Origin of the sequence: Mesorhizobium sp. M7A.F.Ca.MR.148.00.0.0, assembly GCF_003997735.1 — a bacterium.
Classification (GTDB): Bacteria; Pseudomonadota; Alphaproteobacteria; order Rhizobiales; family Rhizobiaceae; genus Mesorhizobium.
Genome location: NZ_RZTB01000050.1, coordinates 2,076 through 42,671, shown reverse-complemented (window position 1 = coordinate 42,671; position 40,596 = coordinate 2,076). Strand labels below are relative to the sequence as shown.

The 40,596-nt window shown below is 62.4% G+C and carries 39 protein-coding genes; 24 read left to right on the top strand and 15 right to left on the bottom strand.

What is annotated here, in order from left to right:
* Positions 1 to 407 (top strand): cobalamin-dependent protein (locus EOB49_RS19150; protein WP_206526122.1); only part of this gene is annotated, 407 nt, incomplete at its 5' end.
* A gap of 84 nt (positions 408 to 491) precedes the next feature.
* Here the strand turns inward: EOB49_RS19150 and EOB49_RS19145 are convergent.
* On the bottom strand, positions 492 to 632 hold the full coding sequence (locus tag EOB49_RS19145) for an entericidin A/B family lipoprotein (protein ID WP_023812312.1): 141 nt from the start codon (positions 630 to 632) through the stop codon (positions 492 to 494).
* Positions 633 to 696: 64 nt separating this feature from the next.
* Here EOB49_RS19145 and EOB49_RS19140 point away from each other — a divergent pair, with 64 nt between their 5' ends.
* From EOB49_RS19140 to EOB49_RS19095, 10 genes are all read left to right on the top strand, one after another.
* Positions 697 to 1,326: a DUF1638 domain-containing protein gene (locus EOB49_RS19140; protein ID WP_127381909.1), complete on the top strand. Its 630-nt coding sequence runs from the start codon at positions 697 to 699 to the stop codon at positions 1,324 to 1,326.
* A gap of 114 nt (positions 1,327 to 1,440) precedes the next feature.
* Positions 1,441 to 2,016, top strand: a complete 576-nt coding sequence (locus EOB49_RS19135) for a DUF4893 domain-containing protein (RefSeq protein ID WP_127317921.1) — start codon at positions 1,441 to 1,443, stop codon at positions 2,014 to 2,016.
* Positions 2,017 to 2,109: 93 nt separating this feature from the next.
* Positions 2,110 to 2,889: a formyl transferase gene (locus EOB49_RS19130; RefSeq protein ID WP_127271185.1), complete on the top strand. Its 780-nt coding sequence runs from the start codon at positions 2,110 to 2,112 to the stop codon at positions 2,887 to 2,889.
* A gap of 203 nt (positions 2,890 to 3,092) precedes the next feature.
* Complete coding sequence (locus EOB49_RS19125; protein ID WP_023812316.1) at positions 3,093 to 3,395, top strand: virulence factor; 303 nt, start codon at positions 3,093 to 3,095, stop codon at positions 3,393 to 3,395.
* On the top strand, positions 3,388 to 4,026 hold the full coding sequence (locus EOB49_RS19120; protein WP_127381908.1) for a methylenetetrahydrofolate reductase C-terminal domain-containing protein: 639 nt from the start codon (positions 3,388 to 3,390) through the stop codon (positions 4,024 to 4,026). Before EOB49_RS19125 ends, EOB49_RS19120 begins: the two co-directional genes overlap by 8 nt.
* A complete protein-coding gene (locus EOB49_RS19115) occupies positions 4,023 to 5,114 on the top strand; it encodes a methylenetetrahydrofolate reductase (RefSeq protein WP_127271737.1) in 1,092 nt (363 codons plus the stop codon). Before EOB49_RS19120 ends, EOB49_RS19115 begins: the two co-directional genes overlap by 4 nt.
* A gap of 82 nt (positions 5,115 to 5,196) precedes the next feature.
* Positions 5,197 to 6,171, top strand: coding sequence for a methyltetrahydrofolate cobalamin methyltransferase (locus tag EOB49_RS19110; RefSeq protein WP_127381907.1), 975 nt, complete (start codon positions 5,197 to 5,199; stop codon positions 6,169 to 6,171).
* A complete protein-coding gene (locus EOB49_RS19105) occupies positions 6,122 to 8,272 on the top strand; it encodes an ASKHA domain-containing protein (RefSeq protein WP_127381906.1) in 2,151 nt (716 codons plus the stop codon). Before EOB49_RS19110 ends, EOB49_RS19105 begins: the two co-directional genes overlap by 50 nt.
* Positions 8,273 to 8,460: 188 nt before the next feature.
* Complete coding sequence (locus tag EOB49_RS19100; protein WP_127271300.1) at positions 8,461 to 8,646, top strand: hypothetical protein; 186 nt, start codon at positions 8,461 to 8,463, stop codon at positions 8,644 to 8,646.
* A gap of 232 nt (positions 8,647 to 8,878) precedes the next feature.
* Positions 8,879 to 9,826, top strand: coding sequence for an alpha/beta hydrolase (locus tag EOB49_RS19095; RefSeq protein WP_127317949.1), 948 nt, complete (start codon positions 8,879 to 8,881; stop codon positions 9,824 to 9,826).
* A gap of 26 nt (positions 9,827 to 9,852) precedes the next feature.
* On the opposite strand, the gene EOB49_RS19090 is transcribed toward EOB49_RS19095, so the two are convergent.
* The gene (locus tag EOB49_RS19090; RefSeq protein WP_013531163.1) at positions 9,853 to 10,752 is read right to left on the bottom strand and encodes a LysR substrate-binding domain-containing protein; all 900 of its coding nucleotides are present in this window, start codon (positions 10,750 to 10,752) and stop codon (positions 9,853 to 9,855) included.
* Positions 10,753 to 10,969: 217 nt separating this feature from the next.
* Between EOB49_RS19090 and EOB49_RS19085 the strand changes: the two genes are divergently transcribed.
* The 5 genes from EOB49_RS19085 to EOB49_RS19060 all read left to right on the top strand — a co-directional run bounded on the left by EOB49_RS19085 (position 10,970) and on the right by EOB49_RS19060 (position 13,763).
* Positions 10,970 to 11,155 (top strand): hypothetical protein, encoded by a 186-nt coding sequence (locus tag EOB49_RS19085; protein WP_032930657.1) that lies wholly within the window; start codon positions 10,970 to 10,972, stop codon positions 11,153 to 11,155.
* A 338-nt stretch (positions 11,156 to 11,493) separates the two neighbouring features.
* Complete coding sequence (locus EOB49_RS38635; protein ID WP_013531161.1) at positions 11,494 to 11,628, top strand: hypothetical protein; 135 nt, start codon at positions 11,494 to 11,496, stop codon at positions 11,626 to 11,628.
* 345 nt (positions 11,629 to 11,973) lie between these two features.
* Positions 11,974 to 12,912: a GlxA family transcriptional regulator gene (locus EOB49_RS19070; RefSeq protein ID WP_348625597.1), complete on the top strand. Its 939-nt coding sequence runs from the start codon at positions 11,974 to 11,976 to the stop codon at positions 12,910 to 12,912.
* A 72-nt stretch (positions 12,913 to 12,984) separates the two neighbouring features.
* Positions 12,985 to 13,275: a DUF1778 domain-containing protein gene (locus tag EOB49_RS19065; protein ID WP_127317915.1), complete on the top strand. Its 291-nt coding sequence runs from the start codon at positions 12,985 to 12,987 to the stop codon at positions 13,273 to 13,275.
* Positions 13,272 to 13,763: a GNAT family N-acetyltransferase gene (locus EOB49_RS19060; RefSeq protein WP_127381904.1), complete on the top strand. Its 492-nt coding sequence runs from the start codon at positions 13,272 to 13,274 to the stop codon at positions 13,761 to 13,763. Before EOB49_RS19065 ends, EOB49_RS19060 begins: the two co-directional genes overlap by 4 nt.
* A gap of 37 nt (positions 13,764 to 13,800) precedes the next feature.
* Here EOB49_RS19060 and EOB49_RS19055 read toward each other — a convergent pair whose 3' ends face one another.
* From EOB49_RS19055 to EOB49_RS19000, 12 genes are all read right to left on the bottom strand, one after another.
* A complete protein-coding gene (locus tag EOB49_RS19055; protein ID WP_023812325.1) occupies positions 13,801 to 14,142 on the bottom strand; it encodes a peptidase inhibitor family I36 protein in 342 nt (113 codons plus the stop codon).
* 167 nt (positions 14,143 to 14,309) lie between these two features.
* A complete protein-coding gene (locus tag EOB49_RS19050) occupies positions 14,310 to 15,158 on the bottom strand; it encodes a DUF1194 domain-containing protein (protein ID WP_127381903.1) in 849 nt (282 codons plus the stop codon).
* 93 nt (positions 15,159 to 15,251) lie between these two features.
* Positions 15,252 to 17,813, bottom strand: a complete 2,562-nt coding sequence (locus EOB49_RS19045; protein ID WP_127381902.1) for an FAD-dependent oxidoreductase — start codon at positions 17,811 to 17,813, stop codon at positions 15,252 to 15,254.
* 159 nt (positions 17,814 to 17,972) lie between these two features.
* Complete coding sequence (locus tag EOB49_RS19040; protein ID WP_127381901.1) at positions 17,973 to 18,731, bottom strand: FkbM family methyltransferase; 759 nt, start codon at positions 18,729 to 18,731, stop codon at positions 17,973 to 17,975.
* On the bottom strand, positions 18,728 to 19,960 hold the full coding sequence (locus EOB49_RS19035; RefSeq protein ID WP_127381900.1) for a glycosyltransferase 87 family protein: 1,233 nt from the start codon (positions 19,958 to 19,960) through the stop codon (positions 18,728 to 18,730). Before EOB49_RS19035 ends, EOB49_RS19040 begins: the two co-directional genes overlap by 4 nt.
* A 19-nt stretch (positions 19,961 to 19,979) precedes the next feature.
* The gene (locus EOB49_RS19030; protein ID WP_245472758.1) at positions 19,980 to 21,410 is read right to left on the bottom strand and encodes an aspartate aminotransferase family protein; all 1,431 of its coding nucleotides are present in this window, start codon (positions 21,408 to 21,410) and stop codon (positions 19,980 to 19,982) included.
* 105 nt (positions 21,411 to 21,515) lie between these two features.
* Positions 21,516 to 22,523: an NAD(P)-dependent oxidoreductase gene (locus EOB49_RS19025; RefSeq protein ID WP_127381898.1), complete on the bottom strand. Its 1,008-nt coding sequence runs from the start codon at positions 22,521 to 22,523 to the stop codon at positions 21,516 to 21,518.
* Entirely contained in the window at positions 22,520 to 22,969 is a 450-nt protein-coding gene (locus EOB49_RS19020; RefSeq protein ID WP_127330325.1) for an EamA family transporter, read from the bottom strand. Before EOB49_RS19020 ends, EOB49_RS19025 begins: the two co-directional genes overlap by 4 nt.
* 124 nt (positions 22,970 to 23,093) lie before the next feature.
* Positions 23,094 to 24,446: an FAD-binding oxidoreductase gene (locus EOB49_RS19015; protein ID WP_127381897.1), complete on the bottom strand. Its 1,353-nt coding sequence runs from the start codon at positions 24,444 to 24,446 to the stop codon at positions 23,094 to 23,096.
* A 2-nt stretch (positions 24,447 to 24,448) separates the two neighbouring features.
* Positions 24,449 to 25,882 (bottom strand): UbiA family prenyltransferase, encoded by a 1,434-nt coding sequence (locus EOB49_RS19010; protein ID WP_127330329.1) that lies wholly within the window; start codon positions 25,880 to 25,882, stop codon positions 24,449 to 24,451.
* Positions 25,883 to 26,089: 207 nt separating this feature from the next.
* Positions 26,090 to 26,353, bottom strand: a complete 264-nt coding sequence (locus tag EOB49_RS19005) for a hypothetical protein (RefSeq protein ID WP_164748978.1) — start codon at positions 26,351 to 26,353, stop codon at positions 26,090 to 26,092.
* Positions 26,354 to 26,509: 156 nt separating this feature from the next.
* Positions 26,510 to 28,996 (bottom strand): mechanosensitive ion channel family protein, encoded by a 2,487-nt coding sequence (locus tag EOB49_RS19000; RefSeq protein ID WP_127381896.1) that lies wholly within the window; start codon positions 28,994 to 28,996, stop codon positions 26,510 to 26,512.
* Between the two features lie 241 nt (positions 28,997 to 29,237).
* On the opposite strand from EOB49_RS19000, the gene EOB49_RS18995 reads away from it, so the two are divergent.
* From EOB49_RS18995 to EOB49_RS18975, 5 genes are all read left to right on the top strand, one after another.
* Positions 29,238 to 30,497 carry a sarcosine oxidase subunit beta gene (locus tag EOB49_RS18995; RefSeq protein WP_127381895.1) on the top strand — a complete coding sequence of 420 codons (1,260 nt, stop codon included), beginning with the start codon at positions 29,238 to 29,240 and terminating at the stop codon, positions 30,495 to 30,497.
* Between the two features lie 17 nt (positions 30,498 to 30,514).
* Positions 30,515 to 30,829, top strand: a complete 315-nt coding sequence (locus tag EOB49_RS18990; RefSeq protein ID WP_127381894.1) for a sarcosine oxidase subunit delta — start codon at positions 30,515 to 30,517, stop codon at positions 30,827 to 30,829.
* On the top strand, positions 30,826 to 33,819 hold the full coding sequence (locus EOB49_RS18985) for a sarcosine oxidase subunit alpha (protein ID WP_127381893.1): 2,994 nt from the start codon (positions 30,826 to 30,828) through the stop codon (positions 33,817 to 33,819). The genes EOB49_RS18990 and EOB49_RS18985 overlap by 4 nt, the downstream gene beginning before the upstream one ends.
* Positions 33,812 to 34,414: a sarcosine oxidase subunit gamma gene (locus EOB49_RS18980; RefSeq protein ID WP_127381892.1), complete on the top strand. Its 603-nt coding sequence runs from the start codon at positions 33,812 to 33,814 to the stop codon at positions 34,412 to 34,414. Before EOB49_RS18985 ends, EOB49_RS18980 begins: the two co-directional genes overlap by 8 nt.
* Positions 34,415 to 34,589: 175 nt before the next feature.
* Entirely contained in the window at positions 34,590 to 36,032 is a 1,443-nt protein-coding gene (locus EOB49_RS18975; protein ID WP_127381891.1) for an MFS transporter, read from the top strand.
* A gap of 39 nt (positions 36,033 to 36,071) precedes the next feature.
* Here the strand turns inward: EOB49_RS18975 and EOB49_RS18970 are convergent, their stop codons facing one another.
* Complete coding sequence (locus tag EOB49_RS18970) at positions 36,072 to 36,776, bottom strand: nitroreductase (protein ID WP_164781734.1); 705 nt, start codon at positions 36,774 to 36,776, stop codon at positions 36,072 to 36,074.
* A gap of 204 nt (positions 36,777 to 36,980) precedes the next feature.
* Here EOB49_RS18970 and EOB49_RS18965 point away from each other — a divergent pair, with 204 nt between their 5' ends.
* The 3 genes from EOB49_RS18965 to EOB49_RS37720 form a co-directional block, all read left to right on the top strand.
* On the top strand, positions 36,981 to 37,544 hold the full coding sequence (locus EOB49_RS18965) for an XRE family transcriptional regulator (protein ID WP_127381889.1): 564 nt from the start codon (positions 36,981 to 36,983) through the stop codon (positions 37,542 to 37,544).
* Between the two features lie 20 nt (positions 37,545 to 37,564).
* Entirely contained in the window at positions 37,565 to 40,018 is a 2,454-nt protein-coding gene (locus tag EOB49_RS18960) for an FAD-dependent oxidoreductase (protein ID WP_127381888.1), read from the top strand.
* The coding region (locus EOB49_RS37720) for a homocysteine S-methyltransferase family protein (RefSeq protein ID WP_245472757.1) at positions 40,015 to 40,596 on the top strand (582 nt) is incomplete at its 3' end. The genes EOB49_RS18960 and EOB49_RS37720, both read left to right, overlap by 4 nt.

The window sequence follows — 40,596 nt, the reverse complement described above, 5'->3', positions numbered from 1 at the left end:
CGCCAAAGCAGGGCAAGATGGTCATCGGCACCGTCAAGGGCGACATCCACGACATCGGCAAGAACCTCGTCGGCATGATGATGGAAGGTGCTGGTTTCGACGTCATCGATCTCGGCATCAACAATGCGGTCGAGAAATATCTCGATGCGATCGAACAGCACCAGCCCGACATCATCGGCATGTCGGCACTGCTGACCACGACCATGCCCTATATGAAGGTCGTCATCGACACGATGAAGGAAAAGGGCATCCGCGACGATTACGTCGTGCTGGTCGGCGGCGCGCCGCTGAACGAGGAATTCGGCAAGGCCGTCGGCGCCGATGCCTATTGCCGCGACGCGGCAGTGGCGGTCGAGACCGCCAAGGACTTCATGAAGCGCAAGCACAATGTGCGCGCTTCGGCCTGATTGGCCATTTCGGCCGGACAACAGGAAAAGCCGCGCCTTGCAGCGCGGCTTTTTTGTTCCCAGATGAAGAAGGCCGGGTGCGGATCAGGGATTGTTGACGGTGTCCTCGACCGCATTGGCGGTTGATTTGACGTCCTTGCCGACGCCTCGGACGGTGTTCGCACAAGCCGTGAGGGCCAGGGCGCAGGTCAAGATGGCAATTGGCGTGATGCGTAGCAGTTTCATGGACGGTGTCTCCCTCAATAGATAAATTAGCGCTACAGCAACGAAGGCCGGCTCGACGGGTTCCATGGCCAAGACGCAAAAAACGAAACCGAATCAAGACGACAGGCTGCTCGTTATCGCCTGTGGGATGATTGCGCGCGAAATTCTGGCCGTCAAGGAACAGCTTGGACTGGATCACCTCGACCTGACCTGCCTGCCGGCAGAATTCCATTTCTATCCGGACCGCATCGCCCCGGCCATGGACAAGGCAATCGAAAAGGCCAAGGCCGAAGGCTACAACAACATCTTCGTCGGCTATGCCGACTGCGGCACCGGCGGCCTGCTCGACCGCATCTGCGAGAAGCACGGCGTCGAGCGCATGGCGGGCCCGCACTGCTTTGCCTTCTATCAAGGCATGGAGGCCTATGCGAAAGTCGCCGACGACGACATGATGTCCTTCTACATGACCGACTTCCTCTGCCGGCAGTTCGACGCCTTCTTCATGAAGCCGCTCGGCCTCGACAAGCATCCGGAGTTGATCAAGGACTATTTCGGCAACTACGAGAAGCTGATCTATCTGGCCCAGACCAATGATCCGGAACTCGACAAGGTCGCCGAAAAGGCAGCCAGAATGCTTGGTCTCGTCTATGAACGCCGCGCAACCGGCTATGGCGACCTGACGGCCGGAATGGCGCAGGCGGCTGCACACGCCTGAAGCAATTCCTGACCCGCTATGCTCCAACCCTGGGTGACAGGCCGCCGAGAACGGGTAAGTTGTGCGCCATAAGGCAACAGGCCCTCCAGGCCATTCGAACGTGGAACCGCACCGATGACCCCTCGCCTCTTGATAGCCGCACTCGGTCTCCTCTGTTTCGCCCTGCCCGCTCATGCCGATGGCGACGTACAGAAACTCATCACCCCGGCCGACAAGAAGCGGCTCGACAATTATGGCGAGACGCGCAAGGCGGCGCTTGCCGAGGCGAAAGCTGGAGACGCGGCCGAGGTCAAGCAACTCGACGCCTTGCTGGCAAAACCGCTGGTGGCCTTTTCCGACAAGGACCTGACCGGCAGTTGGCGGTGCCGCACCATCAAGGCCGGCGGGTCTTTGCCGCTCGTCATCTATGGCTGGTTCAAGTGCAAGGTCACAGACGACGGTTCCGGCTGGCGGCTGGAAAAGATCAGCGGCTCGCAGCGCACCAAGGGCCGCTTCTTCGATGATGGCGAGAAACGCGCGATCTATCTCGGCTCCTTCTATGTCAACGATGATCCGGCAAAGCCCTATGGCAGCGGCCCGCAAACCGACCAGGTCGGCTATGCCTTCCGCAACAGCGCCAAGGAATGGCGCATCGAATTTCCGGCGCCCTACTACGAATCGAAGCTCGATATCATCGAATTCAAGCGCTGACCGTGTATCGAAGGCTGATCACCAAGGATTAACCCGGACGCCCTAGCATCCCGACCATTATCGAGAACGGGTTGCTTGGAGGGGGCAAGATCCATGGCAGCATCAGAATCCAGTACGCGGATCGTGGTTGTCACCGGAGGAGGCCAGCATGTCTGGGCTATCGTCAACGCGATCACCGACCGCGTCGGCCCTGTCAGCGTCATCCTCGAAACGCCTGAATCCAAAAAGCAATTGCTTCGCGGCCGGGCTCGCCGCCAGGGCTGGATCTCCGCCATCGGCCAACTTGGCACGATGGTGCTCAGCAGACTGGGCAAACGGCTTCTCGCCAGCCATGCCGCCCGGCTGATTGCCGAGGAAAAGCTCGAGGTCGAGCCGCGGCGGGATCAGGAAATCATCCATGTCGCCTCAGCCAACGGGCCGGAATGCCTCGAAGCGATCAAGAAGATCCAGCCTGGCGTTGTCCTCCTTAACGGCTGCAGGCTGTTGTCGAAGGACATGCTTGCCCGGATGCCTTGCCCGGTGCTCAACTATCACGCCGGCATCACGCCGAAATACCGCGGCATGAACGGTGGCTATTGGGCGTTGACGTCAGGCGACCCGCAGAATTTCGGCACCACCGTGCATCTGGTCGATGCCGGCGTCGATACGGGCGCCGTGCTGAAACAGGTGCGCGGTCAACCGAAACGCGGCGACACCATCTCCAGCTACGCGTTGCGCCAGGCAGCGTTCTCGCGCGACATCTGCGTCGAGGCGGTCAGCGATGTTCTGGCCGGAAAAATCACCACCGTCGACCCCGGCCTGCCATCACAGCAATGGTATCATCCGACGATCTGGTTCTATCTCTGGACTGGCCTGAGAACCGGCATCTGGTAACGCGTTCCTCGTCAGGATCCGCATGCCGTGCGCCGGCTTTTCCGAAGCCTCGAACCGGGCGCCGGCAGACGCCGGAAACGAATAATCACACCTTTCATTTTACGACATCCAAATGCGTCGCTTTTGAATGCGCGCGCGTCGTCCCATAACAAGCGGCCCCACTGCGCTTCCGGCAATGCTCGCAGAACGAGGAGTGAGAATTCATGGCCGATCTGATCGTCGTCTACTGGCGCGACATCCCAGCCCAAATCATCGTCAAGAAGGGCCGGCAGAACGCCAAGCGCGAGCTGCCGCTGCGCTTCACCGAAGCGATCGACATGTGCGCGATGCGCACTGGCGCCGGCGGCACCGACGATTATCTGGCCGAATGGCGCAAGGCCGATCCCGTTCCGGTCGGCGATGACCTCGAAGCCGAGGTCGAGAAGGCATTCAACGATATCGACACGAAATACGACCGCGAGCGGCTGGTCGCCCTGGTCAAGGCAGGCGGCAAAGAAAATGTCTGAAACCATTCCTGCCAAGGATGGCCAAAGGGTTGTCCAGCCGGTTACCCAGGCCACTCTGGTCAAAAAGGCAGCGCCGAAATCCGACTACAAGCCGGCCGACGTATCGCCGCAGCGGCGCGTGCAGCGTTCCTTTGCGGTCAGATTATGGTCTGTGCGGCACTCGCGATTACTCGAATGGTTCTACGCCAAATTCGCCGACATGTTCCTGCTCCTCCATCCCTTGTGGAAGGGCATAGGTTACGGCCGCGTCGAAGGGCCGATCAAATTCGTCGAGAAGCGCGTCAAGGGCTTCATGTTCGACTGCCGCATGTGCGGCCAGTGCATATTGTCCTCGACCGGCATGTCGTGCCCGATGAACTGCCCCAAGCAATTGCGCAACGGTCCTTGCGGCGGCGTCCGCGCCAACGGCAATTGCGAGGTCGAGCCCGATATGCCCTGCGTCTGGGTCAAAGCCTGGGAAGGCTCGCAGAACATGGTGCACGGCGACAGGATCCTGACCGTGCAGAAGCCGGTCGACCAGTCGCTGCGCGAAACATCGGCCTGGCTGCGGGTGACCGCGCAGGCGGCCGCCGCACGCGAAGCGGCCGCTGCCGCCAAAGATGAGACGGCAAACACCGGGGCACCGGCATGATCGGACGCCAGATCGACGAGAACCCGGCCGGCATCCATCTGCCGCTCGAGCCACTGCCCGGCCACACTTCGCGCGGCCGGCTGGAGCGCGTCCTGCGGCGCGGCGAGTTCGCCGTCACCACCGAGCTCAACCCGCCCGACAGCGCCGATCCGGAAGACGTCTATAACCGCGCCAAGATCTTCGACGGCTGGGTCGATGCCATCAACGCCGTCGATGCATCCGGCGCCAATTGCCACATGTCGTCGGTCGGCATTTGCGCGCTTTTGACCCGCATGGGCTATGCGCCAATCATGCAGATCGCCTGCCGCGACAAGAACCGCATCGCCATCCAGGGCGACGTGCTGGGCGGGGCGGCAATGGGCGTCGCCAACATGCTTTGCCTCACCGGCGATGGCGTGCAGGCCGGCGACCAGCCCGGCGCCAAGCCGGTGTTCGACCTCGACTGCATGTCGCTGCTCGAGACCTGCCGCATCATGCGCGACAATGGCAAGTTCCTGTCCGGCCGCAAGCTGACGACGCCACCGCAGCTTTTCCTCGGAGCCGCGATCAACCCATTCGCGCCACCGATCGACTTCCGCCCGCATCGGCTGGGCAAGAAGATCGCCGCCGGCGCGCAGTTCGTGCAGAGCCAGTATTGCTTCGACGTGCCGATGTTCCGCAGCTACATGCAAAAGGTGCGCGACCTCGGCTACACCGAAAAGTGCTTCATCCTGGTTGGCGTCGGGCCGCTGGCCTCGGCCAAAACGGCCAAGTGGATCCGCTCGAACGTGCCGGGCATCCATATTCCCGATTCTGTCATCAAGCGGCTGGAAGGCGCCCAGGACCAGAAAAAGGAAGGCAAGCAACTCTGCATCGACATCATCAACGAGGTGAAGGAAATATCAGGCGTTTCCGGCGTCCATGTGATGGCCTACCGGCAGGAGGAATATGTCGCCGAGATCGTCGATGAATCGGGCGTGCTGAAGGGCCGCCAGCCGTGGAAACGTGAGATCCGCCGCGACGATCAGCTTGTCGCCGACCGGCTCGACAGCATCTTGCACGACGACATTACCGAAACGCAGGTGGACATGGTGAAGACCGCGCATTGACGGCGCGGACGGCCACCCATTCGCTTGAACGAAACCAGATAACGATATAAAGAAATCTTTATATCACGGCGGAGAGAATTCCATGACCCGTACCATCGTCGCTTCGGCGACACGAGAAATCATCATCGGCTTCGACCAGCCGTTCTGCGTGATCGGTGAACGCATCAACCCGACCGGCCGCAAGAAGCTGGCCGCCGAGATGATCGCGGGCAATTTCGACACCGTCATCCGGGACGCATTGGAGCAGGCAGCCTGCGGCGCCACCATGCTCGACGTCAACGCGGGCGTTACATCTGTCAACCCGAACGAGACCGAACCCGGCCTTCTGGTGCAGACGCTGGAGATCGTGCAGGGGCTGGTCGACCTGCCGCTGTCGATCGACAGTTCCGTCACCGCCGCGATCGAAGCCGCACTCAAGGTCGCCAAGGGCCGTCCGCTGGTCAACTCCGTCACCGGCGAGGAAGAAAAGCTCGAAGCCATCCTGCCGCTGGTCAAGAAGTACAACGTGCCCGTCGTCGCCATTTCCAACGACGAGACCGGCATTTCAATGGATCCGGACGTGCGTTTCGCCGTCGCCAAGAAGATCGTCGAGCGCTGCGCCGATTTCGGCATTCCAGCGCATGACGTCGTCGTCGACCCGCTGGTGATGCCGATCGGCGCGCTGGGCGATGCCGGCCGCCAGGTCTTCGCGCTGCTGCGCCGCCTGCGTGAAGAGCTCAAGGTCAACACCACCTGCGGGCTGTCCAACATCTCGTTCGGCCTGCCGCATCGCCACGGCATCAACGCCGCCTTCATCCCGATGGTGATCGGCGCCGGCATGACATCAGCGATCATGAACCCGGTGCGTCCGCAGGAAATGGAAGCCGTGCGCGGCGCCAATGTGCTGAACGGCACCGACGAGAACTGCACCACCTGGATCCGCACCTACAAGGATTACAAGCCGGCCGAAGGCGGCCAGGCCGTTGCCGCCCCGACGCAGGTCAATGCGCCGGGCGACGGCGCCGGCAATGGCGGCCGCCGCCGTGGCGGCCGTGAGGCCCGGATGGGCCGAGGATAAGCGCGCAATCGTGAACTCACCTGCCAACATCACCGACCCGCTCGTGCTGTTCATGCCGTCCGGCAAGCGCGGGCGTTTTCCTGTCGGCACGCCGGTGCTCGATGCCGCGCGCCAGCTAGGCGTCTATGTCGAAAGCGTCTGCGGCGGACGCGCCACTTGCGGACGCTGCCAGATCGAAGTGCAGGAAGGCAATTTCGCCAAGCACAAGATCACCTCCTCCAACGACCACATCACGCCCAAGGGCGCCAAGGAAGAGCGCTATGAGCGCGTCCGTGGCCTGCCCGAACGGCGCCGCCTCTCCTGCTCGGCGCAGATTCTCGGCGACCTCGTCATCGACGTGCCGCAGGACACGGTCATCAACGCGCAGACCATCCGCAAGGATGCCGACACCAGGGTGATCGCCCGCGATTCAGCGATCCGCATGTGCTATGTCGAGATCGAAGAACCCGACATGCACAAGCCGCTTGGCGATCTCGACCGGCTGAAGATCGCGCTGATGCACGACTGGGGCCTGAAAAGCCTCGATTTCGATTTTCATCTGCTGCCGCAGGTGCAAGGCATCCTGCGCAAGGGCAACTGGACCGCGACCGCCGCCATCTACAAGGATACCGATTCGGAGACCGCGCGCGTCGTAGCACTTTGGCCCGGCCTCAAGAACGAGGCCTACGGTCTCGCCTGCGACATCGGCTCGACCACCATCGCCATGCATCTGGTGTCGCTGCTGTCGGGTCGCGTCGCCGCCTCCTCCGGCACCTCGAACCCGCAGATCCGCTTCGGCGAGGATCTGATGAGCCGCGTCTCCTATGTGATGATGAATCCTGACGGCCGCGAAGGCATGACGGTCGCCGTGCGTGAGGCAATCTCCGGGCTGGTCGAAAAGGTCTGCGCCGAAGGCAATGTCCAGCGCAACGACATCCTGGACAGCGTCTTCGTCGGCAATCCGATCATGCACCATCTGTTCCTCGGCATCGATCCGACCGAGCTTGGCGGCGCGCCCTTTGCGCTGGCTGTCTCAGGTGCGGTGCATATCAAGGCATCCGACATCGGCCTGAAGCTCAACCAGGGCGCCAGGCTCTACATGCTGCCTTGCATCGCCGGCCATGTCGGAGCGGACGCGGCGGCGGTGACGCTGTCGGAAGGCCCGCATCGCCAGGACGAGATGATGCTGATCGTCGATGTCGGTACCAATGCCGAGATCGTACTCGGCAATCGCCAGCGTGTGGTTGCAGCCTCCTCGCCCACCGGCCCGGCCTTCGAGGGTGCCGAAATCTCCGGCGGCCAGCGGGCCGCACCCGGCGCCATCGAGCGCGTGCGCATCGATCCCGATACGCTGGAACCAAAATACCGCGTCATCGGCTCTGAGCTGTGGTCCGACGAGCCGGGCTTCCTGGAAAGCGTCCAGGCAACCGGCGTCACCGGCATCTGCGGTTCCGGCATCATCGAAGTGGTGGCGGAGATGTATCTCGCCGGCATCATTTCCGAGGACGGCGTCATCGACGGCGGGCTTACGGCCCGTTCGCCGCGCGTCACCGCCAACGGCCGCACCTTCTCCTACGTGCTGAAGAAAGGCTCTGCCGCATTGACGGAAGATGGGCCGAAGATCACCATCACCCAGACCGATGTGCGCGCCATTCAGCTTGCCAAGGCAGCGCTTTATGCCGGCACCAAGCTGTTGATGGAAAAGCAGAACACCAAGCATGTCGACCGCATCCATTTCGCCGGCGCCTTCGGCTCCTTCATCGATCCGAAATACGCCATGGTGCTCGGGCTGATCCCGGATTGCGACCTCGACAAGGTCTCGGCCGTCGGCAACGCCGCCGGTGCCGGCGCGCGCATGGCGCTGCTCAATCGCGGCTATCGCCGCGAGATCGAGGACACGGTCAGCAAGATCGAGAAGATCGAGACGGCGCTGGAACCGAAATTCCAGGAGCATTTCGTCTACGCCATGGCGCTGCCCAACAAGGTCGATCCGTTCCCGAAGCTGTCGGCAGCGGTGAAACTGCCGCCGCGCAAGACGGTCAGCGAGGACGGCGTTGCCGGCGACGCCGCTCCCCGACGGCGTTCGCGCGAAGGCCACGCCGCCAGGCGTGGACGGGAATAAGCGGCCGCGCCCAGGTCACGGCCTTTCCAAACTCATTTGCATGCAAATGTTTCCGGATCGCCTGATCCGGAAACCAAAAAGCTGTTTTCGTGAAATTCGCCAGATACATGGCAGGCGCATTCAACCGGCATCGAATGGCAGGCTGGAGATATCTTTCCAGCCGCCGCAACGCTCCAGAGGAGACAACGATGTCAATGCTCGAAAACCTCGGCCGCTATGGCACGGCCATCAAGAATGCTCACGACCGCAGCAAGGCGCGACGCCTGTTGAACAGCCTGCCGCCCGAAATCCAGAAGGATATCGGCTGGCCGGTATCGCCGCGATCCAGCGAAAAGGCCGCACTTATCAACACGATCTGGAGCGCCGCGCGCTGATGACCTTCGCCGACAAATGCAAATTGCTCGGCATGCGCCGGGGATCTCGCATGTCCCCGGCGACCACCAGCAACCGGCTGCGTGCCGCACTTCTACCACGTCGCTGAGCACCGCGGCGCGGATCACACCACCGTGTAGATACGGCGCAAATCTTGACATTTTCGGCCACGGCACGATCTTCGAAGATAGTGGGGGTTCTCTTAGTCGGCTTTGCCGAAGTTCGTGTATTCGCATGCCAAGTTTGAAAAGCCATGTCGTGTCTTTCGTCCTGCGGCACAGCCGCAAGCAGGCATTTGCCAGTCCGGAAAATTTGCAGCGCTGGATCGCGGCCGCGCGCAAGACCGAGAACCACCGCCCGCCCGCCTCGTTGCATCAGCGTCTCGACATCGAGATGCATACGGTCGATGGCTTCCCCGTCTACGAAATCGCACCCAGGACCGGCGAGCAGAAGCGGATTCTCTACTTGCACGGCGGTGCCTATGTCTTTGAAATCACACCCTATCATTGGCACCTGATCGCCGAGATGGCGGATCGGCTGGGCTACGGGATCACGGTGCCGATCTATCCAATCGCTCCCGAACACGATTTCCATGCCATGTTCGGAATGGTTGGCGATGTCTACCGGCAGATGCTCGCCGAGACGGAAGCCGAAGACATCGTCTTCATGGGCGATTCCGCCGGCGGCAATATGGCTGTGGTGCTGACCATGATGGTCGCCGAAGAAGGACTGCCCCTGCCGTCGCGGCATGTGCTCATTTCGCCGGGTCTCGACGTGTCGCTCACCAACCCCGCAGTGTTCGAGGCGGAACGCAACGACCCTTGGCTGGGCATAGCTGGCGGAAGGGAGGCGATTCGCCTGTACAGTGCCGGCATCGATCCCAGCGACTGGCACATCAGCCCGGTCTATGGAGATCTGTCCGTGCTGCCAAGAACGCTGCTTTTGACCGGCTCGCGCGATCTTTTGACTCCCGACAATCTGATCTTCGCCGAAAAAGCCCGCGCAGCCGGCGTTGAAATCGATCTTGTCTATGAGGAAGGCATGTTCCACGTCTGGCCGCTGATTGACATGCCGGAAGCCCGGCGCGCCCGCGAGCGCATCGTCGCCTTTCTCGGGGAGAGCCGGATCGTGCACGATACGAGAGTAAGGCCTGAACAGCGCCCCGCCGAAGCGGCGGAGTAGCTTTATACTATCGTCCTACCAGCCGGTCAGAACTTGCCGGTTTCCCGGAAGACTTCGAAAGTCGCGCGGATGTGGTCGGCAACGGCCTTGACCGGGGCACTGGCATCCGGCGCCACCACCATTGCCAGATTGTAGGTCCCGATGTCGGGCATGCCGTCCTTCGGGCAGAGTTCGACCATGTCATTGCCGAGGAACGACTTCGGCAATGGCGCCACGGCGAGATCGGACATGATCGCGGCGCGCTGGCCGGCCGTGTGTGCGCTCATATAGGCGATGCGGTAGTTGCGGCCCTCGCGGCCAAGCGCGTCGAGCGCGCCGGCGCGCCAGGCGCAGCCCTCTTCCCAAAGCGACACCGGCAGCGGCTCGCGCAGATGCGCGCAGCCGCCCTTGGCACCGGCCCAGACGATCGGTTCGGTCAGCAGCACCTCGGCGCCGAGCGCGCTGGTCTTGTAGGAATTGGTCAACAGCGTGATGTCGAGCGCCCGGTCGTCCATGCGCCGGCGCAGATTGCTGCTCTGGTCTATGGTGACGTCGACGGCGATCGACGGATGCGACTGCGCGAAACGCTTCAATACATGCGGCAGCACGCGCTCACCGTAATCATCCGGCGAGCCAAGCCGCACCACACCGACAATCTCGGGAATGATGAACTTCGACACCACCTCGCGATTGATGGACAGCAGCCGGCGGGCATAGCCGAGCAGCATCTCGCCGTCCGTCGTCAGCGACACCGAGCGAGCGTCGCGCGCGAACACGGAGCGGCCGAGAATGTCCTCAAGCTTCTTGATCTGCATGGAAACGGCTGACGGCGTGCGGAACACGGCATTGGCGGCGGTGGTGAAGCTGCCGGTCTCGGCAATCGCCACGAACGTGCGCAAAACATCGAGATCGAGCAGCGGCAGCGGATGATTGAGCGGGGCGTTCATGGCAACCGACCTTCAATTTTTCTGATACAAAGCATCATTCCATTTCGTTTGATTGAACATCAGATTGGGAGGATAGTCAACTCCATCGAAGCAGTAGCTGCCACAAGCAGCCATGAAACGACCTCGCACAGACCTGCATTCGACACGAAATGAAGTTGAAACAAACCCGCAGTAGCCAACTCGCTGTCTGGCACTAGCCAACCTAAAGGAGAAAGAGATGTCTATCCTGTCGTCCCTTGGTCGCATCGCGACCGAATTCAGCGCGGCGCGCGCCCGCTACCAGACTGAACGCGCTATCCGCTCCCTGCCGATCGAACTGCAGAAGGACATCGGCTGGCCTGAAGCTTCCGATACCAAGACCGGTACTCGCAACGGCGTCGGATCCTGGGCTGGAGCAAAGTAGATCGTGTGTACCATGTGCTGAAGGCCTGCCGCGCAAACCGCCCGGCAGGCCTTCTCTATTTTATTTGCACTCAAATGAATTTTTAGAGCCATGTTTCCAGCGCATGACGCATATGAGAAAGCCGCATGGCAGCCCTCTTTTCAATTAATCCCTTGTAAATAATCGTAAATTTTGGGCACCTTGCCCAAATCTGTCGCAACCGATGTCGCATTTCATATCAAGCGCTTCGCTTTTGCGATTTAGTTTCTGCTTACACAAGCCTATATCGGCGCCAGCAAACGAGCTGCCCCACTCCATCAAGCGAAGGCGACCCGTCTGAGCAACAAATGGAGATGATTATGAAGCTTTTTGCACGCCTCTTTGCCCGCCGCGAAATGAACCTGACCACCGCTCTCGAGCGTCAGCGTCTCGCCAACACTATGCCCGGCCAGACCGGCGCCATGAATGCGGCGCGCCTCGGCTTCGTCGCCTGAAGATTTTAGGGGCAGCGCATCCCTGCCGCTGCTTTAAAACTGTAACGCCGCCTGGCTCCAGCCAAGGCGGCGTTTTTGTTTCGCGCGCAGGCAGTACGTTGCCCGTCCCTTGAACAGTTCGTGCCACTTCCAGGGCTCGCTGCACGCCGATTGCCCATTTGCGACCCATGTCGCAAATTTAATCTTGTCGTAGCGGCGTAGCCGATTGACAGACATGGTTTTTCCTGATGTCGCTATGCTATTCGCGACATCCTGTTCGCGCCATGGCTGTGTGAGGTTCCCTTGAACGCCGTAAAGCATCCGATCAAGCGATCGTTTGTATTCTTCCTTATTCCCGATTTCACCATGATCGCTTTTGCGACCGCGCTAGACCCGTTGCGTTCGGCCAATCGCATGCTCGGCTACGAGGCCTATCGCTGGCGCCTCGCCAGCATCGACGGCAAGCCGGTGCGCGCCTCGAACGGGGTCGAATGCGCGGTCAACACGTCGCTCGAGGATGAACGCAAGAAGATGGCAGGTCCCGACCGGCCGAATATGGCCATCGTCTGCAGCGGCATCAATGTCGAGCGCTACCAGAACAAGTCCGCCTTCGCCTGGCTGCGCGAGGAATACAATCGCGGCGTCGCCGTCGGCGGCCTGTGCACCGGCGCGCATATCCTCGCCGCCGCCGGCCTGCTGTCCAACAAACGCTGCGCCATCCACTGGGAGAACCTGCCGGGCTTTTCCGAGGCGTTCCCGAAGGCCAATGTCTTTGCCGACCTCTTCGAGATCGACCAGAACATCTACACCTGCGCCGGCGGCACCGCCGCGCTCGACATGATGCTGAAGCTGATCGGCGACGACTTTGACGAGAACCTCGTCAACCGCGTCTGCGAGCAAGTGCTGACCGACCGCGTGCGCAGCCCCACCGACCGCCAGCGCCTGCCACTACGCGCCCGCCTCGGCGTCCAGAACTCGAAAGTGCTGACCATCATCGAACTGATGGAGGGCAATCTGTCGGAGCCGCTGTCACTGATCGAGATCGCCGACCATGTCGACCTGTCGCGCCGCCAGATCGAGCGGCTGTTCCGCACCGAGATGGGCCGCTCCCCCGCCCGCTATTATCTCGAAATCCGGCTTGACCGCGCCCGACATCTGCTGATCCAGTCGTCGATGCCGGTGGTCGAGGTGGCGGTCGCCTGCGGCTTCGTCTCGGCCTCGCATTTCTCCAAATGCTACCGAGAACTCTACGCCCGCTCGCCGCAGCAGGAGCGCGTCGACCGCAAGCAGCTGCTGGCGGCCTGATCCGATATCCCTTAGACAATTGTCATGACATTGTCTGGCAAAATGTGATATCCTTATGTCGAAAGGTGTCACATGACCACGAGAACGACTCGATCCGAAAAACTGGACTTGCGTCTTACCGTCGAAGCAAAGCGGACGCTCGCGACCGCAGCCGCCGTTGAACGCCGTTCGCTGAGTGATTTTGTCCTTGAAAGTGCACTTGGGCGCGCCGAGGAAACACTGGCGGACCGACACAGCTTCTCCCTCGACGCAGAAAAATGGGCTGCGTTCATCGCGGCGCTGGATGCCCCCACGCGAGATCTTCCGCGCCTGAAGCGCCTGCTGAGTGAACCGAGCATCTTTTCCGGCCGCGATCCAGCGTGAGCCGGTTTCGTATCGAGAAACTGGCTCGCACGCATTTGGTGGATGTGTTCGATTGCGGCGAACTGCCGCTCAATAGGTTTCTCGCCAGGTACGCACTTCAAAACCAGCAAGCAAATGCTTCGCAAACCTATATTGGTCTCTCCTGCGAAGATGTGGTCGGCTTCTATACGCTCGTGGTTGGTGAAGTCGCCTATGATGGTGCGCCCGAGCGGTTGACGAAAGGCCTTGCGCGCCATCCGGTTCCGATAATGCTGCTGGCGCGTCTCGCGGTCAGCCTGAACTGGCAGGGCAAAGGCGTTGGCGGCGGAATGCTGCGCGATGCCATCCTGCGCAGCCTGCAGGCGGCTGACATTGCAGGCATCCGCGCGGTGACCGTACATGCCAAGGATCACAATGCCCGCGCCTTTTACGAGCGTTATGGTTTCATTCAATCCCCAACCGACCCGCTACACCTCTATGTGCTTGTAAAGGATTTACGGAACCTTTGAGGCACACGTAATCGGTCTACGCTCCGCCGCCTGAACCTCAGTAGTCGTCGCAGGTGCATTCCGCCGAGGAGATACGGTCGTTCCAGTCACTGCCGCCCAAATTGCGGATCCTGCGCGTGATCTCGATCGAGCGGCCGCCCATCCGAGAATCCTCATAGGCCACGAGCGTGCAGCCGCGGCGGACGATCACCGACGACACACGGTCATTCCAAAACTGGCCGCCACGAAAATTTACGGAATCCTCGGCACCCATGCCGATGGACCGCCCGCGAAAATTCCCGTTCTCGAACATGATGCAGGCAGCCTGGTTGTATTGGGCGCTGGCGACGTCGGCATAAAGCACAGACGCGACTGCGGTCAGGATGGCAAGACGTCTCATCGGTGTTTCCTCGGTTTGGCCGCGCTCCTGGCTGGATTACGCGGCCCGCCCAGTTTGCCACTGCTTCGGTAGCGGAGGCAAGCCTGGAGCGTAAGCCCGAACAGGTAGGCAGCGGGGCAAGAATGGGACCCGGTTCGGCCAAAGATCACGCTCAACGGAGAAGAGCTTTAGCGGCTGTCGAACATCCAACTGCGGTTTCGCCACATTTTCTCACCGACCAGACAGTCGGTGGTGGACCTCTCCTGCGCCAATATCACCGGCGGATGCGCGGCTTCTTCCGCCGCCCATTGCGGCGAGGCCGGACCGGCGAGTTCCAGCACCAGCTTGCGGCGAATGGCTTCGGGAAACTGCGTCCAGTCATTGACCGGGATCATGAAGGCTCCGGGACCGCCAATGACACAGTCGCTGTAGTAGCGATCGAGATTGCTGACGTCGTAGGCACCGGTGAAGCCGCCTCGTGTCATCAGCGGCAAGCCGTTGATGACGATGCCTTGCTTGATCAGCCCATCGCGGATCAGGTTGACCGGCGCACCCTGGTTGTTGGGGCCGTCGCCCGAAATGTCGATGACCCGCTTCGTGCCTCGGTAGCCGCTTTCGGCGAACAGGTCGTTGCCGAACTCCAGCGCTCCGGAGATCGAGGTGCGCCGCGCGCTGTTGGGCGGCTGAGCGGACAATTGCGCAACCACGCGCTCCGCGTCGGTGCGGCTGGCGATCACCGTCCACGGCACGATGACGCGCTGCCAGGTGGTACCGGCCCATTCGACATAGGTGACGGCGATCTTGCCATGGGCGCCATCTGCAATGGCCTGCAGCACATTGTCGTGCGTCAGCGCCGCTGCGTAACCGTGACGCTGGATCTCGAGTTCGTCCGGTGACATCGACAGCGAGACATCGACGGCCAGCACCAGCTCGACATCGACGGGCTCGTCAGCAAGGGACGCCGGCGCCAACCAAAGCGTCAGCGCGAACGCGGCACAGCCCGAAAGCAAATGTCTAGCACAGGCAAAAGCAGACATTCCGCAAGGGTAAGCGAAAACCGCCGGCTTAAAAAGAGAAAAGCCCGGCCGATGGCCAGGCTTTTGCCTTTATGCCCTTGCGCCTGCCAGCAATCAGCTGCGCGGCTTCAAATTCTCCGGATCGTAGAGCGGCTTGTAGCCGACGGCGGCGACTTCGACTGGATAGGTCTCGCCGAAATACTCGATCATGAGCTTGCGGCCTTCCTGGGCGTACGCCCACGGCAAATAGGCAAGACCGATATTCTTGCCGACGGTCGGCCCGTACGCCATCGAGGTGGTGAAGGACCGGCGGCCGAGGTCGTCGACCAGCGTTTCGCCGGTCTTCGGGTCCATCACCGGCATCGTGCCGACCGGATAGCGGGCCACGCCCTTCGCATCGACATTCTCGGTCATCACCAGCGTGCACAGCATGGCCGGCTGGTGCTCGCGGGCGCGATATTCGACATGCTTGGCCTTGCCGCAGAAATCGTTCTCCTTGACCTTCGGACGCGCAAGATCGGCTTCGAGCAGATTGTACTCGGTCAAAAGGTCGGCGTTCTGCAGCCGCAGGCTCTTTTCCATGCGGCGCGTGTTGGCATAGGTCTCAACGCCGAAGGGCATCACGCCGGTCGAGCGCAAGGCGTCCCAGACGGCCAGGCCGTCCTCGTAGCGCATGTGCAGTTCCCAGCCCTGCTCGCCGACATAGGAGATGCGGAAAGCGGTGACGTCCTTGCCGCCGATGCGGACCGGCTTGATCGCCGCGAATGGGAAGTTCTCAACAGAGAGCCCGTCCGGATTTTCGACCACCTTCTGCAAGGTCGCCCGGGCGTTCGGCCCCCAGATGCCGATAGTGACGTATTTCTCGGTCACGTCGGTGATAGTGACGTCGAAACCTTTGTCCTGTGCTGTGCGGCGCATGTACTGGAAGTCGCGCGGACCGGCGTCCGCGCCGTCGATCAAACGACAGCGGTCGGCCATGCGGATGACGGTAAAGTCGGCGCGCACCATGCCTTCCTCGTCGAGGAAGTGGGTGTAGATGCCCTTGCCGATGTTGTTGTCGCCGCCGATCTTGGCCGCGCACAGCCATTCCAGCAGCGCGACATGGTCGGGACCTTCGATGTCGTACATGGCGAAATGCGACAGGTTGACGATGCCGCAATCCTCGCTCATGGCGAGATGCTCGGCATTGGAGACGCGCCAGAAATGGCGGTTGTCCCACTCGTTCTCGCGCACCGGCACGCGGTTGCCGTATTTTTCCAGGAGATGCTCGTTGGCGGCATAGCCGTGGGCGCGCTCCCAGCCGCCGAGCTCCATGAAATAACCGCCAAGTTCCTTCTCGCGCTCCCAGAACGGCGAGCGCCTGATATTGCGGGCCTTGGAGAACGGCTCGCGCGGATGCACCGCCGGATTGTAGACCTTCATCGCGGTCTCGGTGCAGCGATCCCAGATGAATTGCTCCTTGGTCTGGTGCGGATAGAACCGTGCATAGTCGATGGCATGGTGATCGATCGCGGTGCGGCCGTCGGTCATCCAGTCGGCGATCAGCTTGCCCATGCCGGGACCGTCCTTGACCCAGATGGCGACGGCATACCAAAGGCCCCGCACCTTCTGGCTTTCGCCCATGGACGGGCCGCCATCAGCCGTCACCTGGAGAAGCCCGTTGAAGGAATGGCTCTCATTGTAGCCGAGTTCGCCGAGGATCGGCGTCAGTTCCATGGCGCGTTCGAGCGGTGCCAGGATCTGCTCCATGTCGAGGTCGCGCTGTGAGGGCGAAAGCCGCGCCTGGTCCTTCTCCAGCAGGTCGCGCGGATGGCACAGGCGCGGATTGGTCTCTTCGTAGTAACCCCACTCGATCTGCCCGCCCTCGGCGGTCTTTGGATCGCCGGTGTCGCGCATATAGGCCGAGTTGCCCTGGTCGCGCAGCAGCGGCCAGCCGATCTCCTTGCCCGTGCCGGCGAACTCGTTGTAGGGGCCGAAGAAGGTCAGCGGATGGTCGATCGGCATGACCGGCAGGTCCTCGCCGACCATTTCCGCGATCAGCCGGCCCCAGATCCCGGCGCAGACGATGACATAGTCGGCCTCAATGGTGCCGCGGTCCGTCACCACGCCTGATATGCGGCCGTCCTTGACGACAAGCGACCGAGCCGACGTGTTGGCGAAGGATTTGAGCTTGCCGGACGCTTCCGCCTGATCGACCAGCTTGCCGGCGACCGTCTGCGAGCGCGGGATGACCAGACCGGCATCGGGATCCCAAAGGCCACCCTGGACAATCGCTTCTTCGATGAGTGGAAATTTCTCCTTGATCTCGGCCGGTTCGATCAGACGGGCGCGCGTGCCAAACGCCTTTGCGGAGGCGATCTTTCGCTTGATCTCTTCCATGCGGCTGTCATCGCCGACGCGCGCGACCTCAAGGCCGCCGATGCGGGCGTAGTGGCCCATCTTCTCGTAGAAATCGATGGAGTAGAGCGTCGTCCAGCACGACAGGAAATCGTGGCTGGTCGTGTAGCAGAAGTCGGAGGCGTGCGCCGTCGAGCCGATGTCGGTCGGGATGCCTGATTTGTCGATGCCGACAATGTCGTCCCAGCCGCGTTCGATCAGATGATGGGCGATCGATGCGCCTACGATACCGCCCAGGCCGACGATGACGACCTTCGCCTTTTTCGGAAACTCTGCCATTGCCCGCGACTCCAAAGTGATAAAGCGCGCGGACTATAAGGCGGAGCAGCAGCACGATTGAAGCCTGTTTGCGACATTGGCAAAAAGCCGAGCGACCAGACGGCAGAATGCTTCCTGTCGGGCGCCTTGGACAGTTCGCTTTTCGAGGTGGACGCTAACTCAAGCAAACGCCCAGACGTCTTCGGCCTGGAAGCCGACCTGATAGCCTGAGGTCTTCAGCTTGACCACGACCTGGCCGATCTCGGCCGCGGGCAGCGCGCCGACCTCGACCTTGATCATGCCGGGACGGTAGCGCTTGAGGTCGAGCTGTTCGAAGACTATCCAGTCGGCGCCCTCGCAATCGACGAGAAAGGCGTCGATATGGGTGATGCCGTTGCGGTCGAGCAGCGTCTGCAAGGTCTCGGATGGCACCTCGATGTCCCTGAGATGCGGCGCGAACTTGTTGAAGTTGGCGTCGGCCTCGCCCCAGGCATTCTTGCCCGACATCAGATTGGTGTCGGTGACCGACGAGCAGCCGATGAACTCGATGGGCAACGTGCCGGCCTCGAGCGCGGCGGCATCGAAAGTGTGGACGGTGATCGTGCCCTTTGTCTTCGTCACCGCCACCGGCTCGATGATGAACCGGCTGGTGTCGGGGTAGTTGGCGCGCAGTCGTTTCTGATTGTACGGGATCGGCTCGACCAGCATCGCGCGTGCGCCAGCTATGCGGTGCAGCCACGGCGTCACATCGTCGAACAGCGCACCGTCGCAGGCACCGACATTGACCATCTGGAACGGTCGCCCTGCCCCACCAAATCGCGCCTTCAGCGCCGCCCTGGCCAGGAACTTCGTGCCGCGCAGCGACGGCCCGCGATCGAGAACACCACTTGGTAGACCAAGCGACAGGGCAACGCGCGCCAGGCTGGATAGCGAACTCATCGCTTGTCTCCGGGAATGATTGGCAAGGGCGCGCGATTCTGGCCACGAGCCGCGGCTGCCCACAGCGCCATGAACGGCGTCGCCAGCAGCAGGAATGGCGGGATCAGATGCGGGAAATAGATGCGCGTGTCGTGGATCGGAAAGACGGTGAACTTCGCCAGCGCGCCGAGCACCAGTGCCGCAAACAGGATGCCGGCGCGGCGGTCGAGGCGGAAGCCGGCGCGGGCGGCGGCAAACCAGCCGGCCAGTGCCAGCACCGACACGCCGACCCAGCTGTTCAAGCTGACGGCGCGCAGCAGCGAGGCGGCAAACGCCCTGAGATAGGCGGTGACCGAGAATGGCGGCTCGAACCCGTCCATATTGTAATGCTGCTCGATGCTGGAGAACCACAGATGCGGCCACCAGCCGGGATGATGGGCCCAGTGCGATATGGCGAAATAGGCGACGAAAGAAGCCGCAAAACCGGCCAGCGCGCCCCACGATTTCTGCCGGAAGGCGACCAGCAGCACGGCAAAAACAGCAAGGAAAACAATATTGTCCGGGCGCACCATGAAGGCGAGGAAGAGCAGGATCGCGGTCGCCACCTCGCGGCCGCGGACATAGGCGTAAAGTCCACCCAGCAACAGCGCCGACGTGAGCAGATCCGGCGTCGAGGCGCGCGCCGCATCGCCGAAATCGGCCATGATCAGCACCGCGCCGACCGCTGGCGCCAAAGCCAATGCCTTTTCCGAGCGCAGCCACAGCAGCGCGATCACGCCGAATAGCAGAACCGAGAACACTGAGACCAGGCGCATCGCCTCGACTGGCGACATCACCGCGCTCATCGTCGACAGTATCTCGGCGTAGAGAAATTTGATCCGGTACATGCCGAGCAGTGAATGGAAGTCGGCGGCATTCTCCGCCATGTGACTGCGGAAGCCGCCGCCATCGTCGGTCAGCGCCTTATAGTCGCCTGCGGACACGCACGATTTGACAGTGCTGTAGGCATAGTCATGCAGCGCCTGTGCATCGGGATAGGTGCCTTCCTCCGCTATAGCGAGATAGGGCAGCATGTCCCAGTTGGCGTCGGGCATCACCCATGCGGTGAACGCTGTAAAAAGAATGTAAAGCGCGAAAGCCGCCGCGCCGATCGGTGCTGCCAGCCGCGCATAAGTCCCCTCGCCCCACGTCAGAACGGGCTCGGTGAGCCGGTCGACTGGGTTTTGTGGAGCGGGCGACTTGGTCAGCATCGTTGTATCCAGCGAGCGCTTAACGGACCTGGCTTTTGACGAAATCCTTCACGATTCCCACGATGCCGCGCGACAGCAGGCTGTCGAAGGCATCGACGAAGCGGTCGACATGCTCGCGCTGGCAGATCAGCGGCGGCTCGAGCCGGATGACGTTGCGGTTGTATTCGGTGAAGGCGACCAGCACATCGTAGTCGCGCAGCAGCAGCGCCCCGATGAAGCCCGACAGCGAACCCTTCAGCTTGTCGTCGAGCACGCTGACGATCGGCCGCAGCACCATCGGCAAGGTCTGCGAGAAGTCGTGGAACTCCAGGCCGATCATAAAACCCTTGCCGCGCACCTCCTTGATGATCTTCGGGTACTTTTCCCTGAGCGCCTGCAGGCGCTGCAGCAAATAGTCGCCGGTGACGGCGGCATTGTCGATCAGCCCCTCGTCGTAGAGCACGTTGAGCCCCTCGATCGAGGTGACGCAGGCCTCGCCCATGCCGCCGAAGGTCGCCATGGCATGGATCATCGCCGTTTTCGGCGTGCCATAGGCCTTCATATAAACCTCGCGCCGCGCGATCATCGCGCCGACCGCGGCCTTGCCGGCGCCAAGCGATTTGGCCAGCGCCGTCACATCGGGAATGACGCCGTAATGCTCAAAAGCATAGAAGCGGCCTGACCGGCCATAGCCGCACTGCACTTCGTCGGCGACCCACAACACGCCATACTGGTCGCACAGTGCGCGCAGCTTCTGCCAATATTCGGCCGGCGCCTGGATGATGCCGCCACCGCCCTGGATGGTTTCAAGCACGATGACCCCGATCTCCGGATCGGAGCGGAACAGGCGCTCGACCGCCTCGATGTCGGCAAACGGGATGCGGACCGTGTTTTCGGCCACCTTGAAGTCCGCGCGGTAAAGCTGCCCGTCGGTGATGCCCAGCACGCCTTTGGTCTTGCCGTGGAAGGAATTCTCGGCATAGACGATCTTCGGCCGCTTCGGACCGGCCGCGCGCTCGGCGAGCTTCACCGCCGCTTCCATCGCTTCCGAACCGGACGAGCCCAAAAATACCATGTCGAGATCGCCGGGCGAGCATTTGGCGATGTTGTGCGCAAGCGCTGCCGCATATTGCGACATGAAGGCGATGGCGATTTCCTGGCGCTTCTCCTCCTGGAATTTCTTGCGTGCTTCCAGAATGCGCGGATGATTGTGGCCGAAGGCCAGCGAACCGAAGCCGCCGAAGAAGTCGAGGATCTTGCGGCCGTTCTGGTCGATGTAGAACATGCCTTCGGCACGCTCGATCTTGATCTTGTGGAAACCGAGCAGCTTCATGAAGGGCAGCTGGCCGGGGTTGAGATGCGCCTTGAACAGGTCGGTCATGCGGGCAACGTCCATCGCCTTGGCCTGCTCGACGCTGATCAAATCGGGCTTGGCGATGGTGGCGGGCGATAGCGACGGCGCGCTGACCATGGTGCGCAAATTGGTCTGTTCGGGCTTGGCCATGACGGTCATTTCAATCTCCTGTCTGCACGCACGACCAGGATCGAGCGCAACGAAAGCTGTTTTTGCGAGCCGCTATTCGGCGGGCACATGTTTGGTGGCGACTGCGTGGCCGGCTTTCTTTGCGCGGTACTCGCTGTAGGCGGCGATCAGCATGTCCTCGTCGCGATATTGCGGCACCCAGCCGAGCTGGCGCCCGGCCTTGGACACGTCGAGCACGCAGTCCTCGTCGGCGATCAGATACTGTTCCGGGTCCATGATCGGCATGTTCAAGAGGTCGAGCAGGTCCAGCGTGCGCTTGACCGCCCAGCCCGGTGTCGGGATCAGGATCGATTTCGAGCCGGCATGCCGGATCAAATCGCCGAGCAATTTCTTGACCGGCGGCGGGTTGAGCGAACCCAGATTATAGGCCTCATTAGGCACACCGGCCTTCCAGGCCGCACGCGCGGCCTCGGCGCAGTCGAACACCGAGATGAACTGATACGGGTTTTTGCCCGAGCCGATCATCGGTACGGGAAGGTTCCAGTCGATCAGCTTGAACAGCTTTTCCAGGATGCCGAGCCGGCCTGGGCCGATGATCAGGCGCGGGCGAAGCAGCGAGATCGACATGCCGCGCTTGCGCCATTCGGCCGCCAACTCCTCTGTCTTTTGCTTCGACCAGCCATATTCGCCCAGCGGCGCCACCGGATGCTCCTCGGTCATCGGCTGCGTGACCGTGTGGCCGTAGATCATGTCAGTCGTGTAGTGGACGAGTTTTGACGCACCGGCTCCGTCCATGGCCTGCATGATGTGCTCGGTGCCGTGGAAATTCACCGGGAAAAAGAAATCGTGCCGCTTGGCGCGCACCTGGATCGGCGACAGCATCTTGGCCGACAGATTATAGACCATGTCGCCGGCCTTCAGCCCAACCGCCGCGACCGATGCCGGATCGGTGACGTCGCATTGGACAAAGCGGGCATTGCGGTAATGCGGCAGGTCGCTTTTGACGATATCGGCGACGACGACCTCTTCGCCATCGGCCACAAGTTTCGGGGCGAGATGGCGGCCGACGAAACCGTCGCCGCCGAAAATCACATGTCTCATCGAACGATCTCGTTTGCGTGAATCTTGTCGGGCGTGATGGAAGCGGTCTGGTCCTCATGCCCTCGACCACCCAAATCTCGGCCACTTTGGGCGATCAGCACCGTGCCGACGCAGATGAAGGCGATGCCGGCGATGCGCCAGCCATTGAGGTCCTCGCGGAAGACGAAATAAGCGAAGATGGCGACGGCAACATAGGCGAGGCTGAGGAACGGATAGGCGAAGGAGAGCTCGACCTTGGACAGCACATAGAGATGCGATGCCATAGAGATGACGAAGGTACACAGGCCAAGGAACACCCAGGGGCTGAAAACGATCTGCAGCAACTTGACGAGCGGATTGACGCCCTCGAACGAGATCGGCCCGAGCGACATCATGCCTTGCTTCAGCATCAGCTGCGCGGCGGCATTGGTCATGACTGTAAAGAGAATGAAGACGATGTATTTCATGCGTTCCAAGCCACCCCTTCGCGATTCCTACTACAAACCCGCAAACATTTGGTGAAGTCCCAACAATATTTTGAGTAAATCGCGTTATTAAGCATCAATTAACCAGGAATTATTCGAGTTTTATCTATTCGGCCGCCTCGACCGAGCCTCGTCGCGCATCCAACCTCTTCGCGGTGCGCGCCCAGAAGTCAGACATGAAGGCGTGGTCGCGGAGCTCTTCCAGCCGCTGCCATTCGGGAAAGGACGAGGCGAATATCTCGGCCCCCATGCGGGCGTCCTTGTATGGATTGACCGCGCCGCCGGCCTCGACCGTGATGCGGTCGAGTTGCCGCAGCAATGTCAGCGTCGCGGCACCCCTGTTGGGGAAATCCAGCGTCAGCGTGTAGCCGGAACGCGGAAACGACAGCAGTGCCGGCGAGCGGATGGAGCCAAAGCGTTTCAGCACCGTGAGGAACGAGCCCTGCCCGGCTTGCCTTGCAGCCGCCAGCAATGCCGGCACGGCCTCGCGCGCCGTCTCTTCCGGCACCACGCTCTGGTGCTGGAAAAGCCCTTTCGGCCCATAAAGCCGGTTCCAGTCGCGCACGCCGTCGAGCGGGAAGAAGAAGCCCTGATATCCGGCCTGGCGCGGCACGGTTGCCCGGCTCTTCCTCCACCTGTAGGCAGCGCTGAAGGCGGTCAGGAACGGCCGGTTGAGCACACTGAATGGCGGCTGGACCGGCACCGAGAAATTGCCGCCGACGCGCGAGGCGGCATGCGAGCCGTGCTCGGCGTGATTACCAGTGAACAGCAGGCCGCGACCGCTGTTGCGGCCATCGGCCAACTGGTCGATCCAGGCGACCGCATATTCATTGGCCTGATCGGCCGCCTCGGCCAAACCGAAGAATTCGTAGAGATCGCGAAACGGGGTCGCCTTTTCGACGATGTCGAGCGAATGCACCCGCATCAGCCGGATCGAGGCCGACAGGATGAGGCCGGTCAGCCCCATGCCGCCGATCGTTGCCGCAAACAGCCGCGCATTGTCCGATGCCGAGCAGCGGTGGGTCTTTCCGTCGGACCTGAGCAGCGTGAAGCTCTCGACATGGCAGCCGAATGTCCCGCGCCGATGATGGTTCTTGCCATGCACGTCGTTTGCGATGGCGCCACCGAGCGTGACGAATTGCGTGCCTGGCACAACCGCCGGGAAGAAGCCGTGTGGGGCAGCGTGGGCGATGATGTTGGACAACAGCACGCCGGCCTCGGCCTCGAGAACACCGGTTTCGGCGTTGAAGGCGCGGATCCTATTCAGCGAACGCATGTCGACGACCGCGCCGGCCGCGTTCTGGCAGGAATCGCCGTAGGAGCGGCCATTGCCGTAGGCAAGCAGTGACGCTGGCTTGGCCTGACCGCCCTTCAGCAGCGAGATAGCCTCGTCGGCACCGATGGCGCGCGGCGCCGGCGGCGTAGCAAGGCCAAAGCTCGGGAACCGCTCAGTGGCCATGCCTACCAGCCCCCGATGACCAGCATCACCGCACCGATCAGCACAACGATCTGGCTGCGCCAGTCGCGGATGATGAAGACGACCGGATCGTCATGCATCTCGTTGCGGCGCGCCAGGATCCAGACGCGCATGGTGAGATAAAGCACGATCGGTGCCAGCGGCCAGATCAGCCACGGATGCGGATAGAGCTCGCGCACCGCGACACTGTCCATGTAGAGCGCCAGCACCAGCGCCGAGGAGAAGGCCGAGGCCATGCCGGCCTGGGCGACGATTTCCTGGTCTTCGGTGCGATAGCCGCGACCGGCAATGCGCTCGCCAGGCGGAATGGCGGTGGTGCGCAGTTCGACGAAGCGCTTCACCAGCGCCAGCGACAGGAAGAAGAAGATAGAGAAGGCCAGCAGCCAGAACGAGACGTCGACGCCGGTCGCCGCCGCACCGGCCAGGACGCGGATCGTGTAGAGGCCGGCGAGTGTCAGCACATCGACCAGCAGCATGCGCTTGAACGACAGCGAATAGGCCGTTGTGACGACCATATAGCCGCCGAGCACAGCCATGAATTCGGGCGACAGGAACAGCCCGGTGCCGATGCCGATCGCCAGAAGCACCGCGATCGCGCCAAGTCCGAACGGGATCGACAGCGCACCGCTGGCGAACGGCCTGTTGCGCTTGGTGAGGTGTTTGCGATCGAGCGCGAGGTCGAAGAAATCGTTGAGGATATAGATGGCCGACGCCACCGCACTGAACGAGACGAATGCCAGCAGGCATTGCCAGATCATGTCGGTGTTGAAATATTCATGCGAGAGCACCATCGGCACTGCGATCAGCGAATTCTTCAGCCACTGATGGACACGCAGCATCTTGACGATGGTCCGCAAAGTCGGCTTCGGCGCCGGCATCGTCTCGGCGCCATGTGCGGCCTGCCAGCGCGCGGCATGGCGGTCGGGCGCGACGACGATCGCGTTGCGCGCTGCATCGAAGACCTGGAGATCGTGACGGCTGTTGCCGGCATAGTCGAAACCGCCATCGCCATAGGCTGCGATCAGCGAGGCGCGCTTCCTGCCCGAGGTGAGATTGGCGAGACCATCGGTGGCCAGCACCTGGTCGAAAATGCCGAGATGGGCCGCGATGGCGTCGGCGAACTTGCGCGGCGTACCGGTAGCCAGCACGATCTTGCGGCCCTCGGCGTGTTCGGTCCGGAGGCGGCAAAGCAGCACCTCGCGATAGGGCAGCGATGCCGGATCGATGTCGATGCGTTGAGCGATCGCCTGCTTCAGCCGCGCCGGCCCGCCGGCGATCCAGAACGGTACCAGGAAGATATAGAGCGGGTTCTTCTTGAGAAGGATGAACAGCCCTTCCCACAACAGGTCGGTCGCGATCAGCGTGCCGTCGAGATCGACCGCAAGCGGTATTGCGTTCCTGTCCGACCGCGCATCCATGTCCGTCCTGCCCTGCCCGCGTAGAGTTGCGCGCCGCTTTCCGGCGTCTTGAGGCTGGTATAGCGGGCGATGGCGTAGCGAACGTTAAAACGCCCGGTTGCAGACGGCTGCCGTGACGGTATTTCCCGCGTCATTGTTAAGCAACTGCTACCGGAAAAGATAAAAGGCCGAGCAAATGCCCGGCCCCTCAAGATATGCCAATCGGAATTACTTGATTCGGGCGACGCCGCCCGAGATTTCGATGGTTTCCGAACCGGTCAGAGCTTCGAGGTCGCCGTTCGGCAAGGTGACGAAACAGCCATTCGGGCAGAACTCAACCGTTTCGCCGCCAGCCAGCGCGAGGTCGGTCTTGCTGCCGCCCTCGGTCACGACCAGCGTGCGGGTCTCGGCGTCCTTGTTGACCGCGCTTGCGGCATGGACCGAGCCGATGGCGGCGACCAGGGCGACGGCAGCGACGAGAGACTTCCACATGGTGCAATATCGGTGTTCCCACCGCCTCTGTTGCATTTCGCAAGGCAATTTCGCCTTTGCATGGGAGCTTATAGGAGATGGAAGCTGAACCGCAACTGAATGCCGCATTCATGCCGCAATCGGTTTCGGCAGGATCAAGGTCGACGGAGTCCCAGCTTAGTCCGGATCTGGCTTCTTGGTTTTGCGGGACTTGACCAGCCGCTTCTTCTCCGCCTCGGCTTCGGCCTTTATCTGCTCCTGTTCGGCGAAGTCGGCCTCGATCTTGTCGTCGTCTGTCGGCCACGCCTTGGGCTTATGGGCCTCGCCCACGGCGCGCGGCGTCGAGGGCATCTCGATGTGTTCGCTGCTGAATTTTTCGAGGACGGCAAAACGGATGTCGTTCTGCGCGATGTTGCCGTTCATCACATCGGCCAGAAACACGCGGATCTCGAATTCCAGAGCGGCAGGGCCGAAATTGGAAAACAGCACGAAGGGTTCGGGGTTCTTCAGCACCATCGGGTGGCTGCGGGCGATCTCCAGCAGGACGGCATGAACCTGCTTGACGTCGCTGCCGTAAGCGACGCCGACCTTGATGTCGATGCGGCCGAGCTTGTTGCGGTGCGTCCAGTTGCCGACGGCGTTGTTGATCAGGTTTGAATTGGGCAGGATCACCGATTGCCGCTGGAAGGTCTCGATCTCGGTGGCGCGCACACTGATCTTCTTGACTGTGCCGCTGACATCGCCGGCAACGATCCAGTCGCCCACCTTGAATGGCCGCTCGGCCAACAGGATCAGGCCGGAAACGAAATTGGACACCACGTTCTGCAGGCCAAAGCCGATACCGAGGGAAAGAGCGCCGGCGACCAGCGCCAGGCTGGACAGGTCTATGCCCGCCGCCGAGATGCCGACCAGTGCCGCGAGCGCGACGCCGGCATAGCCGACCGCCAGCCTGATCGAGTTGCGCACGCCGGTATCGACCTTGCCACGCGCCATCACCGAACCGTCGAGCCAGCCCTGGAACCAGCGCGTCAGGAAATAGCCTATGATGAAGACGACGATGCCGGAGAGGATGCCGGTCACCGAAATGGTCACCGACCCGATGTTGATCCCGGTTGCGAGCTTGTAGGCCCAAGCCTGGATATCGCCCAGCTGGAAACCCCACATCAGCAGGATCAGCGGCAGGAACACCAGCACGATCATCACATTGATGGCAACGCTGACGACAAGGCCGAGCTGGTCGAGGGCCGTATCCTCGTAGCTGGATTTGGCCGACAGCCAGCGCCCGACGGTCGTGTTGGCGAAAGCACCCTCCTCGCCGATCGCCTGTGCCGACAGGAAACCGATATAGGCGGTGATCAGCGCGGTGCCGGTAACGACGACCTGCAGCGAAACGAACAGAGCGAGGCCGATGTAACCAAGCAGCGCCGCGACGATGGTGAAAAGACCGAGTGCAAGCGCCGTATAGCGCAGCCATGCCGGCCACGGCCGCCAACTTCCATCACGCGCCTTGAATGGCCTCAGCATCGCCATCAGGATCAGGATGACGCCGACGATGATGGTTGCGCCGAAACTGCGGGCAATGGTCAATGACAGCGGCGAGCCCATTTTGTCGTTGATCACCGACAGGAAGGTGTTGACGCTGATGACCACGGCCATGGCGGTGGTCAGGCGCACCAGCCAGCGCGCCGGCCCCGTTTCGACCGGGATAAGGCGCCAGTTTGGCAGCCGCGGCTCCAGCGCCGCATTGGTCAGCCGGTTGACGCAGAACACCACGCCGATGGCGGTCGCCAATGCATTGAGGAACAGGCCAATATCACCACGCAACACATTGTAATAATTGAAGAAGAAAATCGTCGATCCCAGAAAGGCGGCAACCGCCAGCGTTGGCAGCAAGGTTGACCAGAAAGCCACCGATAAGCGGCTGAGATAGGACGGGTCTTCATTGGAGGGATCGGCTTCGAACACCCTCCCGAACAGCCGCCTGCCGCCGACCAGCAGCACCAGGGCCAGCCCGAGCGCCACGAAGGTCGCTGCGAGGATGGCCTGGAACTTGAACTTGAAAGCGAAGCTCAGCCAGGAAGACACCGCCTTGTACAGATTGGTGTATTCGTCCTGGGCGTCGGAGAAAACCTGCGGGCTCAGCGCATCCGACAGCACGTAGCGTTTGGTCAAAAGGTTGCGGAACAACTCGCTGCGCATATTGCCGATCTTATCGATCAGCCCGCTGATGCGGATCGACAGGGCCTGGGCCTGCGAGATGACCGCATTGATCTCGGCCTTTTCCGACACCAGCGCCTGGCGTTCGCCGCTGACGATGTCGGGCTCCGGCGGCTGACCCGCCGCAGGTGCCGCGCCAAGCTGCTCAAGACGGCTGTTGATCTCGCCAAGACGCGTGCGGAAGGCCAGTGCGCTGTTCAGCGATTGCCGCGACAACTCCTCGAGCTGCAAGCGGATATCGACAAGGCTGCTATCCTCCTCGGCGTCCTGTTGGATCTTCTTTTCCAGATTGTCGGTCTTGGTCGTCAGGTCCTGCAGGATCTTCTGCTGGTCGGCGACCAGCCCGGCTGGCGCCTGGCCAAGCCCTTGTGCAGCCGCGTCGAACGACATCGGCGCCGAAACGACAAGCGCGAGGAGCAAAATGAGACGAAGCAATCGGAAAAGCATGATTTGTTGGCGACTCATCGGCGGCAAAGGCAATTTGAAAAAGCCTGTCCTTGATAAAGACGGCCCTATCCTGGGGCAAGCCGTCGTATCGCGAGCCCATCCGATCATTGGCGCCAGCCGATCACTCACCCCCATCGATCCATTTCAAGCGTCGGCCAGTCGAAAGGCGATGGCGCAATATTGGCTTTGCGGGTGCGGCCTGCTCTATAGTCTGCCGCATCGCCCGAACCGGATGACATCAATGGCAGAGTACTCGGCCTTTTCGCTGCTCGCGAACGCGCTCAAGGGAAACAAGGATTGGAAGCCGGCATGGCGCAAGCCTGACCCGAAAGCGTCCTATGACGTCATAATCATCGGTGGCGGCGGTCATGGGCTGGCGACCGCCTATTATCTTGCCAAGGAACACGGCATCACCAATGTCGCCGTTGTGGAAAAGGGCTGGCTCGGTTCCGGCAATGTCGGCCGCAACACCACGGCGGTGCGCTCGAACTACCTGCTGCCGGCCAACACCCGCTTCTACGAACACTCGATGAAGCTGTGGGAGAACCTCTCGCATGAGCTCAACTACAACGTCATGTTCTCGCAGCGCGGCTGCCTGAACCTGGCGCACACGCCGGCCCAGTTCGACGACTATGCAAGGCGCGGCAACGCCATGCGCCATCTCGGCGTCGACGCCGAACTGATGACGAAGGCTGAGATCAAACGTCTGATCCCGGCGCTCGATGTCTCCGACAGCGCGCGCTTCCCGGTGGTCGGCGGCTTGATGCAGCGCCGCGCCGGCACCGCCCGCCACGATGCGGTGGCCTGGGGCTACGCGCGCGGCGCCGACCGGCGCGGCGTCGACATCATCGAGAATTGCGAGGTCACCGGCTTTCTGCGCGATGGCGACCGTATATCAGGCGTCACCACGTCGCGCGGCGACATCCGCGCCAGGAAGGTGGCCGTGGCGGTCGCCGGCAGCACCGGACGGGTCATGCAGATGGCCGGCATCGAGACGATGCCGATCGAGAGCCATGTGCTGCAGGCCTTCGTCACGGAATCGCTGAAACCCTTCATCGACACCGTCGTCACCTTCGGCATGGGCCATTTCTACATGTCGCAGTCGGACAAGGGCGGCCTCATCTATGGCGGCGACATCGACGGCTACAACAGCTACGCCCAGCGCGGCAATCTGCCTGTCGTCGACGAGGTGATGAGCGAAATGCTGGCGCTGTTTCCGGGCCTTGCGCGCGTGCGCATGCTGCGCTCCTGGGGCGGCGTCTGCGACATGTCGATGGACGGCTCGCCGATCATCACCACCGGCCCCCTGCCCGGCATGTATCTCAACTGCGGCTGGTGCTATGGCGGCTTCAAGGCGACGCCGGCTTCCGGCTGGTGCTTCGCCTGGACCATCGCCAAGGACCAGCCGCACGATCTCAACGCCCCCTTCACCCTCGACCGCTTCCACCGCGGCCTGGTGATCGACGACAAGGGCCAGGGTGCAAACCCCCGGCTGCATTAGGCATTAGGTAGAGTTCAATGTTGATCACTTGCCCCTATTGCGGTCCGCGCGACGTCATCGAGTTCACCTATCAGGGTGACGGCAACCGCGAGCGTCCCGATCCTGCCTCTCAGAATTTCGAGGCGTGGAATGCCTATGTCTATGACAGGCTGAACCCGGCCGGGGATCACAACGAGATTTGGCAGCATTCCGGCGGCTGCCGCGCGCATCTGCGCGTCGTGCGCAACACGCTGACGCATGAGATTTCCAGCGTTGCCTTCGTGCGCGGTGATCATCAAGGGCGCGGCGATCATGGCTCCGCCGCGCGCCGCAAGGCGGAGGACAAGGCATGAGCCCGCGCCGCGCCGATACCGGCGGCCGCATCGACCGGCTGAAAACCATCCGCTTCACCTTCGACGGCACGGCCTACACCGGCCATGCCGGCGACACGCTGGCGTCGGCCCTGCTGGCCAAGGGCGTCACGCTTTACGGACGTTCGTTCAAATACCACCGCCCGCGCGGCCTGCTCACAGCCGGCGTCGAGGAACCCAACGCGCTGGTGACGGTGCTGAAGGGCGAGGTTCGCGAGCCCAACATTCCGGCGACCATGGTCGAAATCCATGACGGCCTGGTTGCCATCAGCCAGAACCGCTTTCCCTCGCTTGCCTGGGACATCAACGCCGTCAACCAGCTCGGCGGCAACATCCTGTCGACCGGCTTCTACTACAAGACCTTCATGGGACCGGTGTTCGGCCCGCTCAAAGGCACGCGTTTCTGGATGTTCTGTGAGCATTTCATCCGCCGCGCCGCCGGTCTCGGCAGCGCCGGAACGGCGAAAGACCCGGCCCGCTATGAGCGCATGAACGCCTTTTGCGACGTGCTGGTGGTCGGCTCCGGCCCGGCCGGCCTGATGGCCGCCAGGACCGCCGCCGATCAGGGAGCGCGCGTCATGCTGGCCGATCTCGAGCCGCTTTTCGGTGGTTCGGCCAACTGGTCCGAGGAAAGCATCGATGGCGCGCCTGCCGCCGACTGGGCGCGGCGCGCGGTCGCCCAGCTCGCAGGCCGCGACAATGTCCGGCTTCTACCGCGCACCACGGTGTGGGGTTACTACGACAACAACACGCTTGCCGCGCTCGAACGGGTCAGCGACCACAAGGATCAGCCAGGCAAGGGCGAGCCGCGCCATCGCTATTGGGCGATCCGTGCCAAATCCGTGGTCCTGGCCACCGGTGCGTTCGAGCGGCCGCTCGTGTTCCCCGGCAATGACCGGCCAGGCGTGATGCTGGCGCATGCAGCCGAGCGCTATGCCAACGAATTCGGCGTGCTGCCGGGCGAGCGGATAGCGCTGTTCACCAACAATGACAGCGCCTATCGGGCGGCCGTCGCCTTGAAGAAGGCCGGTGCCGCGGTCGTCGCTATCGCCGATGTCAGGCCGGAACTTTCGCCGGAGATGCGCAAGCTGGCTGCGGAAGCCGAGGCCGAGATCTTCGCTGGCCATGCCGTCGTCGCCACCGAAGGCGGAAAGGCGCTGTCCGGCCTCAAACTGCAACGCTTCGATATGGCCAATGGCGCACTCATAGGTGATGCCCGCAGTATCCACGCCGATTGCCTGCTGATGTCCGGCGGCTGGTCGCCGACCATCCATCTGGCCAGCCAGGCCGGCGCCAAGGCGGAATGGAATGCCGCGCGGCAGGCCTTCCTGCCGCCGAAGCCAACACAGAGCTGGATCGGCGCCGGCGCCTTCACCGGCAGTTTCTCCACCGCCGAAGCCATCGCCGAAGGCCGCGCCGCGGGCCTTGCCGCAGCCGGTGGCCCCAGCGCGCCTTCTGTATTGCCGGTGGTGGAAGCCGTGCCCGGCGATCCCGATCCCGCGCCGGTGTTCGAGATCAGGGCCAAGGGCAAGAGCTTTGTCGACTTCCAGCACGACGTGACGGCAGAGGACGTGCGGCTGGCCCACCGGGAAGGCTTTGTCTCGGTCGAGCATCTGAAACGCTACACCACGCTCGGCATGGCGACCGACCAGGGCAAGAGCTCCAACGTGCCCGGCCTTGCCATCATGGCCGAAGCCCTGGGCAAGCCCATCCCCGAAGTCGGCACGACGCGCTTCCGGCCGCCCTTTGCGCCGGTGTCGATCGGCTCGCTGGCGGCGGAACGTTTTGGCGATCTCAAGCCCGAACGATTGACCCCGATGCATGATTGGCATCTGGCCAACGGCGCGACCATGTATTCAGCCGGCCTCTGGTATCGCCCGATGATCTACGGCCATGCCGGCGAAACGGTCGAGCAGGCCTATGTGCGCGAAGCCAAGGCGACGCGCGAAAGCGCAGGGATCGTCGATGTCTCGACACTGGGCAAGATTGCCGTGCAGGGCCCCGACGCCGCCGCATTCCTCGACCGCGTCTACACCAACATGTTTTCGACGCTGCCCGTCGGCAAGGCCCGCTACGGTCTGATGCTGCGCGAGGACGGCCTGGCCTTCGACGACGGCACAACCTGGCGGCTCGGCGAGCAGGACTTCCTGATGACCACCACCACCGCAAATGCCGGCAAGGTGATGCAGCATCTGGAATATTTCCTCGACGTGATCTGGCCGGAGCTGAAGGTGCATGTCACCTCGGTGACCGACGAATGGGCGGGGGCCGCGATCGGCGGGCCGAAGGCCAGGGAGATTCTCGCCGCCTGTGTCACAGGCACATCGGTCGACAACGCCGCCTTGCCCTTCATGGGTATCGTACGTGGCGAAATATCAGGCGTGCCGGTGATGATTTGCCGGCTGTCCTTCTCGGGTGAAATGGCGTTCGAGGTCTATTCCGGCGCCGGGTACGGCACCCATGTCTGGGAAGCGCTTGTTGAAGCAGGCAAGCCGTTCGGGCTGGTCACCTACGGGCTTGAAGCGCTGGGCACCATGCGCATCGAAAAAGGCCATGTCACCGGCGCCGAGATCGACGGCCGCACCACGGCGCGCGACCTGCATCTCGACTGGATGCTGTCGAAGAAGAAGCCGTTCATCGGCTCGGCAATGATGGACCGCGAAGGCCTGATCGCGTCTGATCGCCTGGAACTGGTCGGCCTGATCGCCCTCGACAACCGGCCGTTCAATGGCGGCGCGCACATCGTCGAGGAGGTTGACGAGGCCAATCCGCACGGCTCGATCGGTCACATCACCGCCTGCTGCTATTCACCGGCGCTCGGCAGGCATATCGCGCTGGCGCTGGTCAAGGGCGGCAAGGCACGGCAGGGCACGCGCGCTCATGTCTCCGATCCCCTGCGCAACCGGTTCGGACCGGTCGAGATCGTCTCCAACCACTTCTTCGATCCGGACGGGAGCCGCATGCATGGTTGAGCGCCAATCACCCGAACCCTTGTCGCCGCTTGAGCCTGAATTCCATGTCGGCTCGCACGGCAATTTCGAGCACGGCGTCGAGATCATCCTGACCGAGACAAGGCCGGGCTCGATCGTGCAGCTCGCCGCGTGGCCCGGCGAGGAGAAGAAGCTGATAGCAGCCATCCGCACCGTCACCGGGCTTGCCCTGCCCGATGGCGCCGGCGGCGGCTTGAGCGACGGCGTGAAATCGGTGTTCGGCTTCGCGCCGGGAAAGTTCACCGTTGCCGATGAAGCCGAAGGCCTGGCTGCGGCCTTTGCCAAAGTGGTGACCCCCGCCATTGGCACCGTGACCGACCTCTCGCACGGCCGCACCGCCATCCGCATTGCCGGGCCGAAGGCCGAATGGGTGCTGGCGAAATTCTTCGCCATCGATTTTGCGCTGCCGGCCTTTTCGGTCGGCGCCGGCCGCTCGACCACTCATCACGACATCTTCGCCCAGATCCAGCGCACCAGCGCCGACCAGTTCGACATCTATGTCTTCCGCTCGTTCGCACGCTCTTTCTGGAAGGCGCTCTGCCATGCCAGCGAGGAAGTCGGCTATGAGGTGCAGTAGGCGGCGCGGCCGGATGGCCGCGTTGCCCACATCTGGCATCAACGCCAGCCGCTTCTGCCGCTAGAGAATCGGGCCGCCGGCGCCCATGGTGCGGAAACGTGGCCGCCCAACCGGCCCGAGGGATATGAAATCCCTTCTTCAAGAGTCGGCACATTCGTTTGGTTCGAACATCTCCATGACCGCAGAACTATCCGCCGGCGCCACGGATCGCGCCGATATGCCGGCCAGAGCCCTGCTCCTGCTGCCGCTGACGGTTGCTTGCGGCGTGTTCATGACCAGCCTCGACCAGAATGTCGTGGTGACCGCGCTGCCGGGCATCAGCGAAAGCCTCGGCCGTCCGCCCAGCCAGCTCGGCCTCTTGATTACCGTCTATGTCGCCAGCCTGATCATCTCGATGCCGCTTGGCGGCTGGGCCGCCGACCGCTTCGGACTGCGCAATGTCTACTGTTTTGCCTTGCTGGTGTTCGCCGCCTCGTCGGCGCTCTGCGGACTGTCCGACAACATCTGGACGCTGGTTGGTGCGCGTGCGCTGCAAGGCTTTGGCGGCGCCTTGATGGGCACACTCGGCCAGGTCGTCATCCTGTCGACCTTTCCGCGCAGCCGAACGCTGAAGATCAACATGTACATCTCGCTGGCCGGCCAGTCCGGACCGTTGGTCGGTCCGCTCGTCGGGGGCGCGCTGACCACCTACATTTCCTGGCGCTGGATCTTCTTCATCAACGTGCCGTTCGCGCTGGCGGCGGCAATTCTTGCCCCCCCGCTGTTTTCGACGATGACCAAGCCCGTGCGCACGCCGTTCGATTTTCCGGGCTTCCTGCTGGTCGGCAGCGGCATGGTCCTGCTCGTCTTCGGCATGGATTCGCTTGCTGCCAAGGATGCCGCAGGCGGCATCATCGCCGCCGAACTGGCGCTGGCGCTGGTCATCCTGACCATCGCCTCGTTCTACTGCCTGCGCGTGCGCAATCCGCTGCTCGATCTCAAGCTGTTGCGGATCCGTACCTTCCGCATTTCGTTCCTCACCGGCGGCGGACTGGACACGATCGGCCTCAGCTCGGTGGTGTTCCTGCTGCCCTTGATGTTCCAGCTCGGCTTCGGCATGAGCGCGGTGCAGGCGGGATCGCTGACCTTCGTCGCCGCGGTCGGCTCCGTGGCCATGCGCTTCTTCATGCCGCGTGTCCTCAACCGTTTCGGCTTTCGCCGCGTGCTGGTCTACAACACCCCGATCGTCGCCGTGACGGTCGCCGGCTTCGCCTTGATGCAGGCGACGACGCCGTCGTGGATCGTGCTGACCTACATCTTCGTCTTCGGCGTCTTCCGCTCCGCGCAATGGGCCTCGACCGGCAATCTCGCCTATTCCGACATCGCGCCCGAGCAGCTCGCCCGCTTCAGCGCGCTCTATTACATATTATGGCAGCTGGCGGTGGCGATCAGCGTCGGCCTGGCTGCGGCGGTATTGTCATTTCTGGCCGGCGGCGGTCCAGCCGTCGCCGACGATTTCCGCATCCTGTTCGTCATCGAGGGCATCATCACGCTCTGCGCGCTGCTTGCCTACCTCAAGCTGACGCCACAGGACGGTGCCCATGTCAGTGGCCACGGCGCACAGATGAACACCGAATAGTGCATGTCATCGATAGTCAGGCGGCCTTTGCCAGCCGAGCTACTCGCTGAACGTCACCCATTCTTCCAGCGGCACGCGGTCGGTGCGGAAGGCGTTTTCAGGTTTTGACGTATCTTCATAACCAAGCGCCATGCCGCAGACGACGATCTCTTCGTCCGGAATGTCGAGCACCGGCCTGATCTGCCGGTGATAGGGCGCGAAGGCCGCCTGCGGACAGGTGTGCAGACCCCTGCCCCTAGCTGCGACCATGATGTTCTGCAGGAACATGCCATAGTCGATCCACGAGCCCTGGTTGAGCCGGCGGTCGATGGTGAAGATCATGCCGACCGGGGCGTCGAAGAAGACGAAGTTGCGGTCGTGCTGGGCGCGCATCTTGTCGACCTCGCGACGACCGATCCCGAGCGCGCCATAGAGGCCAAAACCGTTGGCGCGGCGGCGGGTCAGATACGGCTCGAAGAACTGTGTGGGATAATACCGGTACTCGTCCCAATCAGCTTTTTCGGCGCGAATGCCGGAATTGAGAATGGCGTCTGATATCCGCTGCTTGCTCTCGCCCTTGGTGACATAGACCTTCCATGGCTGCATGTTGGTGCCGGATGGGGCACGCGCCGCAACCACCAGAATGGCGCGGATGGTGTCGTCGTCGACCATGTCGGGCAGGAATGCGCGCACCGAACGGCGCGACAGGATCGCCTCGTCGACAATCTCGGCATCGCCCGCGATTCGGGGATTATTTTCCAGCATGGGCCGTCCCTTACCCTTTGTCTCGATCGGACGTCCCCACTCGCCGCTCTCGGCGGAGCCTTTGCATGAACCGTCAAAATCGCGCAAGCAAATCTTGTGCATCCGTGAAAATCTACTTGATTTTTTCATGAGCTTGGCTTCTCATGAAATTTGGCCAGATTTTTTCATAAAGTGAGCGCTTTGCCTTCGACTACCGCTAGAACATTGCAGGTACCTGACGAACGCGTGCTGGCCGGCGATATCAGGGCCCTGCGCAAGGCGCGCGGGCTGACACTCGCCGAGATCGGCTCGAAGCTTGGCCGTTCGGTCGGCTGGATCAGCCAGGTCGAGCGCGGTCTGTCGACGCCATCGCTCGGTGACCTCCGAGCCTTCGCCGAACTGTTCGGCGTGCCGATCAGCCTGTTCTTCAGCCATGACGTACCTGTCGAAAGCGAGCGCGGCGTGGTCGTGCGCGCTGGCAGGCGCCGCACGCTTGGCACAAGCGAATCCGGCCTGGTGGAGGAGCTTCTGTCGCCCGATCTCGGCGGTAGCTTCGAGATGGTGCGTTCGGTCTTCGCGCCGGGCGCGGAACTGAAGGCCGAGGCGCAGCGGCCGACCGAGGAAGCTGGATACGTCGCCTCCGGGCTGTTCGACATCGAGATCGGAGGTGTCTGGCATCGGCTTGGCGAAGGCGACTCCTTTCGCTTCGAAGGCAAGCCTTACCGCTGGCGCAATCCGGGCGCGGAGCCTGCAATTGTCATCTGGGTGGTTTCACCACCCGTCTATTGAGCTCAAGTTTGGAGAAAAACATGGCGGGTTTGCCGAGCACGGCGCGCGTGGTGATCATCGGAGGCGGTGCCGTCGGCACCTCCGCGCTCTACCATCTCGCCAAGGCGGGCTGGACCGACTGCGTGCTCTTGGAAAAGAACGAGCTGACTTCGGGCTCGACCTGGCATGCCGCCGGCAACGTGCCGACTTTCTCCTCGTCCTGGTCGCTGATGAACATGCAGCGCTATTCGACCGAGCTTTATCGCGGGCTGGCCGACGCGGTCGACTATCCCATGAACTATCACGTCACCGGCTCGCTGCGCCTTGCCCACACGAAAGAGCGCATGCAGGAATTTCAGCGCGCCAAGGGCATGGGCCGCTACCAGGGTATGGACATCGACATTGTCGGCGTCGACGAGATCCAGCGCCGCTATCCCTTCATCGAGACGCATGATTTGAAAGGCGCGCTCTACGACCCAAGCGACGGCGACATCGATCCGGCGCAGCTCACCCAGGCGCTGGCCAAGGGCGCGCGCGACATGGGCGCGAAGATCATCCGCTTCTGCCCGGTCACAGGCGTGCGCCGCGAGAACGACGAGTGGGTGGTCGAGACGGCGCAAGGTGAGATCCGCTGCGAGATCGTCGTCAATGCCGCCGGCTACCGCGCCGCCGAAGTCGGCCGGATGTTCGGCCGCGACGTGCCGATGATGGTGATGAGCCATCAGTACATATTGTTCGAGGAGATTCCCGAACTGGCGGCATGGTCGAAGGAACAGGGCAAGAAACTGCCGCTGCTGCGCGACGTCGACACCTCCTACTATCTGCGCCAGGAGAAGAACGGCATGAATCTCGGCCCCTATGAGCGCAATTGCCGCGCGCATTGGGCCACCCACAACGACCCGATGCCGGAGGATTTTTCCTTTCAATTGTTCCCCGACGACCTCGACCGGCTGGAACATTATCTGGCCGATGCCGTCGCCCGCGTGCCGATCCTTGGCACCGCCGGCCTGTCCAAGGTCATCAACGGGCCGATCCCCTACACGCCGGACGGCAATCCGCTGATCGGCCCGATGCCCGGCGTTCCCAATGCCTTCGAGGCCTGCGTCTTCACCTTCGGCATTGCCCAGGGTGGCGGCGCCGGCAAGGTGCTGGCCGAATGGGTGACAGAGGGCCAGACCGAATGGGATATGTGGTCGTGCGACCCGCGCCGCTTCACCTCCTTTGCCTCGGCGCCGGACTATTGCGTCGCCAAGGGCATGGAGATCTACGGCAACGAGTATGCCATCCAGTTCCCGCGCCATGCCTGGCCGGAAGGCCGCGACCGCAAGCTGTCGCCGATCCATGATCGCATCAAGGCGCTCGGCGGCCGCTTCGACGCCTATAATGGCTGGGAGCGGGCCACCTGGTACGCACAAGAGGGCGATGACATTTCCGAGGAAGCCACGCTGACCTTCCGCCGCGACGGACCGTGGCATCATCGCGTGCGCGAGGAATGCCTGGCCGTGCGCGACGCCGCCGGCATTTTGGACCTGCCGGGCTTCTCGCGCTTCAACCTCGACGGTCCGGGTGCCGCCGAATGGCTGAGCCTGCAGGTCACCGGCCTGGTGCCGAAGCCCGGCCGCCTCGGTCTCGTCTATTTCGCCGACGACAAGGGCCGCATCGTCACCGAAATGTCCGTGGTGCGCCACGACGACAACCTGATGACGCTGATCACCGCGGCGGTCGCGCAGTGGCACGATTTCGAATGGCTGAAGTCGCGCATGCCCAAGGATGCGCCGTTCAGGCTGATCGACCGGACCGAGGAATTCTCGACCCAGATCCTGGCCGGCCCCAACTCGCGGAAAATCCTCGCCGATGTCTGCGAAGCCGACCTCACTTTGCCATGGCTGACGCATCAGGAAACCAAGATCGCCGGTCGCTGGGCCAAACTCGTGCGCGTCTCCTTCGCCGGCGAACTCGGCTGGGAAATCCACACCAGGGTGGACGACACATCAGCCATCTTCGACGCCGTCTGCGCGGCAGGCCAGCAGCATGGGCTGAAGCCATTCGGCATGTATGCGTTGGATTCGCTCAGGCTTGAAAAAGGCTACCGCACCTGGAAGGGCGACCTGTCGACCGACTATTCGATCCTGCAGGGCGGGCTGGAGCGCTTCGTCAAATGGGACAAGCCCGATTTCCGTGGCAAGGCTGCACTCCAGAACGAAAAGCAGCAAGGCGTGAAGAAGCGCTTCGTCACGCTGGTTATAGAGAACCCGGGCGACTGCGACGCCCCTTCAGTGTCGACGCTGTGGCATGACGGCAAGATCGTCGGCGAGACGACGTCCGGCGGCTGGGGCCACCGGGTCGACAAATCGATCGCGCTCGGCATGCTGCGCGCCGATCTGGCCGAGCCAGGCACATCAGTCGAGGTCGAAATCTTCGGTGACCGCTTTCAGGCGATCGTGCAGAAGGATGAACCGCTGTGGGATCCGAAGAACGAAAGGCTGCGCGCATGAAGAAAACCATCCTCACCGATGGCGGCATGGGCCAGGAACTGGTCCGCCGCAGCAAATCCGAGCCGACGCCGCTATGGTCGGCCAGGGTGCTGATCGACGAACCTGATCTGGTGCGCGACCTGCACGCGGAATTCATCCGCGCCGGCGCCCGCGTGATCACCATCAACACCTATTCGGCAACGCCCGAACGCCTGGCGCGTGAAGGTGCGCAAGACCTCTTCAAGCCATTGCAGAAGCGCGGCATCGAATTGGCCAGGCAGGCCCGCGACGAGGCCGGCGATGCAGCCATCGCCGGTTGCCTATCGCCGCTTTTCGGCAGCTATGCACCGGCACTGACCATTTCCTTCGAGGACACGCTCGATATTTACCGCCGCATCGTTGCCGAGCAGGCCGATGGCGTCGACCTGTTCCTGTGTGAAACCATGGCGTCGGCGGACGAAGCCCGCGCGGCGGTCACCGCGGCATCGGAAAGCGGCAAGCCGGTATGGGTGTCGTGGACGCTGGCCGACCACGGCAAGCCGCGGCTGCGCAGCGGCGAAGCAATAGCCACCGCGGCAAGCGCGCTCGACGGCCTGGCA

Bases quoted from the DNA above. Each gene is read 5' to 3' on its own strand.
- EOB49_RS19035 (WP_127381900.1), bottom strand. From the start codon at position 19,960: ATGCTGACCAAGTCGCCCGCTCCACAAAACCCAGTCGACCGGCTCACC.
- EOB49_RS18960 (WP_127381888.1), top strand. From the start codon at position 37,565: ATGGCGGGTTTGCCGAGCACGGCGCGCGTGGTGATCATCGGAGGCGGT.
- EOB49_RS19005 (WP_164748978.1), bottom strand. From the start codon at position 26,353: ATGTGGAAGTCTCTCGTCGCTGCCGTCGCCCTGGTCGCCGCCATCGGC.
- EOB49_RS19095 (WP_127317949.1), top strand. From the start codon at position 8,879: ATGCCAAGTTTGAAAAGCCATGTCGTGTCTTTCGTCCTGCGGCACAGC.
- EOB49_RS19125 (WP_023812316.1), top strand. From the start codon at position 3,093: ATGGCCGATCTGATCGTCGTCTACTGGCGCGACATCCCAGCCCAAATC.
- EOB49_RS18970 (WP_164781734.1), bottom strand. From the start codon at position 36,776: ATGCTGGAAAATAATCCCCGAATCGCGGGCGATGCCGAGATTGTCGAC.
- EOB49_RS19070 (WP_348625597.1), top strand. From the start codon at position 11,974: ATGATCGCTTTTGCGACCGCGCTAGACCCGTTGCGTTCGGCCAATCGC.
- EOB49_RS19050 (WP_127381903.1), bottom strand. From the start codon at position 15,158: ATGTCTGCTTTTGCCTGTGCTAGACATTTGCTTTCGGGCTGTGCCGCG.
- EOB49_RS19105 (WP_127381906.1), top strand. From the start codon at position 6,122: ATGGCGGCCGCCGCCGTGGCGGCCGTGAGGCCCGGATGGGCCGAGGAT.
- EOB49_RS19140 (WP_127381909.1), top strand. From the start codon at position 697: ATGGCCAAGACGCAAAAAACGAAACCGAATCAAGACGACAGGCTGCTC.
- EOB49_RS19085 (WP_032930657.1), top strand. From the start codon at position 10,970: ATGTCTATCCTGTCGTCCCTTGGTCGCATCGCGACCGAATTCAGCGCG.
- EOB49_RS18990 (WP_127381894.1), top strand. From the start codon at position 30,515: ATGTTGATCACTTGCCCCTATTGCGGTCCGCGCGACGTCATCGAGTTC.
- EOB49_RS19040 (WP_127381901.1), bottom strand. From the start codon at position 18,731: ATGAGTTCGCTATCCAGCCTGGCGCGCGTTGCCCTGTCGCTTGGTCTA.
- EOB49_RS19115 (WP_127271737.1), top strand. From the start codon at position 4,023: ATGATCGGACGCCAGATCGACGAGAACCCGGCCGGCATCCATCTGCCG.
- EOB49_RS19045 (WP_127381902.1), bottom strand. From the start codon at position 17,813: ATGGCAGAGTTTCCGAAAAAGGCGAAGGTCGTCATCGTCGGCCTGGGC.
- EOB49_RS19010 (WP_127330329.1), bottom strand. From the start codon at position 25,882: ATGGATGCGCGGTCGGACAGGAACGCAATACCGCTTGCGGTCGATCTC.
- EOB49_RS19000 (WP_127381896.1), bottom strand. From the start codon at position 28,996: ATGCTTTTCCGATTGCTTCGTCTCATTTTGCTCCTCGCGCTTGTCGTT.
- EOB49_RS18975 (WP_127381891.1), top strand. From the start codon at position 34,590: ATGACCGCAGAACTATCCGCCGGCGCCACGGATCGCGCCGATATGCCG.
- EOB49_RS19145 (WP_023812312.1), bottom strand. From the start codon at position 632: ATGAAACTGCTACGCATCACGCCAATTGCCATCTTGACCTGCGCCCTG.
- EOB49_RS19015 (WP_127381897.1), bottom strand. From the start codon at position 24,446: ATGGCCACTGAGCGGTTCCCGAGCTTTGGCCTTGCTACGCCGCCGGCG.
- EOB49_RS19020 (WP_127330325.1), bottom strand. From the start codon at position 22,969: ATGAAATACATCGTCTTCATTCTCTTTACAGTCATGACCAATGCCGCC.
- EOB49_RS19130 (WP_127271185.1), top strand. From the start codon at position 2,110: ATGGCAGCATCAGAATCCAGTACGCGGATCGTGGTTGTCACCGGAGGA.
- EOB49_RS19090 (WP_013531163.1), bottom strand. From the start codon at position 10,752: ATGAACGCCCCGCTCAATCATCCGCTGCCGCTGCTCGATCTCGATGTT.
- EOB49_RS18995 (WP_127381895.1), top strand. From the start codon at position 29,238: ATGGCAGAGTACTCGGCCTTTTCGCTGCTCGCGAACGCGCTCAAGGGA.
- EOB49_RS38635 (WP_013531161.1), top strand. From the start codon at position 11,494: ATGAAGCTTTTTGCACGCCTCTTTGCCCGCCGCGAAATGAACCTGACC.
- EOB49_RS19100 (WP_127271300.1), top strand. From the start codon at position 8,461: ATGTCAATGCTCGAAAACCTCGGCCGCTATGGCACGGCCATCAAGAAT.
- EOB49_RS19025 (WP_127381898.1), bottom strand. From the start codon at position 22,523: ATGAGACATGTGATTTTCGGCGGCGACGGTTTCGTCGGCCGCCATCTC.
- EOB49_RS19135 (WP_127317921.1), top strand. From the start codon at position 1,441: ATGACCCCTCGCCTCTTGATAGCCGCACTCGGTCTCCTCTGTTTCGCC.
- EOB49_RS19065 (WP_127317915.1), top strand. From the start codon at position 12,985: ATGACCACGAGAACGACTCGATCCGAAAAACTGGACTTGCGTCTTACC.
- EOB49_RS19030 (WP_245472758.1), bottom strand. From the start codon at position 21,410: ATGGTCAGCGCGCCGTCGCTATCGCCCGCCACCATCGCCAAGCCCGAT.
- EOB49_RS18985 (WP_127381893.1), top strand. From the start codon at position 30,826: ATGAGCCCGCGCCGCGCCGATACCGGCGGCCGCATCGACCGGCTGAAA.
- EOB49_RS19120 (WP_127381908.1), top strand. From the start codon at position 3,388: ATGTCTGAAACCATTCCTGCCAAGGATGGCCAAAGGGTTGTCCAGCCG.
- EOB49_RS19110 (WP_127381907.1), top strand. From the start codon at position 5,197: ATGACCCGTACCATCGTCGCTTCGGCGACACGAGAAATCATCATCGGC.
- EOB49_RS18980 (WP_127381892.1), top strand. From the start codon at position 33,812: ATGGTTGAGCGCCAATCACCCGAACCCTTGTCGCCGCTTGAGCCTGAA.
- EOB49_RS19055 (WP_023812325.1), bottom strand. From the start codon at position 14,142: ATGAGACGTCTTGCCATCCTGACCGCAGTCGCGTCTGTGCTTTATGCC.